Source organism: Pseudophaeobacter sp. TrK17 (assembly GCF_042192375.1).
Lineage (GTDB): Bacteria > Pseudomonadota > Alphaproteobacteria > Rhodobacterales > Rhodobacteraceae > Pseudophaeobacter.
The window spans coordinates 2,682,371-2,739,153 of the sequence record NZ_CP071700.1 but is presented as its reverse complement, the minus strand read 5'-3'; the positions used below and the strand labels follow the sequence as shown (position 1 = coordinate 2,739,153).

The 56,783-nt window shown below is 57.8% G+C and carries 49 protein-coding genes, 4 tRNA genes, 1 pseudogene and 1 riboswitch (2 of these 55 running past the window's edge); of the genes and pseudogenes, 37 read left to right on the top strand and 17 right to left on the bottom strand.

Features of this window, described 5'->3' with window-relative positions:
• Both JZI28_RS12915 and JZI28_RS12910 read left to right on the top strand, forming a co-directional pair.
• Positions 1–1,018: the 3' portion of an adenylosuccinate synthase gene (locus tag JZI28_RS12915; protein ID WP_353397323.1), read on the top strand. 296 nt of this gene lie to the left of the window's left edge; 1,018 of the gene's 1,314 nt are visible here — the last part of the coding sequence; its start codon lies beyond the left edge, outside the window; it ends in the stop codon at positions 1,016–1,018.
• Positions 1,018–1,254, top strand: coding sequence for a DUF2842 domain-containing protein (locus JZI28_RS12910; protein WP_295450234.1), 237 nt, complete (start codon positions 1,018–1,020; stop codon positions 1,252–1,254). Before JZI28_RS12915 ends, JZI28_RS12910 begins: the two co-directional genes overlap by 1 nt.
• A 111-nt stretch (positions 1,255–1,365) precedes the next feature.
• Here JZI28_RS12910 and JZI28_RS12905 read toward each other — a convergent pair whose 3' ends face one another.
• On the bottom strand, positions 1,366–3,741 hold the full coding sequence (locus tag JZI28_RS12905) for a chemotaxis protein CheA (protein WP_375697855.1): 2,376 nt from the start codon (positions 3,739–3,741) through the stop codon (positions 1,366–1,368).
• 139 nt (positions 3,742–3,880) lie between these two features.
• On the opposite strand from JZI28_RS12905, the gene JZI28_RS12900 reads away from it, so the two are divergent.
• Entirely contained in the window at positions 3,881–4,537 is a 657-nt protein-coding gene (locus JZI28_RS12900; protein ID WP_375697854.1) for a thiamine diphosphokinase, read from the top strand.
• 7 nt (positions 4,538–4,544) lie between these two features.
• On the opposite strand, the gene JZI28_RS12895 is transcribed toward JZI28_RS12900, so the two are convergent.
• The 3 genes from JZI28_RS12895 to JZI28_RS12885 form a co-directional block, all read right to left on the bottom strand.
• Positions 4,545–5,483 (bottom strand): DMT family transporter, encoded by a 939-nt coding sequence (locus tag JZI28_RS12895; protein WP_375697853.1) that lies wholly within the window; start codon positions 5,481–5,483, stop codon positions 4,545–4,547.
• Between the two features lie 71 nt (positions 5,484–5,554).
• Entirely contained in the window at positions 5,555–6,928 is a 1,374-nt protein-coding gene (locus tag JZI28_RS12890) for an L-serine ammonia-lyase (RefSeq protein ID WP_375697852.1), read from the bottom strand.
• Positions 6,928–7,635 carry a glutathione S-transferase family protein gene (locus JZI28_RS12885; protein ID WP_375697851.1) on the bottom strand — a complete coding sequence of 236 codons (708 nt, stop codon included), beginning with the start codon at positions 7,633–7,635 and terminating at the stop codon, positions 6,928–6,930. Before JZI28_RS12885 ends, JZI28_RS12890 begins: the two co-directional genes overlap by 1 nt.
• A gap of 191 nt (positions 7,636–7,826) precedes the next feature.
• Between JZI28_RS12885 and rpiA the strand changes: the two genes are divergently transcribed.
• The 6 genes from rpiA to JZI28_RS12855 all read left to right on the top strand — a co-directional run bounded on the left by rpiA (position 7,827) and on the right by JZI28_RS12855 (position 15,014).
• Positions 7,827–8,615 (top strand): ribose-5-phosphate isomerase RpiA, encoded by a 789-nt coding sequence (gene rpiA, locus JZI28_RS12880; protein WP_295450220.1) that lies wholly within the window; start codon positions 7,827–7,829, stop codon positions 8,613–8,615.
• Positions 8,616–8,629: 14 nt separating this feature from the next.
• The gene (gene gor, locus JZI28_RS12875; RefSeq protein ID WP_375697850.1) at positions 8,630–9,985 is read left to right on the top strand and encodes a glutathione-disulfide reductase; all 1,356 of its coding nucleotides are present in this window, start codon (positions 8,630–8,632) and stop codon (positions 9,983–9,985) included.
• Between the two features lie 69 nt (positions 9,986–10,054).
• Positions 10,055–11,218: an FtsH protease activity modulator HflK gene (gene hflK / locus JZI28_RS12870; RefSeq protein WP_375697849.1), complete on the top strand. Its 1,164-nt coding sequence runs from the start codon at positions 10,055–10,057 to the stop codon at positions 11,216–11,218.
• Positions 11,218–12,099: a protease modulator HflC gene (hflC, locus tag JZI28_RS12865; RefSeq protein WP_295450213.1), complete on the top strand. Its 882-nt coding sequence runs from the start codon at positions 11,218–11,220 to the stop codon at positions 12,097–12,099. The genes hflK and hflC overlap by 1 nt, the downstream gene beginning before the upstream one ends.
• A 483-nt stretch (positions 12,100–12,582) precedes the next feature.
• Complete coding sequence (locus tag JZI28_RS12860) at positions 12,583–14,037, top strand: Do family serine endopeptidase (RefSeq protein ID WP_375697848.1); 1,455 nt, start codon at positions 12,583–12,585, stop codon at positions 14,035–14,037.
• Positions 14,038–14,549: 512 nt separating this feature from the next.
• Complete coding sequence (locus JZI28_RS12855; protein ID WP_375697847.1) at positions 14,550–15,014, top strand: thermonuclease family protein; 465 nt, start codon at positions 14,550–14,552, stop codon at positions 15,012–15,014.
• Positions 15,015–15,125: 111 nt separating this feature from the next.
• On the opposite strand, the gene JZI28_RS12850 is transcribed toward JZI28_RS12855, so the two are convergent.
• Complete coding sequence (locus tag JZI28_RS12850; RefSeq protein ID WP_295450207.1) at positions 15,126–15,794, bottom strand: Crp/Fnr family transcriptional regulator; 669 nt, start codon at positions 15,792–15,794, stop codon at positions 15,126–15,128.
• 193 nt (positions 15,795–15,987) lie between these two features.
• On the bottom strand, positions 15,988–16,506 hold the full coding sequence (locus tag JZI28_RS12845; RefSeq protein WP_375697846.1) for a peptidoglycan-binding protein: 519 nt from the start codon (positions 16,504–16,506) through the stop codon (positions 15,988–15,990).
• Between the two features lie 443 nt (positions 16,507–16,949).
• Between JZI28_RS12845 and JZI28_RS12840 the strand changes: the two genes are divergently transcribed.
• Both JZI28_RS12840 and JZI28_RS12835 read left to right on the top strand, forming a co-directional pair.
• Positions 16,950–17,273, top strand: coding sequence for a 2Fe-2S iron-sulfur cluster-binding protein (locus JZI28_RS12840; protein WP_295450202.1), 324 nt, complete (start codon positions 16,950–16,952; stop codon positions 17,271–17,273).
• The gene (locus JZI28_RS12835) at positions 17,273–18,103 is read left to right on the top strand and encodes an FG-GAP repeat domain-containing protein (RefSeq protein ID WP_375697845.1); all 831 of its coding nucleotides are present in this window, start codon (positions 17,273–17,275) and stop codon (positions 18,101–18,103) included. The genes JZI28_RS12840 and JZI28_RS12835 overlap by 1 nt, the downstream gene beginning before the upstream one ends.
• Before the next feature lie 214 nt (positions 18,104–18,317).
• Here JZI28_RS12835 and JZI28_RS12830 read toward each other — a convergent pair whose 3' ends face one another.
• The 3 genes from JZI28_RS12830 to purD form a co-directional block, all read right to left on the bottom strand.
• The gene (locus JZI28_RS12830; RefSeq protein ID WP_295450198.1) at positions 18,318–18,935 is read right to left on the bottom strand and encodes a LuxR C-terminal-related transcriptional regulator; all 618 of its coding nucleotides are present in this window, start codon (positions 18,933–18,935) and stop codon (positions 18,318–18,320) included.
• A 100-nt stretch (positions 18,936–19,035) separates the two neighbouring features.
• A complete protein-coding gene (locus JZI28_RS12825; RefSeq protein WP_375697844.1) occupies positions 19,036–19,917 on the bottom strand; it encodes a bestrophin family protein in 882 nt (293 codons plus the stop codon).
• Between the two features lie 294 nt (positions 19,918–20,211).
• Positions 20,212–21,477, bottom strand: a complete 1,266-nt coding sequence (gene purD, locus JZI28_RS12820) for a phosphoribosylamine--glycine ligase (protein ID WP_375697843.1) — start codon at positions 21,475–21,477, stop codon at positions 20,212–20,214.
• A 189-nt stretch (positions 21,478–21,666) separates the two neighbouring features.
• On the opposite strand from purD, the gene xseA reads away from it, so the two are divergent.
• Entirely contained in the window at positions 21,667–23,133 is a 1,467-nt protein-coding gene (gene xseA / locus JZI28_RS12815; RefSeq protein ID WP_375697842.1) for an exodeoxyribonuclease VII large subunit, read from the top strand.
• 21 nt (positions 23,134–23,154) lie between these two features.
• Here the strand turns inward: xseA and JZI28_RS12810 are convergent, their stop codons facing one another.
• A complete protein-coding gene (locus tag JZI28_RS12810) occupies positions 23,155–23,556 on the bottom strand; it encodes a hypothetical protein (protein WP_375697841.1) in 402 nt (133 codons plus the stop codon).
• A 180-nt stretch (positions 23,557–23,736) separates the two neighbouring features.
• On the opposite strand from JZI28_RS12810, the gene JZI28_RS12805 reads away from it, so the two are divergent.
• The 4 genes from JZI28_RS12805 (at position 23,737) to JZI28_RS12790 (ending at position 27,216) form a co-directional block, all read left to right on the top strand.
• Positions 23,737–24,384, top strand: coding sequence for a lysoplasmalogenase family protein (locus tag JZI28_RS12805; RefSeq protein WP_375697840.1), 648 nt, complete (start codon positions 23,737–23,739; stop codon positions 24,382–24,384).
• A gap of 76 nt (positions 24,385–24,460) precedes the next feature.
• Complete coding sequence (gene ftsY / locus JZI28_RS12800) at positions 24,461–25,543, top strand: signal recognition particle-docking protein FtsY (protein WP_375697839.1); 1,083 nt, start codon at positions 24,461–24,463, stop codon at positions 25,541–25,543.
• A 100-nt stretch (positions 25,544–25,643) separates the two neighbouring features.
• Positions 25,644–26,546: an EamA family transporter gene (locus JZI28_RS12795; RefSeq protein WP_375697838.1), complete on the top strand. Its 903-nt coding sequence runs from the start codon at positions 25,644–25,646 to the stop codon at positions 26,544–26,546.
• 49 nt (positions 26,547–26,595) lie between these two features.
• Positions 26,596–27,216, top strand: coding sequence for an inner membrane-spanning protein YciB (locus JZI28_RS12790; protein WP_295450175.1), 621 nt, complete (start codon positions 26,596–26,598; stop codon positions 27,214–27,216).
• A 32-nt stretch (positions 27,217–27,248) separates the two neighbouring features.
• Here the strand turns inward: JZI28_RS12790 and JZI28_RS12785 are convergent, their stop codons facing one another.
• The gene (locus JZI28_RS12785; RefSeq protein ID WP_375697837.1) at positions 27,249–27,947 is read right to left on the bottom strand and encodes a glutathione S-transferase N-terminal domain-containing protein; all 699 of its coding nucleotides are present in this window, start codon (positions 27,945–27,947) and stop codon (positions 27,249–27,251) included.
• A 167-nt stretch (positions 27,948–28,114) separates the two neighbouring features.
• A riboswitch (SAM riboswitch) is annotated at positions 28,115–28,192 on the top strand.
• A 59-nt stretch (positions 28,193–28,251) separates the two neighbouring features.
• Here JZI28_RS12785 and metZ point away from each other — a divergent pair.
• The 11 genes from metZ (at position 28,252) to JZI28_RS12730 (ending at position 43,782) form a co-directional block, all read left to right on the top strand.
• Positions 28,252–29,442 (top strand): O-succinylhomoserine sulfhydrylase, encoded by a 1,191-nt coding sequence (gene metZ, locus JZI28_RS12780; RefSeq protein WP_349387455.1) that lies wholly within the window; start codon positions 28,252–28,254, stop codon positions 29,440–29,442.
• 158 nt (positions 29,443–29,600) lie between these two features.
• Positions 29,601–30,704 carry a GTP cyclohydrolase FolE2 gene (folE2, locus tag JZI28_RS12775; RefSeq protein WP_375697836.1) on the top strand — a complete coding sequence of 368 codons (1,104 nt, stop codon included), beginning with the start codon at positions 29,601–29,603 and terminating at the stop codon, positions 30,702–30,704.
• 133 nt (positions 30,705–30,837) lie between these two features.
• Positions 30,838–32,298, top strand: a complete 1,461-nt coding sequence (locus JZI28_RS12770) for a TrkH family potassium uptake protein (protein WP_375697835.1) — start codon at positions 30,838–30,840, stop codon at positions 32,296–32,298.
• A 158-nt stretch (positions 32,299–32,456) separates the two neighbouring features.
• Positions 32,457–33,695, top strand: coding sequence for an aspartate kinase (locus tag JZI28_RS12765; protein WP_295450053.1), 1,239 nt, complete (start codon positions 32,457–32,459; stop codon positions 33,693–33,695).
• 48 nt (positions 33,696–33,743) lie between these two features.
• Positions 33,744–35,984 carry a phosphoenolpyruvate--protein phosphotransferase gene (gene ptsP, locus JZI28_RS12760; RefSeq protein ID WP_375697834.1) on the top strand — a complete coding sequence of 747 codons (2,241 nt, stop codon included), beginning with the start codon at positions 33,744–33,746 and terminating at the stop codon, positions 35,982–35,984.
• Between the two features lie 629 nt (positions 35,985–36,613).
• Complete coding sequence (locus JZI28_RS12755; protein WP_375697833.1) at positions 36,614–38,908, top strand: bifunctional salicylyl-CoA 5-hydroxylase/oxidoreductase; 2,295 nt, start codon at positions 36,614–36,616, stop codon at positions 38,906–38,908.
• Complete coding sequence (locus JZI28_RS12750; protein ID WP_375697832.1) at positions 38,905–39,660, top strand: SDR family NAD(P)-dependent oxidoreductase; 756 nt, start codon at positions 38,905–38,907, stop codon at positions 39,658–39,660. The genes JZI28_RS12755 and JZI28_RS12750 overlap by 4 nt, the downstream gene beginning before the upstream one ends.
• The gene (locus JZI28_RS12745) at positions 39,657–40,118 is read left to right on the top strand and encodes a MarR family winged helix-turn-helix transcriptional regulator (protein WP_375697831.1); all 462 of its coding nucleotides are present in this window, start codon (positions 39,657–39,659) and stop codon (positions 40,116–40,118) included. Before JZI28_RS12750 ends, JZI28_RS12745 begins: the two co-directional genes overlap by 4 nt.
• Positions 40,115–40,918 carry an enoyl-CoA hydratase family protein gene (locus JZI28_RS12740; RefSeq protein ID WP_375697830.1) on the top strand — a complete coding sequence of 268 codons (804 nt, stop codon included), beginning with the start codon at positions 40,115–40,117 and terminating at the stop codon, positions 40,916–40,918. Before JZI28_RS12745 ends, JZI28_RS12740 begins: the two co-directional genes overlap by 4 nt.
• 82 nt (positions 40,919–41,000) lie before the next feature.
• Positions 41,001–42,161, top strand: coding sequence for an acyl-CoA dehydrogenase family protein (locus JZI28_RS12735; protein ID WP_375697829.1), 1,161 nt, complete (start codon positions 41,001–41,003; stop codon positions 42,159–42,161).
• A gap of 1 nt (position 42,162) precedes the next feature.
• Positions 42,163–43,782, top strand: coding sequence for an AMP-binding protein (locus tag JZI28_RS12730; RefSeq protein ID WP_375697828.1), 1,620 nt, complete (start codon positions 42,163–42,165; stop codon positions 43,780–43,782).
• 66 nt (positions 43,783–43,848) lie between these two features.
• On the opposite strand, the gene JZI28_RS12725 is transcribed toward JZI28_RS12730, so the two are convergent.
• On the bottom strand, positions 43,849–44,433 hold the full coding sequence (locus JZI28_RS12725) for an NAD(P)H-dependent oxidoreductase (protein WP_375697827.1): 585 nt from the start codon (positions 44,431–44,433) through the stop codon (positions 43,849–43,851).
• 161 nt (positions 44,434–44,594) lie between these two features.
• Here JZI28_RS12725 and JZI28_RS12720 point away from each other — a divergent pair, with 161 nt between their 5' ends.
• A complete protein-coding gene (locus tag JZI28_RS12720) occupies positions 44,595–45,176 on the top strand; it encodes a TetR/AcrR family transcriptional regulator (protein ID WP_297340702.1) in 582 nt (193 codons plus the stop codon).
• A 16-nt stretch (positions 45,177–45,192) separates the two neighbouring features.
• On the opposite strand, the gene JZI28_RS12715 is transcribed toward JZI28_RS12720, so the two are convergent.
• Positions 45,193–45,828 (bottom strand): glutathione S-transferase, encoded by a 636-nt coding sequence (locus JZI28_RS12715; RefSeq protein WP_375697826.1) that lies wholly within the window; start codon positions 45,826–45,828, stop codon positions 45,193–45,195.
• A 194-nt stretch (positions 45,829–46,022) separates the two neighbouring features.
• Here JZI28_RS12715 and JZI28_RS12710 point away from each other — a divergent pair, with 194 nt between their 5' ends.
• From JZI28_RS12710 to JZI28_RS12695, 4 genes and pseudogenes are all read left to right on the top strand, one after another.
• A complete protein-coding gene (locus JZI28_RS12710) occupies positions 46,023–46,595 on the top strand; it encodes a histidine phosphatase family protein (protein WP_348156168.1) in 573 nt (190 codons plus the stop codon).
• A 73-nt stretch (positions 46,596–46,668) separates the two neighbouring features.
• Positions 46,669–46,744: transfer RNA gene (locus JZI28_RS12705), tRNA-Val, on the top strand.
• Between the two features lie 303 nt (positions 46,745–47,047).
• Positions 47,048–47,409, top strand: a pseudogene (locus JZI28_RS12700) (transposase); the annotation flags it as partial.
• An 80-nt stretch (positions 47,410–47,489) separates the two neighbouring features.
• The gene (locus JZI28_RS12695; RefSeq protein ID WP_375697825.1) at positions 47,490–48,533 is read left to right on the top strand and encodes a glycosyltransferase; all 1,044 of its coding nucleotides are present in this window, start codon (positions 47,490–47,492) and stop codon (positions 48,531–48,533) included.
• Positions 48,534–48,574: 41 nt separating this feature from the next.
• On the opposite strand, the gene JZI28_RS12690 is transcribed toward JZI28_RS12695, so the two are convergent.
• The gene (locus tag JZI28_RS12690) at positions 48,575–49,933 is read right to left on the bottom strand and encodes an oligosaccharide flippase family protein (RefSeq protein WP_375697824.1); all 1,359 of its coding nucleotides are present in this window, start codon (positions 49,931–49,933) and stop codon (positions 48,575–48,577) included.
• A gap of 264 nt (positions 49,934–50,197) precedes the next feature.
• Positions 50,198–51,169, bottom strand: coding sequence for an IS481 family transposase (locus JZI28_RS12685; protein WP_375697815.1), 972 nt, complete (start codon positions 51,167–51,169; stop codon positions 50,198–50,200).
• A 787-nt stretch (positions 51,170–51,956) separates the two neighbouring features.
• On the opposite strand from JZI28_RS12685, the gene JZI28_RS12680 reads away from it, so the two are divergent.
• The 3 genes from JZI28_RS12680 to JZI28_RS12670 all read left to right on the top strand — a co-directional run bounded on the left by JZI28_RS12680 (position 51,957) and on the right by JZI28_RS12670 (position 52,326).
• Positions 51,957–52,033 (top strand) — tRNA-Asp (locus JZI28_RS12680).
• 93 nt (positions 52,034–52,126) lie between these two features.
• Positions 52,127–52,203: transfer RNA gene (locus JZI28_RS12675), tRNA-Asp, on the top strand.
• A gap of 46 nt (positions 52,204–52,249) precedes the next feature.
• Positions 52,250–52,326: transfer RNA gene (locus JZI28_RS12670), tRNA-Asp, on the top strand.
• A gap of 172 nt (positions 52,327–52,498) precedes the next feature.
• Here JZI28_RS12670 and JZI28_RS12665 read toward each other — a convergent pair.
• Positions 52,499–52,720 (bottom strand): hypothetical protein, encoded by a 222-nt coding sequence (locus JZI28_RS12665; protein WP_295450023.1) that lies wholly within the window; start codon positions 52,718–52,720, stop codon positions 52,499–52,501.
• 208 nt (positions 52,721–52,928) lie between these two features.
• Positions 52,929–54,317 carry a M20/M25/M40 family metallo-hydrolase gene (locus JZI28_RS12660; RefSeq protein ID WP_375697823.1) on the bottom strand — a complete coding sequence of 463 codons (1,389 nt, stop codon included), beginning with the start codon at positions 54,315–54,317 and terminating at the stop codon, positions 52,929–52,931.
• 526 nt (positions 54,318–54,843) lie between these two features.
• Between JZI28_RS12660 and hemA the strand changes: the two genes are divergently transcribed.
• Both hemA and JZI28_RS12650 read left to right on the top strand, forming a co-directional pair.
• The gene (gene hemA, locus JZI28_RS12655; RefSeq protein WP_375697822.1) at positions 54,844–56,067 is read left to right on the top strand and encodes a 5-aminolevulinate synthase; all 1,224 of its coding nucleotides are present in this window, start codon (positions 54,844–54,846) and stop codon (positions 56,065–56,067) included.
• A 130-nt stretch (positions 56,068–56,197) separates the two neighbouring features.
• Positions 56,198–56,783 carry the 5' portion of a RodZ domain-containing protein gene (locus JZI28_RS12650; protein WP_297339490.1) on the top strand. Its footprint extends 629 nt past the window's final position, so only the first 586 of its 1,215 coding nucleotides appear in the window; its start codon is at positions 56,198–56,200; the stop codon falls past the right edge of the window.

Sequence of the window (56,783 nt, the reverse complement as noted above, 5' to 3'; positions counted from 1 at the left end):
GATCGCCGAGAACACGCCGTTGATTCTGCCGATCCATGGTGAGCTGGACCGCGCCCGCGAAGAGGCCGCCTCCAAGGGTACCAAAATCGGCACCACCGGGCGTGGTATCGGCCCCGCCTATGAAGACAAGGTTGGCCGTCGTGCCATCCGGGTTGCCGATCTGGCCGATGACGCCACACTGGAAGCCCGCGTTGACCGCGCCCTGCAGCACCATGATCCGCTGCGCAAAGGTCTGGGTTTTGAGCCGGTTGACCGCGATGCGCTGATTGCCCAGCTGCGCGCGGTTGCGCCTGAGATTCTGAAATTTGCCGCCCCTGTGTGGAAAGTGCTGAATGAAAAGCGCAAAGCAGGCAAACGGATCCTGTTTGAAGGCGCCCAGGGCGCGTTGCTGGACATTGATTTTGGCACCTATCCCTTTGTCACCTCGTCAAATGTGATTGCGGGCCAGGCCGCCACCGGTGTCGGCATCGGTCCGGGCTCGATTGATTATGTGCTGGGGATCGTCAAAGCCTATACCACCCGCGTGGGCGAAGGCCCGTTCCCGACCGAGCTGCTGAATGCCGATGGCAAACCAGACGCCGATGGGGACCGTCTGGGAACACGTGGCCATGAATTTGGCACCACCACGGGCCGTCAGCGTCGCTGTGGCTGGTTTGATGCCTGTCTGGTGCGCCAGACCTGTGCTACCTCGGGCATCACTGGCATCTCGCTGACCAAACTGGACGTGCTGGATGGGTTTGAAACCCTGAAGATCTGTGTCGGCTATGATCTGGATGGCACCCGTCTGGACTATCTGCCCACCGCTGCTGATCAGCAGGCGCGCTGCACCCCGATCTACGAGGAAATGCCCGGCTGGTCTGAATCCACTGAGGGCGCGCGCAGCTGGAACGACCTGCCTGCCAATGCCATCAAATATGTAAAACGTGTGGAAGAGCTGATTGAATGCCCGGTGGCATTGCTCTCTACCAGCCCGGAGCGGGACGACACCATTCTGGTGACCGACCCCTTTGCGGACTGATGTCGGATAAGCCGGGGCTCAGCTACAAGGCGCGTCGTCGCTGGGCGCTGATCATCCTGCTGGTTGGCATGCCGCTTTATATCATCGCTGCGGTCAACGTGGTGAGCCTGTTTGAACGGCCACCAATCCTGTTGGAGCTGTTGATCTACGCGGTGTTAGGGGTGCTTTGGGTGCTGCCTTTCAAGTTTGTCTTTCGTGGGGTTGGCAAGGAAGACCCCGAGGCCGAAGACCAGTAGCGCAGGCGTTTAGCTAAAATAAGGCCCGACCGGAAATCACTCCGGTCGGGCCTTTTCTATGTCTGGCAGCAGTCTCTGCTTACGCCAAAGGTGGATCATACCTGCCTACGGTTAGCCTGCGGCGCGTTTGCGGGGGCGAAAGCCAATATCGTCAGTGGCGGTGAACTGACCATTGTCGGAGCGTTCGATCTTGCCCTCCCGCAGTAATTGGCCAATGGAACGCAGACCGTTCTCGCGGTTGAAATCGCCATGTCCGACGCTGCGCACCTTGTTCATCAGCTGGGGGCGCGAGAATTTATCGCGTCCTTCGACAAAGCTGAGGTAGGAGGCGGCCGCTTCCAGCATCTCGTGCAGCTCGGTGGCGCCGAGATCCTGAACATAGTCGGTAAAGCTGCCAAAGGCTTCGGCCTGCGCCGAGGGCGTATCGTCAGCAGCCATGGAAATGCGCCGTGGCCGCACCGGTTTGGCCGAGGTTTTTACCTCCGGTTCAATGCGCTGTTCGGCCACCAGTTTTAGCGGCGCGGGGCGGCTGCCCGTGCGGCTGCCCGTGCTGCGCGACCGTGTGGCCTCTCCCGCTTCCGGGCGACGTGGCCGAACCACACTGGCGAGATCCTCACGGTAGGGTTCGGCCTCATCCGTTTTGGCGCCGGTCGGGCTGGCCGAGCGATCTGCCTCGGCGGCGGCAACAGCGGCGCGCAGATGGCTGTAGGTTTCCCGCGAGGTTGCATTGTCGGGGTCGCCGAGCTTGCTTTCTGCGGCCTCCATCAGGCGGGTGACATCGCTATCTGGGGGCTGAGTGGTCTGCGGGTTGGCTCTGCTGGTTACTTCGCGGGCAGATGCAGAATCAGCGGCCTGTTCGGGCGCGCCTTTTGGCGATGGGGCATCTGTTTCTGCCTGTACCTCAGAGATCTGCGCGCTGTCCTGATTACTGGCAAGCAGCTCAGCTTCAACCTCTGCCAGTTCGCGCATCAGATCCGCCTCTTCATCGGCGTCCAGTGAGCTTTCTGCAGAGGGTGTGCTGTCTGGCGTTTCGTCTGTTGGTGTTTCGACGACCTCTTCCAGGTTGCCGGAGCTCATGGCTTGTTCCAGCTCGGCGCGCTTTACCTTGACGATGCGGGCGCGCAGCGGTTTTGCGGTCTGGGGTGCGGTCTCGGGGGCGGTTGGTGCAGGCTCCGCTGCAGCGTCTTCAGCAGGGATTGGCGCGGCAGTTGTGTCTATGGCCGAAGTGTCGCTCGCAGTGTTGAGCGCCACATCTTCGGAGGCTTTGGGACGGCCCAGGCGCATGCCGCGTTTGGGGCGGGCAGGGGGCTCTTGTGCCGCCCGAGAGTCTGCCTGAGTGTCTACCTGAGAGTCGGCCTGGGTGTCTGCCTGAGTGACGGGCTGGGCATCTGGCTGGGCAGCAGCGGTGGGGTCCGCCACTGGATCAGGGGCGGTCTCCTGCAAGACGGAATTGATCAGTGCCTCGCTGGAGGGGGCCGGTGTTTGGGGCTCCGATGTGGCCTCTGCTTCCTGTGCCGCAGACGCCGCGTCGGCGCGCTTGCCGGTCAGATCAATACGATCCAGAACCCGCGAAATTTCATCGCTTTCGGCGTCGATATCTTCCAGGTCTTCGTCTTCAACCTGCGCCATTTCCGCCCGGGCTGTTTCGATAAAGGTCTCGGCGTGCTCGTCCTCAGAGAATTCCTCTTCCGGGGCCTTGGCCACCACGGAGCGAATGCGCAGGAGCTTGGCCGCGATGCTGTCAGCGGCCGGAACGCTGTCACTGCGCGGCGCGGAGCTCACGGGCTCTGCGGGCAGATCTTCGTCAAAGAAATCGACCTTTTCCGCTACCTCTTCTGCGGTGTTGTCATCCATGGTCGCAGCTTCGGTCGGATCTTCGGAGGCTGGCGAATCGGAAACGGCGGCGGAAATGGCCGCAATGGTGGCCAGATCAACTGAGGTAGCCGGGCTTTCCACGGTGCTGCCTGTTTGGGACTGTTCTGCGGGGGCTGCTTGAGCAGGGGCATCTGGCAAGACAGTAGCATTGGCTTCGGCAGCGGTATTAGCTTCGCTGGGGGCCTCGGACTGGGTGTCGTCTTCTTCAAACAGGTCAACTTCGCTGGGGGCGACATCAATGGTGTCCTGCGCCAGACGTGCCGGACGATCTGGCACTGCTTCAGGTGCCTGCTCAGGCTCTGCTGCGGGCTCGGCGGTTTGGGGGGCAATCGTGGACTGCGATGGGGCCGCCTCTGGGGTTGTCGTGCGCAGGTGGATGCCATCGCTGCTGGTGCGGGCTTCAACCTGACGCGCCACTTCGCGCTGAGCGATGCGGGCCAGCATCTCTGCGTCTGGCTGCGGTGGCTCGGCACCAAAGTAGCGGTCATCGGATGCCAGATCACGGAAATACTCGGCAATGGCCTTCATCGTGCCAAAGGAATCCTCGAACCCTTCCAAGGTGCAGGAGAAGGTTCCATAGGAAACCGTCAGAACTTTGTTGTTGTGTACCATCGGTTTGCTCGTCCTCGCCAAAGTAATTGTCATTTACAATATGGGCTAGCTCGTCAAATTCTGCTCGAATCCGTGCAATTGATCGTATCATTTTGTGTTTAGATTGTGGCTGGTTTCTATATCTGCGATTAATCTCGGCATGAACGAGCTTATTGTAGACGAATTGGGACCAGTGACTCTGGTTGGTGGCGGTGATCTGGGGGAAGGCGACCTGAATTGGGCGCTTTCATTAACCAATTTTTTAGTCGCTGCAGACGGGGGCGCCGATCATGCGCTGGCTTTGAATCACCTGCCAAGTGCTGTGATCGGAGATTTTGATTCAATTTCACCGCAGGTTTTGGCACAGATTCCGCCAGATCGGCTGTGTCGGGTGACCGAGCAGGACAGCACGGACTTTGAAAAAGCCCTGCGGGCAATCCGCGCGCCTTTGGTTCTGGCAGTTGGGTTTCTGGGTGGCAGGGTCGATCATCAACTTGCGGTTCTCAATGCGCTGGTGCGGGACATTGGCCCGCCCTGCATCCTATTGGGGGCGCAGGAAGTGATTTTCCACCTGCCTGCCCGGATCGCGCTGCCGCTGCAGGCGGGGGAGACCGTATCCCTGTTTCCCTTACGCGATGTGCGCGCAGAGTCTGTCGGGTTGGAGTGGCCGCTTGAGGGGTTGGTGATGCGCCCGGGCGGGCAGATCGGCACTTCCAACCGGGCACTAGGGCCAGTGACGCTTTCAGTTGATGGGCCGGGGCTGTTGGGGTTGGTGCCACGTCATCATTTGCCCGCGCTTATACGGGCACTAATGTAACGGGCGCTTATGTAACAGGGGGCGGCGATTTGGCCAGGGCGGCGCCTTTTGCGACGCTGTGCTCTCGTAGGATCGCATACAGCCCTGCCGCCACAGTGAGGCCAATACCAAGACTGGCCAGGGTGTTGGGCAGCTCGTTAAAGACCAGCCAGCCCACAATGGTGGCAATGGGAATTTCCAGATACTGCATCGAGGCCAGCGTCGAAGCGGGCGCGTAGCGCAGGCTCCAGGTCATCAACAGATGGGCCAGGGTGCCTAGCCCACCGGCCATGGCCAGCAGGGTCCAACTGTCCTGTAAGGGCAGAGAGGGATTAAGAACGGCAATCTCCCAGCTATGGCCCAGCCAGAACAGCGGCAGCATTAGCACCGAAGCGATGATACCGGACATCGCCTGCAGTGGAATCGGAGAGGTCTCTTTGGCTATCTTGCGGGTGACCAGCATGAACAGGGCAAAGATCACCGCGACGGCCAGGGGCCAGAGCGCGTTGAGCCCCACCACGGCAAAGCTGGGCTGGATCACCAAAAGCGTGCCAATGAAGCCAACAACGCAGGCGGCAAGACGGCGAAAGCCCACCTCTTCGCCTAACACGTATTTGCCCAACAGCAACATGATAAAGGGCATCACAAAAGCAATTGCCACCGCATCCGCCAGCGGCAGATAGCGCAGGGCGTTGAACATGGCGGTAATCCCAGCCATCTGCAGCACGGTGCGCAGCAGCACAGGCGGCAGCAGGTGGCGCGAAATTCGCAGGCTTTGCCCCAGCAGCACCGAGACAGGCAGCAGAATCAGCGCCTGAGAAGCAAAGCGCACAAAAACGATCTGCCCAACGGGCACGCTTTCGGCCAGCAGTTTGGCAATGGCGTCCCCCAGCGGGATCAGAATGCAGAACCCCAGCATCAAGGAGATGCCGAGCAGAGGACGATCTAGGGCGTTGTTTTGTGTCATGGCGCCACGCTAGGGGCGGCGCCAGAAAGGTGCAAGTTCTGGTTGCCTGAGAACGGAAAATTAAACCGTGGTCAGCAGTTGGGCACGTTGACAGCCAGCCCGCCCAGCGAGGTTTCTTTGTATTTCTCGTGCATATCGGCCCCGGTCTGGCGCATGGTCTCGATACAGGCATCCAGTGGCACAAAATGCTGCCCGTCACCACGCAGCGCCAGCGAGGCGGCCGAGACCGCTTTGATTGCCGCCAGTCCGTTGCGCTCGATGCAGGGCACCTGCACCAGGCCTTTGACCGGATCGCAGGTCATGCCAAGGTGGTGCTCCAGCGCGATTTCGGCGGCATTCTCCACCTGTTCGGGGGTGCCGCCCATCACCGCACACAGCCCAGCAGCCGACATTGCCGCAGCCGAGCCAACCTCGGCCTGGCAGCCCGCTTCGGCACCAGAGATAGAGGCGTTGAATTTGACCAAGCCGGCAATGGCGGCGGCGGTCAGCAGGAAATCTTCGATGTGGGAGTCTGACGCTCCGGGCACATGGTCCAGGTAGTAGCGGATCACCGCAGGCAGGGTGCCGGCCGCGCCATTGGTGGGGGCCGTGACAACCTGGCCACCGGCGGCGTTTTCCTCATTCACCGCCATGGCATAGACGCTCATCCAGTCGTTGATGGTGTGGGGGGCGCTCTGGTTCATGCCACGTTCCGCCATCAGGCTGTCATGGATGCCCTTGGCGCGGCGGCGCACAAACAGGCCGCCGGGCAGGATGCCGTCGCGCTCTAGCCCGCGATTGATGCAGTCATTCATTACCTGCCAGATGCGTGCGGTTCCCTTGGACAGGCTTTCAGGGCACCCACGGGCCACTTCATTGGCCCGCTTCATCTGGGCAATGCTTTTGCCGCTGGATTTGGCCATGGCCAGCATTTCATTGGCGGATCTGAACGGGAAAGGAACCGGAGCGCCCTCATCAGTGTCCTTGCCCTGGGCCAGTTCCTCTTCGGTGACGACAAAGCCACCGCCGATAGAGTAAAACACCTGTCGCAAAATCACATCGCCCTGGGCGTCCGTGGCCATCAGGATCATGCCATTGGCGTGGCCTTCCAGCGCGTGGTCATAGTCAAAGACCATATCGGCTTTGGGGTTGAAATGCAGCGGCGGCAGGCCCTCGGGCTGCAGCGAATGGGTCTTGGCCAGCTCCACCAAAAAGGTCTCGGCCTTTTCGTCATCATAGGTGTCGGGCACAAAGCCCCCAAGGCCCAGAATCGTGGCGCGGTCGGTGGCATGGCCGACACCGGTAAAGGCCAGCGACCCATGCAGCGAGGCACGCAGCCCGTGGAATTCAAAGGGCGAGGCGCGCATCATGTCGAGAAACCGCGCTGCGGCGACCATTGGGCCCATGGTGTGCGAAGAAGAGGGGCCAATGCCCACTTTGAACATGTCAAAAACGGAGAGGAACATCAGGTAGCAGATCCTTCTGGGGGATTGGCGAGAATTGGCTGACTAAAGGGCGTGGCGCCAAGCCCTTCGGCCTGTTGCGCGGTCTGGGTGGCGGGGCGGCGTTCCAGCTGTTGCAACAGCTGGCGCAGATGCGGGTAGTCTGTCAACCGATACCAGCTGCGATCGCTTTGGGCTGGGTAAAGCGCCATCCAGCGCATCATGCAGCCGAGATAATAATCCAGCACCGAGGGCACCTTATTGCCAAACCAATTGGGTTTGGTGGCGGCCAAATCGTCGAGATGGCGAAGATGCACCGCAAGACGCTGCTGGATACTGCGGGTCAGAACCGTCTGATCCTGTGGCGCAGCGCCAATGTATTTTTCTGGATAGAACGAAATCCTGAGATCCGCATGCAGGGTGTTGGAGGCAAAAAACAGCCATTTGAGAAAATCGCCGCGCTCTGGGCTGCTGGGGGCGGGGGCAAGCTGGCTGTGGCGATCCGCCAGCCACAGCAGGATCGCGGCGGTTTCAAAAATCGCCCCATCGGAGGTTCCCAGAACAGGGATCAGCCCATGGGGATTGATCGCCCGGTATGCGGCGCTTTCCTGCGCCCCGGCCCGGCGATCCACCAGACAGGTCTCATAGGGCAGGCCAAGCTCCTCAAGCACCAGCCGGATCACCAGCGAGGCGTTGTCAGGGGCGTAATGGAGGCGGTACTGATCTGTCATGGGAGCTTTCTAAATCTCGCTGAAATGCAAATAGCGCCCGATTCCGGCGTTTCCAATAGGAAACACGCCTTTCAGCGACATGTTTACCGGCGCGGAGGGGCTGCGGGCGGTAAAGGCGCCCAATTGCTGCTCGCCTAAGGGCTGGGCTTTGCCTATAAGGCTGGCAAACAGCTAATCACGGAGCCCAGCCAATGACCGGAGAACTGTCCCCTATCGACAAGGCAAAATTCGTCGCGGCCAAACGCGCGGCGGGCTTGGTTGAGGATGGTATGCGGGTTGGTTTGGGCACGGGCTCTACCGCGGCCTGGCTGGTGCGCTGCCTTGGGGAAATGGTGCGCGAAGAGGGGCTGAAGTTCACCGCTGTGCCCACCTCGACCCGCACCGCAGAGCTGGCCCGCGAGGTGGGCATCCCTGTGACCTCGCTGGATGAGGCCAAATGGCTGGACCTGACCATTGACGGCGCTGATGAGTTCGACCGCGATCTCAACCTGATCAAGGGCGGCGGTGGCGCCTTGTTGCAGGAAAAGATCGTCGCCACCGCCTCTGATCAAATGGTGGTGATCGCTGATGCAGGCAAAGAGGTCGAAAACCTCGGGGCCTTTCCCCTGCCGGTAGAGGTCATTCCCTTTGGTTGGCAGACAAGCCAGGCTTTGATCGAGGAAACCCTTGTTTCCATGGATGTTTTGGGGCGGTCTGCCAGCCTGCGGATGAATGGGGATCGGGCCTTTATGACCGATGAGGGCAACCATATTCTGGACCTGCATCTGCACCGGATTGGCAACGCACGGCAGCTGGCGCTGGTGATCAACCAGATCCCCGGCGTGGTTGAAAACGGCTTGTTCATTGATATCTGTGACACCGTCATCATCGGCTATGGGGATGGCAATGTGGAAGTGCGAGATATCAACGAAGGCACGGTAGAGCGGGAAAAACTGGATTTTGTCGAAACCGACAATCTGTTTTCCGACCTCTCCGATTAAAAGGCAGAACTACGATGAGCTTTGACTACGATCTTTTTGTTATTGGCGGTGGCTCTGGCGGGGTACGCGCTGCGCGTGTGGCCGCACAGGAAGGCGCCAAGGTCGCCCTGGCCGAAGAAGACCGCTATGGCGGCACCTGTGTCATTCGCGGCTGTGTGCCCAAAAAGCTGATGGTTTTTGCCTCTGAGTATTCTGCCATGGTGGGGGATGCGCAGGCCTATGGCTGGGATATCAAGGGCGGCGCCTTTGATTGGGACAGCTTCAAGGCCAAGCTGCACGCCGAACTGGACCGGCTGGAAGGCATCTACCGTGGCCTCCTGAAAAACAACTCAGTCACCAATTACGACAGCCGCGCCACCCTGGTTGACGCCCATACGGTGGCGCTGGCGGATGGCACGCAAAAGACCGCAAAACATATCCTGATCGCCACAGGTGGCTGGCCTACGGTGCCGGAATTTCCCGGCTCGGATCTGGCGATCACCTCGAACGAGATGTTCCATCTGGAAAAACTGCCAGAAGCGATCCTGATTGTGGGCGGTGGCTATATCGCATCCGAGTTTGCCGGCATTATGAATGGGCTTGGGGTAAAGACCACGCAATTCTACCGCGGCACCCAGATCCTGCGCGGCTTTGACGAAGAGGCCCGCAACGTGGTCGCTGCAGGCATGATCGAAAGCGGCATTGATTTGCAGCTGGAAACCAATGTGGTGTCCATGGTCAAGGACGGCGACAAGATCCGGGTCACAGATACCAAGGGCAATGAGACCCTGTTTGATCAGGTGATGTATGCCACTGGCCGTCACCCCAATGCCGACAATCTGGGGCTTGAAGCGCTGGGCATTGCACGGGGCAAAAAGGGTGAAATCCTGGTCGATGAATACAGCCAGACGGGTGTGCCGTCGGTCTATGCCATTGGCGATGTCACCGACCGCGCCAATCTGACACCAGTTGCGATCCGCGAAGGCATGGCCTTTGTCGAGACCGTTTTCAAGGGCAACCCCACCAGCCCCGATCACGAGCTGATCCCGACGGCGATCTTTACCCAGCCGGAAATGGGCACTGTGGGTCTGTCTGAGGAAGAGGCGGCGGCGCAGGAACCAATCGAGGTCTATTCCGCCAGCTTTAAGCCGATGCAGCAAAGCTTTGCCGGGCGGGCGCAGAAAGTGCTGATGAAATTGATCGTCAGCAAGGCAAACCGCAAGGTTCTGGGCTGCCACATCGTGGCGCCGGGGGCTGGCGAGATGATCCAATTGGCCGGTATTGCGATAAAAATGGGGGCAACCAAGGAAGATTTCGATCGGACTGTTGCGGTTCACCCCACCATGTCGGAAGAATTGGTCACAATGAAACAACCAAGCCGGACAACTTGAATTCTCAAAGTTTGACCACAGGTTTGAAGAACATGCCGCGACATGCGGCAGAAAAGGGATAGGAGACATATGGCGGGCAATAGCGGTGGCCCCTGGGGGGGCGGAGGCTCTTCTGGCGGCGGTGGCAACCAGGGTGGCAATAATGGCGGTGGCAACAACGGCGGTGGCGGCGGTGGCCGACGTCCCGAAGACCCCCAAATCCCTGAAATCGATGAGCTGGTCAAAAAAGGCCAGGAGCAACTGCGCGTCCTGATGGGCGGTCGTGGCGGCAATGGACAGGGCGGCGGCACTGGTGGCGGCCAGGGCGGCGGCTCGCCGCTGTTCACCAAAGGCACCGTGGCAATTGCTGCGGTTGTTGGTGCTGTGCTTTGGGGCATGAACAGCTTTTATTCAGTCAAAACCGAAGAGCAATCTGTTGAGCTGTTCTTGGGTGAGTATTGGAAAACCGGCTTGCCGGGTCTGAACTTTGCCCCCTGGCCGTTTGTCACCTACGAGGTGATCCCGGTACGGGTTGAGCAAACCGAAAACATCGGGGCAGGTTCGACCGGCAGCGCAGCTGGGTTGATGCTGACCGGCGATGAAAACATCATCGACGTGGATTTCCAGGTGGTCTGGAATATCAACGACCCGGCGCTGTATCTGTTCAACCTGCGCGACCCGCAGGCGACCATTCAGGCGGTGTCTGAATCGGCAATGCGTGAAATCATTGCGCAATCCGAACTGGCCCCAATCCTGAACCGGGATCGTGGTGCTATTACCGCCCGCCTGGAACAGCTGGTCCAGTCGACACTCGACAGCTATGACAGCGGTGTGAATGTCGTCCGGGTGAACTTTGACGGTGCCGATCCGCCAGAGCCTGTAAAAGACGCTTTCCGCGACGTGCAGTCGGCCGGTCAGGAACGTGACCGGTTGGAAAAACAAGCGGATGCCTACGCCAACCGTAAACTGGCGGCAGCCCGTGGTCAGTCGGCCCAGACGCTGGAAGAAGCCGAAGGCTATCGCGCCCAGGTGGTCAACGAGGCCCAGGGTGAAGCCAGCCGTTTCACTGCGGTTCTGACCGAGTACCAAAAGGCGCCAGAAGTCACGCGTAAGCGGCTCTATCTGGAAACCATGGAAACGGTTCTCGGCAATGTGGACAAGGTCATTCTCGACCAATCCACTGGCGAAGGTGGCCAGGGTGTTGTGCCCTATCTGCCGCTCAATGAAGTGCGCCGTTCGGGAGGGAGCAACTGATGAATAAGACAACTTTCCTTCTGCCAGTTCTGGTGCTTGCCGTTGTTGGTATAATGTCTTCGATCTTTATCGTGACAGAAACTGAAAAGGCGCTTGTTCTGCGCTTTGGTCGTGTGGTTGCCGTCAAGGAAGACCCAGGTCTTGCCTTTAAGGTGCCAGTCATCGACGAGGTGGTGAGCTATGACGACCGTATTCTCAGCCTTGAGGTCGGTCCGCTGGAAATCACCCCGCTGGATGATCGTCGTCTGGTGGTGGATGCCTTTGCACGCTACCGGATTGTCGACGTCAAACAGTTCCGCCAAGCGGTAGGCGCCAGCGGTATTAACGGTGGTGAAACCCGTCTGGACAAGATCATGCGGGCCGCAACCCGTGAGGTTCTGGGGTCTGTCAGCTCCAATGATATCCTGTCGTCTGATCGGGCGGCTTTGATGCTGCGGATCCGCAACGGCGCCATCAACCAGGCTGAGGGCTTTGGCCTTGAGGTTGTTGACGTGCGTCTGAAGCGCACCGACTTGCCGCAGGCCAACCTGGAAGCCACCTTTGCCCGGATGCGTGCAGAACGTGAACGCGAAGCCGCGGATGAGATCGCCCGTGGTGACGAGGCGGCGCAGCGGGTGCGTGCATTGGCAGACCGGACTGAGGTAGAGCTGGTCTCTGACGCAGAACGTGAAGCCGAGGTGATCCGCGGTGAAGCCGATGCGGAACGTAACGCCATCTTTGCCGAGGCCTATGGTCGCGACCCGGAATTCTTTGAATTCTACCGCAGCCTGAACGCCTATGAGGGCGCTTTGAAGGGCAGCAACTCATCGCTGGTGCTGTCACCGGACTCTGAGTTTTTCAACTATCTGAAGTCTTCGCGCGGTGCGGCTGCAGCGCAGTAAATCACTGCCTTTGTAAGGTTTTGACAAGACATCATGAGGGGCTGACCTAGCGGTTGGCCCCTTTTCATTTGTCCGCAGGCCTGGCCTTGCGACCCATAGGGCGCTGATTGTGTGAGCCTTTGCTCTATGCGCGGCTCTCCGCCGGGGTCGTATTTCCGCGCTGTTATCGGCGGTAAAAATTCTAATATTGTAATCAGCAGCCTGACAATTTGGAGCGCGAAGACATGAGCGATTTTTTTCACGACAAATTGATTGGCGCTTGCAGGTGTTGTGAAACCAAATTCTCCCCCTACATTGAAATAACGCCACTGTAGGATTCAGCTTGTATTTGGATCGGGTCTGTATCCTACAGGTCTTGATGGTCAGATTTGGGGATGAGGGTAGTACAAGAAAATGGCGAAAACAGGAATGGCGATGACAAGGAGTAGTTCCGTGCAGCCTCAGGCAATAGCAGTTTCAAGAGAACAAAACCGACAGGCCACTATGTGGCGCGTGCTTTGGCTGGGTATGCTCAGCCTGGTGTTGGTCATGGCGCAGATGCTTTCTGCGCAGGCCCGCCCGGAAAGCCTGGCCCCCCTGGCGGATGAGGTCAGCCCGGCGGTGGTGAATATCACCACCACCACAGTAATCGAAGGTCGTACAGGTCCCCAGGGCATTGTGCCCGAAGGTTCACCCTTTGAGGATTTTTTCCGCGAATTTCAGGATCGCAACGGTGGCAACAATGGCGGTAACGGCAATCGCCCGCAGCGCTCCTCGGCGCTTGGGTCGGGCTTTGTCATCTCGGAAGATGGCTATATCGTTACCAACAACCACGTGATTGCGGATGCCGATGAGATCGAGATCGAATTCTTCCCCGGCGATGGCCAGCCCAAGGAGCTGTTGCCCGCCAAGGTGATTGGCACCGATCCCAATACCGATATCGCCCTGCTTAAGGTCGAAGCTCCAGCGCCGCTGAAGTTTGTGAGCTTTGGCGACAGCGATACCGCCCGCGTTGGCGATTGGGTTGTGGCCATGGGCAACCCGCTGGGCCAGGGCTTTTCGCTCTCTGCGGGGATCGTCTCTGCCCGTAACCGCGAGCTTTCGGGATCTTATGACGACTACATCCAGACCGATGCGGCGATCAACCGAGGCAACTCTGGTGGTCCCTTGTTCAACATGGCCGGCGAAGTGGTTGGGGTGAATACCGCAATCCTGTCTCCCAATGGCGGCTCCATTGGCATCGGCTTTTCCATGGCGTCCAATGTGGTGAGCAAGGTTGTGGTGCAGCTGAAAGAATTCGGGGAGACCCGTCGCGGCTGGCTGGGTGTGCGCATTCAGGATGTGACTGACGATGTGGCCGAAGCCATGGGCCTGGACAAAGCCAAGGGCGCACTAGTGACGGATGTGCCCGATGGCCCCTCCAAAGAGGCAGGCCTGCAGGCGGGGGATGTGATCCTCAGCTTTGACGGGGCAGTGGTCGAAAACACTCGCAGCCTGGTGCGTACCGTTGGCAATACCGAAGTTGGCAAGACGGTTCGGGTGGTTGTCTATCGTGAAGGCAAAACCGAGACCCTGAAAGTGACTCTTGGCCGTCGCGAAGATGCCGAACGCCAGGCGAACAGCACCACAGGTGACAACAGTGAGCCACCAAACGTCACCGAGAAAGAGCTGCTTGGTCTGTCTGTTGGGCTCTTGACCGACCAGATTCGCGGCGAATTGAACCTGCCTGCTGGCACCGATGGGCTTGTCATTCTGTCCGTCAACGAAGTGTCCGAGGCCTGGGAAAAGGGCCTGCGCGCGGGGGATGTCATCACCGAAGCAGGTCAGCAGAAGGTCGCGACCATCAGCGAATTGGAATCCCGCATCTCCGAGGCCAAAGAGGCCGGGCGCAAGTCGCTCCTGCTTTTGGTGCGCCGCAATGGCGACCCGCGGTTTGTCGCTTTGAACTTGCTGAAGTAGCACTCCCCATTAGTGCATGAGTAAACAAAAGGCCGGGGGATCCCCGGCCTTTTTTGCGTGCGGGCTGTGGCGGCGAACAGAGCGTGGCGGCAAAAAGGGAAAGAGCCATATGCTGGCGGGCATATGGCTCTTTTATGGAACAGGCAGCCATCGGGATGGAATGATAATGCTGCCATGTGGCGACCATCGCAGCACCTGTGTCGGGGGTCTGTGAACCAGTTCACAGGAGCGCAAAAGAACCGAATTTTTGGGAAGTTGGACCTGTTTTTCCCCTTGTCGGCCAGCCAGTTTGCGAATTCGGCCCCTGTGATGCAGGAAAAAATGACGAGAGTTAACATATTCTTGGCCTCTTTGCGTGCACACTCCGGGCAGATGTTACTCACTCTCACAACCAAAATGGCCACCTGATGATGATAAAACGAACCATTGTAAGTGCTGTCTTTGCGTTTGCGGCCGGCATAGTGTCCGCCGCAGATTTCCCCAAGGGCGATTCCGCATCGGCAAGGGTATTTATGGAACTGCACAGCATTCAGCGTCTTTCGGGGGTGTTGACTCCCCTGCTGACGGTGCCAGGTGGTGCTTTTCGCATTGTTGAGGGGGATTTGCTGGCACTCGGCAATCTGCGCATTCGTCTGGTCGGCATTGAAGCGCCAGAAGTTGCCCAACTGTGCAATTCTGCGCAGGGCGATTCCTGGGAATGCGCGGCAGAGGCTGAGGACCGTATCCGGGACGTGCTGCGCGCCGCCCAGCGTATTGAGTGCTTTAGCAATGATCGCGACAGCTACGGTCACTACCTGGCCTCCTGCAAGGCAGACGGGCTGGACGTAGGGGGGCTATTGGTGGCCGAAGGCCTGGTCTGGCCTGACCAAGAGCAGGGGTATTACCAACCTGAAGCTGCCCAGGCGCAGGCCGCCAGCCGCGGGATTTGGCAGGCAGAGACGCCTTCGCCTTCTGACTGGCGCAGGCAACATGACTAGGAAGGTAACAGGACCAGACTGTGCGCCTGGATAGGCTGTGCGACTGGACAGCTGCAGGGGGATAGCCCACTGGGGCTGTCCGCGGGGCTGTCTGCAAAACCTATTGCAGTGTTAGATTGATTCCGGTTCGGCCAGCAGCCCCAGGGCGCTGCGGTCCAGAATTTGCAAGCCGCCACGGCTGATTTCAATCAACTGGCTGCGTTTCCAATTCGACAGGGTCTTTGACACGGCTTCGCGGGTCGCACCAACATATTCTGCCAGTTCGGTCTGCGACAGGGCCAGTCGGCCATTGCCAGTGTCCGGTACCAGATAGAGCAGCTTCCGTGCCAGGCGGACCGGCATCGGCAGGAATACCTGCTCGTTCAGCTGCATATTCATCCATCTCATGCGTTGTCCAGCCAGCCGCAGCAGGTCCCCGGCCAGTTCCGGATGTTGCTGGATCTGGTTCAGAATATCCCGGTTGCGCAGGCGCAGTAAACGGCTTGGCTCTGCCGCGGTCACCGTGGCGGTGCGCGGACCGGGGTCGAACAAAACGATCTCGCCAAAGACGGCACCGGGGCGCATCAGATCAAGCGAGAGTTTCCGACCCGAGGCCGAGAGGATGGAGAATTCAAGAGAGCCCTGGGTGATGGCGTAAAAGGCGTCACCGGTATCGCCCTGTTCAAACAGAACCTCCCCGTTAGAGAGACGCAGTTCGCTGGCCTGGCTTTCCAGCATTTCCCGCAGCGGGGCCGATGCGGCAGACAAAAATCCAGTCTTTGGCAGGCGGTCGTTTCGCATGATCTCTCTGGTCTCCGTCGTTTTGTGCCAGGTGAGGGCGCAGGGCAGGGGGCGCCCAGCGGCTCGATGCAGCCCTTTTTTGGCGGTTCTAGCAGAGCAGAGCAGTTTGGGGAACTCCGGGCTGAACTTTGCTTCTGCTGCATTGCGCGTAGCGCTCACCGTTTCGCCGTTCTGAAAGGTCAGGGGGGCAGCGCTAGTGGGCGATGGCGATCAGTCCCAACTGTCGGGCGGTGTCCAGCGATAGGGTGCTGCTATCCAGTCCCGTTTCCTTTTGGTAGCGGCGGATGGCCAGTCTGGTTGCGCGATTGATCTGCCCGGTTGTTGCACCACGGTAATAGCCCCGCGCCGCAAGGGCGCGTTGCAGCGAGGCGGTGAATTCCGGTGTCAGTTGCTCCGGGCAGGGGGTTTCGAGCCAGGTGTCACGCCGGGGTTGGACGATATCCTGGCGGGTAACGGTGCGAAACACCGCCGGTTGGATAATTTGGCCCGTTGCATCTGCCACAGCGGCGGTGACAAGAACCTGATCGGTAACGGTTTGAATGACCGCAGGGCTGGTGTTGCGGTGCCAACAGGTGCCGGGCGGTGCACCAGGCGGAGCCTCTGGAGCATTGGTGCCAGTGCCGACTGCCGGTTCCAAGGGCATGCAGGCGCCCAGGCCAATGGTCAACACAAGCGACAGGCGCGCAACAATGGGTGCGGAGGGTTTGGTCATGCCTGGCTGGTGCTCGATTTCTTTTGGCGATCCTTTGGGCCGTCCTTTTGCACGGCCGTTTGGCGACAGACTAGACCAGATCCTGAGCGGGCGCAAAGGCAGGATCACCCTCGAGGCTTTTCTGATGTTTAATAAGATCTGGCGGGGCGCACCCCTTGAGGGAGCCCCTGGATGCGGTGCTCCTTGCCAGTGATGTGCAGCAAGGGGGTGCCCCCCTGGCTGAGGTTTGCGCTTGGGAGCGCGGGGGCAAGGTGTGGTGTTGGTCGCTGAAAAGCCTTGGATTTGATCAGCAGGCGCGGGACAAAAGCGGGATGTCTCGAACGAATCGCGAACATTTGCCGTGACGGGTCACCCCTGTTCGCGATCTGTGCAAATTGGGCTGGTGCAGGCGCAGGGGCTTGGCTACATATTCAGCTAAGTACTGAGAAGGGGAAGAGCAAACGATGGCAAAGATTACCTATGTCGAACACAACGGCACCGAGCATGTTGTGGAAGTAGCCAATGGCCTGACCGTGATGGAAGGCGCCCGTGACAACAATGTTCCGGGGATTGAAGCAGATTGTGGCGGCGCCTGCGCCTGCTCCACCTGCCATGTCTATATTCACCCGGATTGGGTGGAAAAGCTTCCGGCGAAGGATGACATGGAAGAAGATATGTTGGATTTTGCCTTTGAACCGGATTCGGCGCGCTCGCGTTTGACCTGTCAGGTCAAAGTGACAGATGCGCTGGACGGCCTGATTGTCCAGATGCCTGAAAAACAGATCTGATGATCCCGCGGACCATGGCGCGGCGTCTGATGTCGCGCCTTTGGTTCGGGACCATCTGCCGCGCGTGGCAAGGGGCGCTGTTGTGGCCAGTGATCGTTCTTGGCCCACCTTTCGCGGCCGAAGGAATGGTGCCGAATGACATTGGCCATAGGCCGCCGCCGCCGGTGTGGCCCGCTGAAGTGCTGCAAGCGACATTCATCACGCCAACCACCCGCTATGGCCACGGGGTTTTAGGGGATGCGGTGGAGTGGTCTGGTCTGAGTATTTCCTTTGCCGGGCCAGGGCAGCCCCCCTGGACAATCGAGATAGAGCTTCCTGCCGATCACGTCTTTGAGGACTTGCAGCCGCGGCTGGTTGACCTCAATCTGGATGGGCGTCCTGATGCGGCAATGGTGGTTGAGACCGACATAGCGTTGGGGGCAGCGCTGGCTCTGTATGGGGGCCAGGGCAAGATTGCCGAGACACCTCATATTGGCCGGGCCAATCGCTGGCTGGCGCCAGTCGCTGCGGGCGACCTTGACGGTGACGGACGGGTTGAACTGGCCTACGTGGACCGGCCGCATCTGGCAAAAACCCTGCGCATCTGGCGGTTTGAGGCGGGAACTCTCACCCCGGTTGCTGCGCAGGCGGGCTTGACCAACCATCGTATTGGTGACGATTTTATCACTTCAGGCCTGCGGACCTGCGCGAACGGTCCTGAGCTGATCCTCGTTGATGCCGGTTGGAACAGGTTGATCGCCGCGCGGCTGGAGGCGGGCAAGATCAGCCGCCGCGACATTGGCCCCTTTGTTGGACAGTCCAGCCTAGAGGCCGCGCTGGACTGCCATTAAGTTTCACCTCTTGCTAGCGATGCGATAGCTGCAACCGCGCCGCGCGTAAGCGCGGCGCTGGGCCCAAGGGTGTGGCATTCTTTGAATGCCTAAGCGCGCGGGAGCCCCCCTTTTTTGCTCAATAACGACCAGGCAGCTATCTATCAGAGAGGTCTGACCTATAGGCCTGCATTCAAGGCAGAAAGGCGCAGTGTGAGAGGAACAATGCAGCGCCTTACGACGGGGCGTTGCGCACAACATGGTCACCGCCAATGTCGCCCAGTGAAGAAAATAGGCTGGCGGTGTTGTTCACCCCCATCTTTTTGAGCAACCGGGCGCGATGCACTTCAACCGTGCGGTAGCTGAGGTTCAAGGTGCGGGCAATTTCCTTGCTGGTCTGTCCCTCGCCCAGCAGCGAATAAACTTCGCGTTCGCGCCGGGTCAGTGGCAGATACGGGCGCTGGGTTGAGAGATCGGCGAAGCTCCAGACCGCACGCCCAAGCGGGGTGTCGGGGGTAAAGGTATGGCCGCGCACCCTGACCCAGAACAGCTCTCCTGTTTTGCGCCGCATGACCCGTTCATCCCAATAGGGATTGCCCTGGCTCAGGATCTTGTCGCCGCGGGTTTCTAGGTTCTGAAATTCTTCTTCAGAAGGGTAGAGAAAGGCAAAAAGCTGATCCACGAGCTCTGCATGGGTGTAGCGAAACATCTGGCAAAAGCGCTGATTGCATTCGCGCAGAACCCGGTTTTCCGTGACCACAATGCCAACAGGTGCAAATTCAAAGGCCAGCTTGGCCAGATCTCCTGCGCCGAAAAGCTGGTCTAGCGTGTCCGAACAGGGCTGTTGTTCCATCGTGCCTCCAAGATCTTGCAAGGACTGTAGCTCTGGAGGCGCTGCATGAAAACAGCTTTGACGCTGATAGGTCTCTAGAAAGCACAGGTGTTACGGCGCGTTAGCTGAGATAGAAGCCCTGCGGTTGCAGCGCTGGTGGCGCTTTGATGTCCAGATGAGGCGCCAGAGAGATCTCCACAGTGCGGCAGATCGCATCCAGCGGCAGGCCATTGACCGTCTCGCCAAAGGGATGGGCCAGCTCTTCGGTGACCTCTGCCAGGCCAAAAAACACATAGGCAATGATGGCGACAAAGATCGGGGTGATCCAGGCGGCATCTTCCAACAGGGCAAAGGGGATGAGCAGGCAATAGAGATAGGTGGTGCGAAAAACCAAGAGCGAATAGACATAGGGCAGCGGGGTGGCGGCAATGCGTTCGCAGCCGGCCTGAGCAAGTGTAATTGAGGCCAGCCGCTCTGACAGGGCCTTGCGGGCAAAGCCATCAGGGGCGGCTTCGGCCACCGCGACATTCGCCGCGTTGAGCGCCGCACAGGGGGGATGATCTGCCTGGCTGAAATCCTCTCCGGACCAGGCCTGTGTGCTGTCGCGCGCTTTAAGCCTGCGCAGATTGATCCGGTGCAGATGCAAAAAGTCCAGCGCCAGTTTTAGAACCTGCTGGCGGGGGGCGTCCTCCGGCAAAAACACCCTGCAGTCACGGGCCAGGGCGCGCATATCCGCGACCAGCTGTCCCCAGAGCCTGCGCCCCTCCCACCAACGTTCATAGGCGGCATTGTTGCGAAAGCCGAGAAACAGCGAGAGCGCGATGCCAAAGACCGCAAAGGGTGCTGCATCAAGATGGGGCAGCGAGGTGACCCAGCCGTCAATCAACACGACGATCAGGGCCAGTAGGGAAACAGCAAGGATCCGTGGCAGAATACGGGGCAAAACCGAGCCCTTGGTGGCAAATAGCAGCTCAAAGAGGCCGGTTTTTTCGCGAATAATCATGGCAGGCCCATTCTGAAAAGAGGAGTTCAGCGCAGTTAAGCCCTAAGCAAAGCTGCCCGCACCTCGTAAAGGCGTCCAAAAATATCCCATTCCCGTCAGCCACTTGCCAAATGGAGGCCAAAGTTGCCGAAAGGGGGCGAAAGTTGCCGATTGCGGGCCAAAGTCCCCCGAACACACAGTTTCGGGAAACACAGAACCGGGTTTGACGCAGCAAGAAATAGCGCAGCTGGGGCGGAAAGGCGAAAGGCCCGGGAGACCCGGGCCTTTGGAGGGCAGTTTCTTGCGGTCGCCCCCTTAGTCGAGCGCGCGCCAGCCGATATCGCGGCGCAAAAAGCCCTCGGACCAGTCAATCTGATCTGCCATGGCATAGGCGCGGTCGCGGGCTTCTTTCAGGCTATTGCCCCGTGCGGTCACATTGAGAACGCGTCCCCCTGTGGCAACAATGGTGCCATCCTTTGCGGCAGTGCCCGCATGAAAAACCATATTGGAGCTGTCTTCAGGCAGAGCATCCAAGCCTTTGATCACGGTACCCTTTTCATAGGAACCTGGGTAGCCATTGGCCGCCATGACCACGGTGATGGCATGGTCATCGCCCCAGTTGACCCGAGCCTCGGCGAGGCGACCTTCGGCGGCGGCCTGCATCAGGTCCAGCGCCTGGGCCCCCAGGCGCATCATCAACACCTGACATTCAGGATCGCCAAAGCGCACGTTGTATTCCACCAGACGGGGCTGCCCGTCCTTGATCATCAAACCAGCATAGAGCACGCCCTGATAGGGCATGCCGCGTTCTGCCATTACCTTCATGGTGGGTTTGACAATCTCTTCCATCGCTTTGGCTTCGATTTCGGGGGTCAATACTGGCGCCGGGGAATAGGCCCCCATGCCACCGGTATTGGGGCCGGTATCGCCTTCGCCGACGCGTTTGTGATCCTGGGCGGAGCCAATCGACAGCACTTCTTCCCCGTCGACCAACACAAACAAGGAGGCCTCTTCGCCCTCCATGAACTCCTCGATCACCACTTCGGCGCCAGCGCCACCAAAGGCGCCGCCAAACATATCGTCAATCGCCGCCAGGGCTTCCTCTTCGGTCATGGCGATGATCACGCCCTTGCCCGCAGCCAAGCCATCCGCCTTGACCACGGTCGGCGCGCCGTGCTGGCGAATATGGGCCTTGGCCGCCTCGGCCTCGGTGAAGTGGCCATAGCCAGCAGTTGGGGCCTGTGCCGCATCGCAGACCTCTTTGGTAAAGCTTTTGGAGGCCTCAAGCCGCGCGGCTGCTTCGGAGGGACCAAAGACCAGGACGCCGGCGTCGCGCAGCCGATCCGCCACGCCTGAGGCCAGTGGTGCTTCGGGGCCGATGATGACAAAGCCAATGGCGTTTTGTTCGACAAAGATGGTGACCGCAGCCCCGTCCATGATGTCGAGACTGGCGCATTCGGCGATCTGGGCGATGCCGGCGTTGCCGGGCGCAACGATCAGCTTGTCACATTTTGGGTTCTGCATCACCGCCCAGGCCAGGGCATGTTCGCGCCCGCCACTGCCAAGGATAAGAATATTCATCGTGTCGTCTCCGATCTGATGATCCCGCCTACCGTAGAGGACAAGATCAGCTGTACCCGTGGACCCCAAAGCCATTTGTCGGGGCTTGCCTTGCTTGCGGCGGGTTCTATGCTGCGCGAGCCCGCAAAACAAGAACCTGCGCTCAATGCAGGCTCAGAACACCAACTTTGCCGCAGGAGCTCTGCTGACGTGTCCGACCTATTTGATGATCCTACACCCGGCCAAACACCCGGCCAAACACCAGGCCAGAACGCGCCGGAATTCAGCGTTTCCGAAATCTCGGGTGAGGTAAAGCGCACGCTGGAAGGCACCTTTGGCCGCATTCGTGTGCGTGGTGAGGTGGGGCGTGTGTTCAAGGCACGTTCGGGCCACCTGTATTATGACATCAAAGATGACCGGTCAGTTCTGGCCTGCACCACCTGGAAGGGGCAGATCTCCAACCTGTCGGTGGTGCCGGAAGAGGGGCTGGAGGTGGTGGTCACCGGACGCCTCACCGCCTTTGGCGCGCAGTCAAAATACAACATGAACGTCGACGAGGTGGCCGTTGCCGGGCAGGGTGCCCTGATGGCGCTGCTGGAAAAGCGCAAGAAGCAGCTCGAATCTGAGGGGCTGTTTGCGCCGGAGCGCAAGAAACCACTGCCCTATCTGCCACATATCATCGGCGTGGTGACCTCGCCCTCGGGGGCGGTGATCCGCGATATTCTGCATCGTCTGCGCGAGCGTTTCCCGCGCAAGGTGCTGGTCTGGCCGGTGGCGGTGCAGGGGGCCAATTGCGCGCCAGAGGTGGCGCGTGCCATCGAAGGGTTTAACAAGATGACACCGGGGGGTGCCTTGCCGCGCCCGGATCTGATCATTGTCGCCCGTGGCGGCGGCGCGATTGAGGATCTCTGGGGGTTCAACGAAGAAGTGGTGGCCCGCGCCGCTGCGGCTTCGGATATTCCGCTGATTTCGGCGGTGGGCCATGAAACAGATACCACCTTGATCGACTTTGTGTCGGATCGTCGTGCCCCCACCCCGACAGCGGCGGCAGAGCTGGCGGTGCCGGTGCGGCTGGAGCTGATGGCTTGGGTTGAGGACCAAGGCGCGCGATTGTTGCGGGGTACCGGCCAGGCAGTGCAGCAGCGTCGCCAGCGGCTGAATGATCTGTCCCGCGCCATGCCGCGCCCCGACAGCCTGCTGGAAACCCCACGTCAGCGCCTGGACCAGGCCAGCTATAATCTGCCGCGCGCCCTGATGTCGGCGGTGCACCAGCGGCAGTTGGGGCTGGGGAGAGCCTCTGCCGGGCTGCGGCCTGCCACCCTGCGCAGCCTGGTGCAAAGACGGCGCGGCCAGTTTGAAACGGCGATTGCCAAATTGTCTCCTTATCCAATTGCGCGAGAAATAGCGCGGCAAAAGACCGATCTGGAAAAGCTCAACGCCCGCATGGAAGCAGCGCAAAGCGTGCGCATTGCCCGGCACCGCCAACAGCTGGAGGCTGCGGGGCGTCAGCTGGATATTCTCAGCTACAAGGCAACATTGTCGCGTGGCTATGCGGTTGTGCGCAGCGGCGCAGAGGTTGTCACCACCCGGGCGCAGGCTGCTGCGGCACCCGCGCTCAGCATTGAGTTCTCAGACGGGGTGCTGGATCTGGAGGCAACAGAGACGGTCGCAAAATAACAACAAGAGAGCTTTGCGGCGTTAAACCCCGACCTCGGGTCCAAGGCAAAGCATTTCCTCATTGATGTCACCGGATTCATAGAGTTCGGTGGCTTGCGGGTCGTTTTGGAACTGGGCGTTCAACCCATCGGGGGTCAGTGAAAAGCTCCAGCACTGTGGCGTGTTGTTGTCCTCATAGACAAAACAGATCTGCCCAGCGTCTTCGTACCAGATCCCGGTTTGACAATAGCCATCCAGGAACGACCAAAGCACACGCCGACCAGGCAGATACCGTTCCGCCCCGTAGGCTGTGCCGGCAAAGCCGTAAAACAGGGTTTTTCCTTTGGTATAGCGGTCAAATTCCTCAGCACCCATGGGATCCGAGGCGCGGCTGGAGAGCGGCAATAGGGCAAGTGCGGTAAAAAGAATCAAAAACTGTCGCATGTCTGGGACTGTGACAGAGCGCTACCAATAGGCAAAGACCTTCGGACCCGGTTTCACCTGCTGCTGCCTTTTGCCTCTCCTCGGGTCACCTTTGACTGGGCCGGACAATAGGGGCAAGCATGGGTCGGCAGCCGTCCTAGAGTGGCAGCTCAGACAGGGGTTTGGACAGGGGAGCGGCAGATGATAGGTACAGGCATTTTGGAGGTCGCAGCGCTGGGCGCGGCCCTGGGCTATCTTGGGTTTACCGTCCGCGCGCCAAGTGTTTTGCGCAGTGTGCTCAAAACCTTTTCAGTGGCAGCCCTGGCGATTGCTGCCCTGGGTCAAGGCGCGCCACTCTGGTTGATTTTGGGATTGGCGCTCTGTGCCTTGGGCGATTACTTCCTGTCTCGAGAGGGTGAAAAAGCCTTTATGGGCGGGGTCGGCGCCTTTGCCCTTGGACACCTGGCCTATGTAGTTTTGTTCCTGGGGCACCCCAGCAGTGACCTGGGCCAGATCTGGGTGATGCCCGGCCTGGGGCTCACGGGGGCCATTTTTGCGCTGGGCCTGGTGATGATGCCTATCCTAGCTCCCAGGGCGGGGGATCTGAAGCTCCCGGTTCTGCTGTATGTACCGATCATTCTGTCCATGGGGCTTGCCGCACTCACCCTGACTGGTCCTGCGCTGGTCTGGGTGGTGCCTGCCGCCCTGGCCTTTATGGCCTCTGATGTGATCCTGGCCTTTGAAACCTTTGTCCTGCCGACAAACCACCCCCTGCGCCGATACGCTCCCTATCTGGTCTGGCCGCTCTATTGGGGTGCTCAGGCGGGGTTTTATCTGTCTTTTTCCTGACTGTGGTGCTGCATCCGCTTTGCAACCGGGTGCAATCCGCATTAGGTGAGGGGGAAACCCTTTTGCGGAGGCCCTGATGGCGTTTTTCTCAAAGCTCAAGGAGCGCTTGTTCAAATCCTCGTCAAAACTGGACGAGGGGCTGGAAGCCATTGTCGAGGAGGGCAGCCCGACCGAGGCCTCTTCGCTGCCCACCGCCGAAGCACCCCCTGTGACGGATGCAGCGCCCGCTATGCCTGCTGCGCCTGCGCAAGACATCGAAACAGCAGAAAAGCCCGCTGGCCTTCTGGGGCGCCTTGTTGGACGGGGCAGCGGCAGTGAGCAGCGCCGAACCCTGGACGACGACATGCTGGAACAGCTCGAAGAGTTGTTGATCGCTGCCGACATGGGGGTGGACACGGCGCTGCGGGTGACTGCCAATATGGCCGAAGGTCGTTTGGGCAAGAAGCTCTCGGCGCGCGAAATCAAGGAGCTGCTGGCTGCCGAAGTTGCTAGGGTGATGGAACAGGTGGCCAAACCGATGCCGATCTATGCCCATCGCCCCCAGGTGGTGCTGGTGGTCGGGGTCAATGGCTCTGGTAAAACCACCACGATTGGCAAACTGGCCAGCCAGTTCAAAGCTGCGGGAAAAAACGTGGTAATCGCCGCTGGGGATACCTTCCGTGCTGCGGCTGTTGAACAGCTGCAGGTCTGGGGCGAGCGTGCCGGGGTGCCGGTTTTGACCGCCCCCGAAGGCTCCGATCCCGCCAGCCTTGCCTATGACGCCATGACCCAGGCCCAGGCAGACGGCGCAGATCTGCTGCTGATCGACACCGCCGGGCGGCTGCAGAACCGGGCCGACCTGATGGAGGAACTCTCCAAGATCATTCGGGTCATCCGCAAAAAGGACGAGACCGCGCCGCATAATACTCTGCTGGTGCTGGACGCCACGACCGGTCAGAACGCGCTCAATCAGGTTGAGATCTTTCAGAAACTGGCGGATGTCTCGGGGCTGGTGATGACCAAACTGGATGGCACCGCCAAAGGCGGCGTGCTGGTGGCGCTGGCTGATAAATTTGCCCTGCCCATTCACGCCATCGGCGTGGGCGAACAGATCGACGACCTTGCGCCCTTTGATCCGGAAGAGTTCGCCGCTGCCCTGACTGGTCTGGACCAATCCTGACAGAATTCCCCGCCGCCGTTCATTTGGCAGCAAATTTTCTCTGGGGGTTTGGGGGCGTCCCTCCCAACTCTGCCCCTGCAAAACAGATTGAGCTGCCCAAATGAGCGAATGGTTAATTTCCCTGGAAGGCACAGAAGCCGGGCACCAAGCTGCGCTGGGCCTGGCTTTGATGGCGGCCTTCCTGCATGCGGTTTTTGGCGCGTTGCAAAAGGGGCGGCACGACCCCTGGCTGTCACGCGGCGCCATTGATGCCTCCTATGGGTTGATGGCCGCGCCTTTTGCGCTTTTTGTGGTGCCCTGGCCCGAACCCCATATGTGGCCGATCTTCGCCGTGGTCTGGGTGATTCACGTGGCTTACAAGGTCTTGCAGGCGCTGGCCTATACCAAAGGCAGCTATACGGTGGTCTACCCCGTGGTGCGCGGCACCGGGCCACTGTTCACGGTGATCGGCTCTTACTATCTGTTTGGAGAGGTCTTCACGCTGGTGCAATGGGCCGGGGTCGGGGTCTTGCTGTTGGGCATCTTTGGTCTTGCCGCCTATAATTACCGCTACCTGGAAACCCACCGCGAGACCCTGGGACTGGCGATGTTTCTGGCGCTGATCACCGGGCTGTTTGTGGCGCTTTATACCACCTATGACGCCTATGGTATCCGTGCCACCGCTGATCCTTTTACCTTTCTCGCCTGGTTTTTCATGATCGACGGTCTGGCCATGCCGCCCTATGCCTATATGCGCTGGCGCCGCATGGCCGAAAAACCTGAGCTGACGCCTTTGGTCATCAAAGGCATCTTTGGCGGATTTGTGGCCTTTGCCTCCTTTGGCGCGGTGATGCTGGCCACCCGGCTGGACAAGGTCGGTGAGGCCGCAGTTCTGCGCGAGACCTCCACCGTTTTTGCCGCCCTCATCGGCTGGCTGGTGCTGAAAGAAACCGTTGGTCCCCGCCGCATTGCCTTGATGGCTTTGATCGCGCTGGGCGCCGTGATAGTGGAGATGGGCGGCTGACAGCAGCCTGCCAAAAGGCCCTTAGCGGCAAAGAGCTACAGGAGATTCCATGACGCGCGACACAAGTGCAGCCAAGAAGATCAATCCAACCCTCAAAATGGTGTTGGAGCTTGGCCCTGTTGTTTTGTTTTTCATCGGCTACATCAAACTGCGCGAAGAGGTGTTTTTGATCGCAGGCCAAGAATATAAAGGCTTTATCATCATTACTGCGGCCTTCATCCCGTTGATGGTGCTGTCGACGCTGGCGTTGTGGAAACTCACCGGCCACCTGTCAAAGATGCAGCTGGCCACACTGGTGCTGGTGGTTTTTATGGGGGGGCTGTCGGTCTGGCTCAATGATGAGCGGTTTTTCAAGATGAAGCCGACGCTGATTTACCTGCTGTTTGGCGGGGCTCTGGGGATAGGGCTGCTGCGCGGCCAAAGTTATCTCAAGTTGGTGATGGAAGAGCTGATGCCGCTGGAGCATGAGGGCTGGATGATCCTTACCCGACGTATCTGTCTGTTTTTCCTCGCACTGGCAGTGGCGAACGAAGTGATCTGGCGCAGCTTCAGCACTGACACCTGGGTCTATTTCAAAACCTTTGGCCTGCCGGTGGCGATGTTTGCATTTTTTATGTTCCAGGGGCAGGTGTTCCAGAAACACGGGATACCGGACGAAGACGAGGTCTGATCAGCAGGGCCTGAGCACTGGTACAGGCGGGGCTATTGTCCCGCCCTGTCTTTGCCAAAAATCACCTGTTGTGCACGGCTGTCAGAGCGATCGCCGCGCCGCGCGGCCTCCAGACTTCGTCCGGCAACAACACCGGGGCGCGCCCAAAGCTGGTCCAGCCAGCGCGCCATATGCGGTTTGTCCTCCAGCGATTGTTCCTGACCTTCCCACAAGGAGGCCCAAGGCCAGATCGCCATATCGGCAATGGTAAAGCTGTCGCCAGCCACATATTGGTTTTGCGCCAACTGCCGGTCCAGTACCCCGTAAAGCCGGGCAACCTCGGCGCGGTAGCGGTCTTTGGCGTAGGGAATAGGATCGGGTGCATATTTCAGGAAATGATGCGCCTGACCGGCCATCGGCCCCAGCCCACCCATCTGCCACATCAGCCACTGTTCCACCACCAGACGCTGGCGTTCGCCTTCGCCGTAGAACTGCCCGGTTTTGCGCGCCAGATATTGCAGGATTGCGCCGCTTTCAAACAGGGAAACGGGTTCGCCATCGGGGCCAGCCGGATCGGTAATGGCGGGCATGCGATTGTTGGGTGCGATCGCTAGAAAATCCGCTGCAAACTGATCCCCAGCGGAAATATCAACCAGATTGACCTCATAAGGCAGGGCCATTTCTTCCAGCGCGATGGCGATTTTCCAGCCGTTTGGCGTCGGCCAGTAATGTAACGCGATTGGGTCCTGCATGCTTTGCCCTTTGTTTGATCTGAGTATGAAGCCTCTGGCCGATAACAGCATGGCGACCCTATGCAAGCAAGCCTGGCTGCAAAGGCGACAGGTCACAGCCGTGTGATTGCGTGCTCAGGGCGCGCAAAATTCTTGACCGAGCGTCGCAACAGGCGTATCGGGTTTTGCATTACCACCGTGGCGATTTGTAACCGGATTGCGGGCCACGCTAAATATTCCGCTAAAGAGGTCAGGATGTGAAGGACCCCCTTTCGCTTGGCCGGACGGGGGTTTTTTGTTGCGCGATCAGCGCGGAGGACTTGAGATGAGTGAGACTTGGAACAACCGCACCAAACTGGTGCATGGCGGTACCCGCCGCAGCCAATACAATGAAGTCAGCGAAGCGATCTTTCTGACCCAGGGTTTTGTCTATGACAGCGCTGAGCAGGCAGAGGCGCGGTTTTTGGAAACCGGCCCGGATGAGTTCATCTATGCGCGCTATGGCAATCCAACCGTTGCGATGTTCGAAGAGCGTATTGCGCTGTTGGAGGGGGCCGAGGATGCCTTTGCCACCGCTTCTGGCATGGCGGCTGTCAGCGGTGCGCTGACCTCGCTGCTCAAGGCGGGCGATCACGTGGTGTCTGCCAAGGCGCTGTTTGGGTCCTGTTTGTACATTCTGGAAAATGTCTTGTCCCGCTATGGGGTTGAGGTGACATTTGTGGACGGCACCGATTTGGATCAGTGGCGCGCGGCGCTGCGCCCGGACACCAAGGCGGTGTTCTTTGAAAGCATGTCGAACCCCACCTTGGAGGTCATCGACATTGCGGCGGTTTCGGCGCTCGCGCATGAGGTCGGCGCCACGGTGGTGGTGGACAATGTATTCTCGACCCCGGTGTTTTCCAAGGCCATCGCCCAGGGCGCCGATGTGGTTGTTTATTCAGCCACCAAACATATCGACGGCCAGGGCCGGGTGCTGGGCGGTGTGGTTCTGGGCAGCAAGGACTATATCCGCGGCACCTTGGAACCCTATATGAAACATACTGGCGGCTCGCTCAGTCCGTTTAATGCCTGGACCCTGCTCAAAGGTCTGGAAACCATTGACCTGCGGGTCCGGGCGCAGGCGCAAAGCGCGCTGTTGATTGCCCAGGCTTTTGCCGATCACGCGGCGCTGGAACGCACCATATACCCGGGGCTGGCGACTCATGCACAGCATGGGCTGGTGCAAAGCCAACTGGGCGGCAATGGCGGAACCGTGCTGTCGCTGGATATAAAAGGCGGCAAGGCGGCGGCGTTTCGTTTCCTCAATGCGCTGACAATCCCGGTGATTTCCAACAACCTTGGGGATGCCAAATCCATCGCCACCCACCCCGCGACCACCACCCACCAGCGGCTGCCAGATGATCAAAAGGCCGCCCTGGGAATTACCCCCGGTTTGGTGCGCTTTTCCGTGGGTCTGGAAGACAGCGCTGATTTGATCGCGGACCTGACCCAGGCGCTTGCGGCGGCACAGGGGTAGGGCTGGCCTGACCTTTTGGGCTCCCGGATTGGATGCTTTCGTCCGATCCGGGGACAAACCTGACGTATTTGAGTGATCCGTTTTGAGTTTTGAGCCGTAAAGGTCTAAACAGTTTAACGCGGCCCCTGCAGGGCGGCGCTACCGGAGTGCATTTTGCCATGAATATTCCTACGCGTGATCTGTCCGAGGCTCCTGATCGTCAAGCTGCCGAGGCGGCTTTGGCGCTGCTGCGGCAGTGGGCCGAAACCGCAGACCCCACCGAGGTGGCCCTGCTGGATCCGGCTGTTGCACGCCTGTTGCCGGGGCGCGACCTGGGCAATTATCCCGAACTGTCCCGCAGTTATCCGGCAGATTTTGTCTCCGATGAGGCCTACCGCGCCACCCTGCCTGATCTGCAAAACGGGCCTGCCAGCCTCATCCGTGGCGCCAAGGAGCAGATTCAGCACGTCGGGATTTCGAATTTTCGCCTGCCGATCCGGTTCCATAGTCGTGATGGTGGCGATCAAACACTGGAAACCAGCATCACCGGTTCTGTCAGCCTGGAGGCCGATAAAAAGGGCATCAACATGTCCCGGATTATGCGGTCTTTTTACAAGCACGCAGAAAAAACCTTTAGTTTTGAGGTGATGGAGGCAGCGCTGAACGACTACCTCAAGGATCTGGACAGCATGGATGCGCGGCTGCAGATGCGGTTTTCCTTTCCGCTGCGGATCGAAAGCCTGCGCTCTGGCCTGTCTGGCTATCAGTATTACGACATCGCGCTGGAACTGGTGCAGTCTGAGGGCGTGCGCCACAAGGTGATGCATCTGGACTATGTCTACTCGTCGACCTGCCCGTGTTCGCTGGAGCTAAGTGAACATGCGCGCCAGGCGCGGGGGCAATTGGCTACGCCGCATTCGCAGCGCTCGGTGGCGCGGATTTCGGTCGCAACCGACCCTGACGGCGCCTGTCTGTGGTTTGAGGATTTGATTGAGCATTGCCGCGGTGCGGTGCCGACCGAAACCCAGGTAATGGTCAAGCGCGAGGATGAACAGGCCTTTGCCGAGCTGAACGCAGCCAATCCCATCTTTGTCGAGGATGCGGCGCGGCTGTTCTGCGAGGCCCTGCAGAAGGACGCCCGAATCAAGGATTTCCGCATCGTTGCCAGCCATCAGGAAAGCCTGCACAGCCATGATGCCATCAGCGTCCTGACCCAAGGCCCGCTTTTTGCCAACAAAAGCCTGGATCCCAAGCTTTTCTCCACCCTGATTCACCAGGGCTGACAAGCCCTGACAGGCCAAGCAGCAGAGCAACCTGGCGCAGCTGACACAAACCGTTGTTTGTCGAGCACGTCACGGGCGCTCTGCATAGGCTTTGGCTTGACAGTTTCCGTCAGGCGGGCCAACGCTCGCGCCTATGTTGGATTTTCGACCCATTGGATATGTGATCGGCCTGCTGGTTCTGATCCTGGGCGCCATGATGGTGTTCCCGTTCCTCGCTGACCTCATCGAGGGGCGTGGGGAATGGCCGGTGTTTCTTGAAAGCGGTGTTATCACCATGTTGTTCGGGGCGCTTTTGGCGCTCAGCTGCGGCAGTGGCAGCGGTGGTGGGACGGGTCGGGGGCTGAGCATCCAGCAGACGTTTTTGCTGACCACCTCTGTCTGGGGGGCGCTGCCACTTTTTGGCGCCTTGCCCTTGATGCTGGGGGCGACGGATCTCAGCTTTACGGATGCGTTTTTTGAGGCCATGTCAGGCCTGACCACCACCGGTTCGACCGTGATTTCGGGATTGGACGACCTGCCAAAGGGGCTGCTGCTGTGGCGCGGGATCCTGCAATGGTTGGGCGGGATCGGTATTATTGTTGTTGCGATGGTTTTTCTGCCTGAACTGCGCGTTGGTGGTATGCAGATCTTTAAATCCGAAGCCTTTGATACCTTTGGTAAAATCCTCCCGCGCGCGCAGGCTATCGCCAAACAGATCTCGCTTATCTACCTCGGGCTCACGATCGCTTGCATGGTGGTCTATCTGGCCTTGGGCATGGGTTTTTTTGATGCGCTTGTGCATGCGATGACCACCATGTCGACGGGGGGATTTTCCAATTATGATGCCTCTTTTGGCACCTTCTCGGGGTCCGCCGAATACGCGGCATCCATTTTTATGATCTTCGCGGCCATGCCATTTGTGCGCTACGTACAGCTGATCAATGGCAAGGCAACACCTTTGTTTCGCGATAGCCAGATACGTTCGTTTCTCGGAACGATTGTTGTTCTTGTTGTTGTCACGGCCAGTGTTCTGGTGACGATTTTCCCCCATCATCCCGAACAGGCTGTCCGCGAGGCTTTGTTTAACATCACCTCCATTATTTCCGGCACAGGCTATGCCAGTGTTGACTATATGGAATGGGGAAGCTTCCTCATTATGGTGTTCTTCTTTATCGGGTTGATTGGCGGCTGTGCGGGCTCTACCGCGTGTTCGATCAAGATCTTTCGCTACCAGCTGCTTTTTGCCTCGATCCGGGTGCAGATCCAGCGCATCCGCTCTCCGCATGGGGTCTTTGTGCCTCGGTTTGACGGCCGCCCAGTTGGGCAGGATGTTCTGAGCTCGGTAATTTCCTTTTTCATGTTCTTTATTGTGACCTTGGGCATCGTGGCCTGGGCACTGGCGCTCACGGGTTTGGATTTTGTTACCGCCATTTCAGGCGCTGCCACGGCGGTGGCCAATGTGGGGCCGGGCCTGGGGGAGACCATCGGACCTGCGGGGAATTTCTCCTCGCTCAATGATACAGCCAAGTGGATCCTGAGCTGCGCCATGTTGATTGGGCGGCTGGAGCTGATGGCGGTCTATGCCATTTTGACGCTGCGGTTCTGGCGCGCTTGACTCTGTTTTCATTGCTTTTTTGGCGGTGTAAGCCCCAAAAAATAAGGCGCGAACAGGGCTGGGCGCTTGTATCGCTACAATACGCAGCCTTGCCCTTGAAACCCTGACCCCCTATGAGGCTGTGATCGGAAACTGCGAGCGCACGGAGACTTTTACCCATGCCCGTTCTAGTAATGAAATTTGGCGGCACTTCGGTCGCCAACCTCGACCGGATCCGGCGCGCAGCCAAGCGCGTTGGTGTCGAAGTAGCCAAGGGCTATGATGTTATCGTCATTGTCTCTGCCATGTCCGGTAAAACCAATGAAATGGTCGGCTGGGTCAAGGAGACCTCGCCGATGTTTGATGCCCGTGAATATGATGCGGTGGTGTCTTCTGGTGAAAATGTCACCGCCGGGCTGATGGCGCTGACGCTGCAGGAAATGGATGTGCCGGCGCGCAGTTGGCAGGGCTGGCAGGTGCCGTTGAAAACCAACAGCGCCCATAGCCAGGCCCGGATCGAAGAGATCCCGCCGGAAAACATCAATGCCAAGTTTGGCGAAGGCATGCGGGTGGCTGTGGTTGCCGGCTTCCAGGGCATTAGCCCCGAAGGTCGCATCACCACCCTGGGTCGCGGCGGATCTGATACCACCGCTGTTGCTTTTGCTGCCGCTTTTGACGCCGAACGCTGTGATATCTACACAGATGTGGACGGGGTCTACACCACCGATCCGCGCATCTGTGGCAAGGCGCGTAAGCTCGACAGGATCGCCTTTGAAGAAATGCTGGAACTGGCCTCACTGGGGGCCAAGGTGCTGCAGACCCGCTCGGTTGAGCTGGCCATGCGGTATAAGGTGAAACTGCGCGTTCTCTCTAGTTTTGAAGAACAATCCGACGAGGCCGGCACACTGGTCTGCGACGAGGAGGAAATCATGGAATCCAATATTGTGGCCGGTGTGGCCTATTCCCGCGACGAAGCCAAGATGACCCTGATGTCGGTTGCTGACCGCCCAGGCATTGCTGCGATCATTTTTAACGCCCTGTCTGAAGCCGGGGTGAATGTCGACATGATCGTGCAGAATATTTCAGAAGACGGTCGCACGGATATGACCTTCTCCTGTCCTACCGATCAGGTGGCCCGTGCCGAAAAGGCACTGTTGGGTATCAAGGGAGAAGGCGGGTTGAACTACGCCGACCTGGTTGCCGATACCGAGGTCGCCAAGGTGTCGGTTGTGGGCATTGGCATGCGCTCGCAATCAGGTGTGGCCGCGAAAATGTTCAAGGTGCTCTCGGATGAGGGTATCAATATCAGGGTCATTACAACCTCAGAGATTAAGATTTCCGTGCTCGTTGATCGAAAATACATGGAACTTGCCGTGCAAGCACTGCATGATGCTTTTGAACTGGACAAGGCAGCCTGATACCTTTGGATTGCCTGCCACAAAAAAAAGAATATGTGAACAGGACCCATGGTCGAATCTACTGAATCTGAAAGCCGCAAGCTGCTTGGCCGCTTGCGTGAGGCCATGGCTGGGGAAGACCCTGGCCAGGCCCGTTTGGACAAGATTACCCATCTGATCGGGGACAGCATCGGGACCGAGGTTTGTTCGGTCTATCTGTTTCGCGATGATGAGACGCTGGAGCTTTGCGCAAGTGAAGGTTTGAACATCGAATCTGTTCACCAAACCCGGATGCGCATTGGCGAAGGTCTGGTGGGGCGGGTTGCCAAGTTTGGCAAGGTGATCAACACGCCTGATGCCCCCAACTCCAAGGGGTTTCGCTATATGCCGGAAACCGGCGAAGAGCGGTTTTCCTCCTTCTTAGGCGTACCAATTCAACGGCTTGGTGAAATGCTGGGCGTTTTGGTTGTGCAGTCCAAAGAGGCGCGCGAGTTCTCCGCCGATGCGGTCTATGCCTTAGAAGTGGTCGCTATGGTCATCGCTGAGATGACCGAACTTGGCGCCTTTGTTGGCGAAGAGTCCGGCCTGTCACCGCTGCACCAGCAGCCGGTTTTGTTGCCTGGAACGGCGGCGCAGGAAGGCGCGGCAGAGGGCCATGTCTGGCTGCATGAGCCGCGTGTGCTGGTGACCAACCCAATTGCCGATGACCCGGAAACAGAGCTGGAGCGTCTCAATGAGGCGGTTGAGCAGCTGCGCGTTGGTGTCGACAAGATGCTTGAGATCTCGCAAAACGGCGATAAAGAGCAGCTGCAAGTGCTTGAGGCCTACCGCATGTTTGCCAATTCAAAGGGCTGGATGCGGCGCATGGAAGAGGACATCTCCCGCGGGTTGAGTGCTGAGGCTGCGGTGGAGAAGGAGCAGTCGCAGGCGCGTGCACGGTTGTCGCAGGTGCAGGATGCGTACCTGCGCGAGCGGCTCAGTGATCTGGACGACCTGTCCAATCGTCTGCTGCGTATTCTGACTGGGCAGGGGGCCGAAACCGGCGCCGAGCTGCCGGATGATCCCATCTTGGTTGCGCGCAACATTGGCCCGGCGGAACTGCTGGAATATGGCCGGAATCTCAAAGGTATCGTGCTCGAAGAGGGCTCGGTGGGCTCGCATGCGGCCATCGTCGCGCGGGCTTTGGCGATTCCGCTGGTGGTGAATGCCAAACGCATCACCAATGAGGCCCTGAACGGCGACCACATCATGGTCGATGGCGAACAGGGCGTGGTGCATTTACGCCCTGATGACAGCGTCGTGAGCGCCTTTCGTGACAAGATTGCCATGCTGGCCCAGGCGCAGGAGCGCTATGTGTCGATCCGTGACAAGGCGGCCGTGACGCTGGATGGGCATAAAATTGACCTGGTGATGAATGCGGGTCTTATGGCCGATCTCCCCTCGCTGGAAAGCTCCGGTGCTGAGGGCGTTGGCCTGTTCCGTACCGAGCTGCAGTTCCTGGTGCGCAACCAGATGCCGCGCCGATCAGAATTGGTCGCGCTCTATAAACGGGTGCTGGATGCGGCGCAGGGCAAGCGCGTTGTCTTTCGAACTTTGGATATCGGCTCGGATAAAGTCCTGCCCTATATGAAGCCAAATGACGAACCTAACCCGGCTTTGGGCTGGCGTGCCATTCGGGTTGGTTTGGACAAGCCCGGCATTATGCGGATGCAATTGCAGGCGCTGATGCGAGCGGCCGAAGGTCGTCCGCTGACAGTGATGTTTCCCTTTGTGGCGCAGGCAGAAGAGTTTCGTGCAGCCCGAAATGAGGTGACCAAAACCCTTGAGCGGGAACGTATTCTGGGACATGTGCTGCCTGAAAGTTTGGAGATTGGGGCCATGCTCGAAACTCCCTCGCTGGCTTTTGCACCGCAAAAGTTCTTTGATGAGGTTGGATTTATCTCTATCGGCGGCAACGATCTGAAGCAGTTTTTCTTTGCCGCAGACCGTGAAAATGAGCGCGTTCGCAAGCGGTATGACAGTCTGAATGTGAGCTTTCTCACCTTTATTGAACAGATTGTGGAGCGTTGCTCTGTCTCAAAGACCCCGCTGAGTTTTTGTGGCGAGGACGCCGGGCGCCCCATTGAAGCCGTCTGTCTTGCAGCGATGGGGATGCGCACGCTTTCGATGCGGCCTGCTTCAATTGGACCTGTTAAGTCTTTGTTAATGCGTGTGAACCTTCAGGACTTGCGGCAGGTTATTTTGGAGTCTCGCCACCGTGGAGATCAGTCCGTACGCGGGGCTGTGATGCGTTACCTGCGTGAGACATGACGCCCTGATCTCTTCACATTAAGAGCGCCATCCGTTTTTTAGTATCGCTTGTCTGGGTCGATCATATCGCTGCTTTTCCACAGCATTTAAGGGAAGCACAGAGGGTGGCGCTAGGTCTGATGAGTTTCCGTCGACCTCTGGTTTGTTGGATTTTCTAAAATTCGCCGTTTCACATAGTCGTCAAAAATGAGCAAAAATTCGGCATATCATCCATAGAATTTACATTTATCAACTTTTGGTCTCTATCGGCGAGGTTTTAGTGCCCTGTGGCAATGACTGCAGGCCTGATGTTGGGAATTTGGCGTCCCGGAGGCGTGGCTGTTACGGGTTTTAGGGCGGACAGACTGTTAAGAATAACCTGCGTCGGTCGCTTTATTCCCTGGATGTTCACAGGGTTATCCACATCATAAATAGATCTTAAATATTTGTTAATATGCTGAAGTTTGGTTTCCCCCACACACATTCAAATTACCGGGATGTTGTTTGGTTTGATCGCTGGGTGTCTGCATATTTTGGCAGCAGATCGTAAAAAGCACCTGAATAAAACTTCAAGTATAAAACTTTAAGCTTGAAAGTTTTTCGAGCTGGCCTATCCTGATCTCATATTCTGGTTTCAGGGAAGAACGGTCATGAAAATTGCTTGTTTGGGAGGGGGGCCTGCGGGGCTCTATTTTGCAATCTCGCTAAAGCTGCGGCAACCTGAGGCCCAGGTTACTGTTTTTGAGCAAAACAAGGCGGACGATACCTTTGGTTGGGGGGTGGTTCTGTCTGATGACGCTCTGGATAACCTAAGCCGCAATGACCCCCAAACCGCGCAGGCGATCAAAGATAGTTTTGCCTATTGGGATGATATCGCAGTGGTGCAGGAGGGCGTGAGGACTGTCTCCCAAGGGCATGGTTTTGCGGGAATTGGCCGCAAAAAGATGCTTTTGATCCTGCAGGAGCGCGCACGGGAGCTTGGCGTTGACCTGCGCTTTGAAGCCCGGGCCGAACCTGCATCTGCCTATCAGCAAGACTATGATGTGGTGGTTGGCTGCGATGGTCTGAACTCGGCAGTGCGCAGCGAATTTGCCGATCACTTCAAACCCAATATCGATGTGCGACCCTGCAAGTTTATCTGGCTGGGCACCCATCAGAAGTTTGATGATGCTTTTACCTTTGTATTTGAAAAAACCAAACATGGCTGGGTTTGGATCCACGCCTATCAGTTCGACGATGAGACCGCGACGGTGATTGTCGAGTGCTCTGGCGAGACCTGGGAGCGCTGGGGATTTGAAGACATGTCCAAGGAGGAGATCATTCGTACCTGCGAAGAGATCTTTGCAGATCACCTTGACGGTCACGCCATGATGTCCAACGCGGATCACCTGCGGGGCTCGGCCGTGTGGATCAACTTCCCCAGGGTGCTCTGTGATAAATGGCACCATGAAAACGTGGTGCTTTTGGGGGATGCCTCGGCGACTGCGCATTTTTCAATCGGCTCTGGCTCACGACTGGCCTTTGACAGCGCCATTGCCCTGGCGGAGCTGATCACCAGCGAAGACAGTCTGGAGCGCGCTTTTGAGCGCTATCAGGAAGAGCGGCGTCTGGATGTGTTGCGGCTGCAATCAGCAGCGCGCAACTCATTAGAATGGTTTGAGGATGTCGAACGCTATCTGGGCATGGACCCGGTACAGTTCAATTATTCTTTGCTCACCCGTAGTCAGCGAATTTCCCATGAAAATCTGCGCCTGCGGGATCCTAAGTGGCTCAGATCGGCGGAGAAATGGTTCCAGGAAAATGCGGGCGCGCCAAGCGATGCGCCTGTTCGGGCACCGATGTTTGCGCCCTATCAGTTGCGGGATATGCGGTTGCAAAACCGTATCGTGGTGTCGCCGATGGCACAGTATAAGGCAGTGGACGGCTGCCCAACCGACTGGCATCTGATCCACTATGGGGAACGGGCCAAAGGTGGTGCAGGGCTGGTTTATACCGAAATGACCTGCGTCAGTCCCGAGGGACGGATCACGCCGGGCTGTCCGGGGCTTTATGCACCAGAGCATGAGGCGGCCTGGACGCGGCTGGTGGATTTTGTCCACCAGGAAACCGATGCAAAGATCTGTTGCCAAATCGGCCATTCGGGGCGCAAGGGTTCAACCCAGGTTGGTTGGGAAACCATGGATGCACCGCTGACGGATGGGAACTGGGATTTGGTCTCGGCCTCGGCATTACCCTGGTCGCCGGATAACGCCACCCCGCGTGAGATCAGTCTGGCGGAAATGGACCAGGTCAAGGCGGAGTTTGTGGCCGCAGCGCAAATGGCGGCGCGCTGTGGGTTTGATATGATCGAACTGCATGCGGCTCATGGCTATCTGATTTCTTCGTTCATTTCGCCAAAATCGAACATTCGGACGGATTCTTACGGTGGGTCTCTGGACAACCGGATGCGCTATCCGCTTGAGGTCTTTACGGCCATGCGGGCGGTCTGGCCAGCGGACAAGCCAATGTCGGTGCGGATCTCTGCAACCGATTGGTTGGGGCAGGACGGGGTGACGCCCGACGAGGCAGTGGAGATTGCCCGTGCTTTTGCAGAGGCGGGGGTTGATATCATTGATGTGTCGGCGGGACAGACGTCGATTGATGCCCAGCCGGTTTATGGCCGCATGTTCCAGACGCCCTTTTCTGACCGCATTCGCAACGAGGCAGGCCTCGCGACCATGGCGGTGGGCAACATCTACGAGGCGGATCACGCCAATTCGATCCTGATGGCCGGACGCGCCGATCTGGTTTGCGTTGGCCGCCCGCATCTGGCGGACCCGTACTGGACACTCCATGAGGCCAGCAAGATCGGTGACCGTTCTGGCCGTTGGCCCTTGCCCTATGAGGCGGGGCGCGATCAGGCCTGGCGGCTTGCGGATCGCGAAGCTGAGGTGATCCGGGCATGAGCGTTCACGGCAAACATGTTGTCATCACTGGCGGAGGGTCCGGTGTCGGTGCCGAGCTTGCCCGGCAGTTTGCGGCGCAGGGGGCCAAGGTGACAATCCTTGGCCGTCGTTTGGAGGCACTGCAGCAGGTTGCAACAGAAACAGGTGCTTTGCCGCTGGCTTGTGATGTGACCCTGCGGGAGAGCCTTGATCAGGCGATAGCGCAGGCCAGCGTTGAAAACGGTGCGGTGGCCATTGCTCTGGCCAATGCAGGGGCAGCGCCCTCCAAGGCATTTGAGCAAATGGCGGTGGAGGACTTCACCGATGCTTTGGGGGTCAATCTGCTGGGGGTCTTCAATCTTTGGCAGGCTTGCCTGCCGGGGATGAAGGCGGCAGGCTGGGGGCGTTTGATTGCCGTTGCCTCCACTGCCGGGCTCAAGGGATATCCATATGTGTCGGGCTATTGCGCGGCAAAACACGGTGTGCTGGGCCTGACCCGGTCGCTGGCCCTTGAGCTGGCAAAAACCGGGGTGACGGTGAATGCCCTGTGCCCGGGGTTTATCGAGACGCCGTTGTTGGAAACTTCGCTGGACCTTATTGTGGCAAAGACCGGCATGTCGCGAGAGCAGGCGGCTAAATCGCTGCGTCGCGGCAACCCACAGGATCGCTTTATCCAACCAGAAGAGGTGGCAGCGGCCGCGCTTTGGCTGGCAGGCGACGGGGCAGGGTCGGTGAATGGCACAGCATTGCCCATTTCTGGAGGTGAAATTTGAGCGAGACGGATATTTCAAAGGATCGGTTGCGGCTGTGGCTGCGGCTGCTCAAGGCAACACGCAGCGTGGAGAGCGCTTTGCGGGAGAACCTGCGGCAGGAATTTACCACAACGCTGCCGCGCTTTGACGTGATGGCGGCGCTGTCCCAGCACCAGCAGGGGCTCAAGATGAGCGAGCTGTCCATCGTGCTGAAGGTCTCCAATGGCAATGTCACGGGCATCGTGGAACGTCTGGTCGAGGATGGCCATGTGCTGCGCGAAAAAGTTCCCGGAGATCGCCGGGCCAGCCGGGTGCGGCTGACTTCAGCCGGTGACGCGGAGTTTGCCCGTCAGGCCAGTGCCCATGAGAGCTGGATTGATCAGATTTTTACCGGTGTCGCTCCTGAGGCGGCCCAGACTATGGCCGAGGCGCTGGATGCAGTGGCCCGGCGGTTGGACAACAAGGATAGCGCACCATGACCCAGGTCGATACCAAACATTTTCTCTGCAAGATCGAAGACGGTATTGCCACCGTTTCTTTGGACCGGCCTGAGCGCAAAAACCCGCTGACCTTTGACAGCTATGCAGAGCTGCGCGACTGGTTTCGCGATCTGCACTATAATGATGAGGTCAAGGCGGTGGTTTTTGCCTCTAATGGCGGCAATTTCAGCTCCGGTGGCGATGTACATGATATCATTGGCCCGTTGACCAAGATGAGCATGAAAGAGCTGCTCGCCTTTACCCGGATGACCGGAGATCTGGTCAAGGCGATCGTCAATTGCGGCAAGCCAGTTATTGCAGCGATTGACGGCATCTGTGTGGGCGCAGGGGCGATTATTGCCATGGCCTCGGATCTGCGGATTGCCACGCCAGAGGCCAAGACGGCCTTTTTGTTTACCCGCGTTGGACTGGCGGGCTGTGACATGGGCGCCTGTGCAATTCTGCCCCGGATCATCGGCCAGGGGCGCGCCGCAGAGCTGCTATATACGGGCCGCTCGATGAGCGCAGAAGAGGGAGCAGCCTGGGGGTTTCATAACAAGCTTGTTGCAGCCGCTGATCTGGACGCAGAGGCGCATTCACTGGCGGCGCGCATCGCGGCAGGGCCGAATTTTGGCAACATGATGACCAAGACAATGCTGGCGCAGGAATGGTCCATGTCGATTGAGCAGGCCATTGAGGCCGAGGCACAGGCCCAGGCGATCTGCATGCAGACCGCAGATTTTGAGCGCGCCTATCATGCCTTTGTAAACAAGGAAAAACCGGTTTTTGAGGGCGATTAATCCGCAAGCCGCAGCGCGTGGTGCGGCGGTTGGATGCCTCCGGCGGAGGTATTTTAGGTAAGATGAAGAGAAGGGGTGACAGATGGCAGACCGGACGTTTTTGAGCTGGCCGTTCTTTGAGGACCGGCACCGGGAGCTGGCGCATGAGTTGGACCTTTGGGCTGGACAGAATCTGGGTGACATTGATCACGCGGATGTGGACACGGCCTGTCGCAACCTGGTTGCTGGGTTAGGGGAGGCCGGATGGGCGCAGCACAGTGGTGCGATGGCGGGGGAGAGCTTGGATGTGCGCAGCCTCTGCCTGATCCGGGAAACCCTGGCGCGCCATGACGGGTTGGCTGATTTTGCCTTTGCGATGCAGGGGCTTGGCACCGGTGCGATTTCGCTGTTTGGCTCTGAGGCCCAGCAGGCGGAATGGTTGCCATTGACCCGCAGCGGTCAGGCGATTTCCGCCTTTGCCTTGACCGAGCCGCAGTCGGGATCGGATGTGGCCAATTCCACCATGACCGCGACACTGGATGGTGATGACTATCTGCTGAACGGGGAAAAGACCTGGATTTCCAATGGCGGCATTGCCGATGTTTACACGGTGTTTGCCCGCAGTGGTGAGGCGCCGGGGGCCAAGGGGCTTTCTGCCTTTATCGTGCCTGCAGGTCTGCCGGGGTTTGAGGTGGTGGAGCGACAGCAGGTGATTGCGCCGCACCCCCTGGCCACCCTGCGGTTTACCAACTGTCGCATCCCCAAGTCGGCCCTGTTGGGCCAGGCGGGGGGTGGTTTCAAAATTGCCATGTCGGTGTTGGATGTGTTCCGTTCGACGGTGGCGGCGGCGGCGCTTGGCTTTGCTCGGCGGGCGTTGGATGAGGCGCTGGAGCGGGTCTCAACCCGGCAGGTGCAAGGGGCGCCGCTGTTTGATTTGCAGATGGTGCAGGGACATATCGCCGATATGGCGCTGGACGTGGATGCAGCGGCGTTGCTGGTGTACCGTGCCGCCTGGGCCAAGGACAGCGGCGCGGCGCGTGTCACCCGCGAGGCCGCCATGGCCAAGCTGTTTTCCACGGATCAGGCGCAACAGGTCATCGACAAGGCGGTGCAGTTGCATGGCGGCGATGGTGTGCGCCATGGTCAGAAAGTCGAGGAGCTGTACCGCGATATCAGAGCTTTGCGCATCTATGAGGGCGCTTCGGATGTGCAACGTGTGGTGATTGCCCGGCAGACCCTTGGTGCCTATCTAGGAGGGGCGTAAAATGTTGGGAATTTCGGCACATAGCGATACATTCACACGCGATAACCTACCGCCAGAGGAACAATGGCCGGAGTTCATGCTGGCGGGATTTGACTATCCTGAGCGGCTGAATGTCGGGGTTGAGCTGACAGATGCCATGGTGGCCAAAGGATTTGGCGATCACATTGCGCTGATCGGCAATGGCAGGCGGCGCACCTATAAGGAACTGGCGGATTGGACCAATCGGCTGGCCCATGTGCTGAGCGAGGATCTGGGGGTAAAACCGGGAAATCGTGTGTTGATCCGCTCTGCCAACAACCCTGCCATGGTCGCCTGTTGGCTGGCTGCCACCAAGGTTGGTGCTGTGGTGGTCAATACCATGCCGATGCTGCGCGCCGGAGAGCTGGGGCAGATCGTCGACAAGGCCGAAATCACTCATGCGCTTTGTGATACCCGGCTAATGGATGAGCTGGTGACCTGTGCCAAAACCTCGGAGCATCTGAAATCGGTTGTTGGCTTTGATGGCACCTCTAACCATGACGCCGAGCTGGACCGTTTGGCGCTGGAAAAGCCGGTGAGCTATGAGGCGGTGCAGACCGGGCGCGATGATGTGGCGCTTTTGGGCTTTACCTCGGGAACCACCGGCTCTCCCAAGGCGACGATGCATTTTCACCGGGATCTGTTGATCATTGCCGATGGCTATGCCCGCGAAGTGTTGGATGTGCAGCCCGATGATGTCTTTGTGGGCTCTCCCCCTTTGGCCTTTACCTTTGGGCTGGGGGGCTTGGCGATTTTTCCGCTGCGGTTTGGCGCCGCTGCAACCTTGTTGGAGAATGCGTCCCCCCCCAATCTGATCGAGATCATCGAAAAATACCGCGCGACGGTTTGTTTTACCGCGCCGACGGCCTACCGGGTGATGTTGCAGGCGATGGAGGAGGGGGCGGATCTGTCTTCGCTGCGGGCGGCGGTTTCGGCGGGCGAGACCCTGCCTTCGCCAGTCTATGAGGCCTGGATCGCCCAGACCGGCAAACCGATGCTGGACGGGATTGGTGCCACCGAGATGCTGCATATCTTTATCACCAACCGTTTTTCCGACCACCGCCCCGCCTGTACGGGCAAGCCTGTGAACGGCTATCAGGTGCGCATCCTCAACAGTGACGGCACGGAGGCCCCGCGCGGAGAGATTGGCCGGCTGGCTGTCAAAGGCCCGACCGGCTGTCGCTATCTGTCGGATGATCGCCAGGCCGCCTATGTGCAGGATGGCTGGAATGTGACGGGGGACAGTTTCAGGATGGATGAGGCGGGCTATCTGCATTTTGCCGCCCGCAATGATGATATGATCGTCTCGGCTGGCTACAATATTGCGGGCCCGGAGGTGGAGGCCGCGCTGCTGTCCCATGAGGCGGTGGCGGAATGCGCGGTGATTGCGGCGCCAAACGAGGCGCGCGGCTCTATCGTCGAGGCCCATGTGGTCCTCTCCGCAGGGCATATGCCATCAGAAGCCCTGGTGAAGCTGTTGCAGGATCACGTGAAGGGCAGTATCGCGCCGTTCAAATATCCCCGCTCGGTGGTTTTTGCCAAGGAGTTGCCAAAGACCGAAACCGGCAAGATCCAGCGTTTTCGCTTGAAGGCCGCGCAGTAGGCAGAGGGGGCCGGAGGATCGCTACGCCGTGATGTGGCAAGATCCGGCCCCAATCCGTTGTCCACCTTATGTGGCCTTTGCGGCCAGTTTTTCGATCTGCGTAAGCCAGCGTTTTACAGTTGTGGGCTTTGGGTGGGATGCAGCTGCAAAAAAACTGCTTTTGACCGGTTTTAGACCGATAAACCCAAGAATCTGGCGCTCGGTTTGGCGCAGCATGGCGTTGCTGTAAAGCAGCCACATGAGAAACTTGGGGGTGTCTGCCGTGACAATGACGCGACCACTGCGCCCCTTTAGCATCGGGGCCGGCATGCCCATCTTGGTGTTGCGGGTGTCAAAGGCCTTGCCCGGCAATAAGGCGCGATCAAACAAGCCTTTCAGTTTTCCCGGCAATCCTCCCCACCACATAGGGGTGGTCATCACAAAGTGCTCGCACCATTCCAGGTTGTTGAAAAAGCTGTTTAAATCCGGCTCAAGTGGTTTGACCTCAGTATAGCCCGCATAGCCATGGTCGATATCAAAATCCAGATCATGCAGGTGCAGGATGCGTACTTCATGGCCATGTGCCTCTGCGGTGCGTGCATAGGAAAGGCTCATCGCTTTGTTGAGAGACGTCTCGGCGGGGTGGCCGTTCAAGATAAAGATTCGGGTCATTCGGGGCTCCAAACTGGCTAATAATTGACTGCGGTCATTTACTGGTGTAAAAATTGACTGCGGTCAATTAAAAAATGACTGCGGTCAATTTTGCGTAAGGTTTGGGTTTGAAATTTGACCATTCCAACCGAACGTGGCAGCAGGAGAGCATGGTGAGACAGATGCAAAAGAGAACTCTGGAGACGCGGGCCCGGCTTGTCGCTGTTGCAACGGCTTTGGTGGCGGAAAACGGCTATGGTGCCCTGCGCACAGAAGAGGTTGTTCAAGGCGCAGGTGTTGCCAAGGGCACGTTCTTTGCGCATTTCAAAGATAAGGACGCGTTGATGGACCTGTTGATCGGGACTGGCATCGATCAGCATCTGGATCAGCTGGCCAAGGCGCCTGCGCCCAGAACCGTTGAGGAGCTGGTTGCGTTGCAGCAACCGTTGCTGCGCTACATGACGCAGGAGCGCTATGTTTTTGATGTGATTTTGCGATTGTCCGGCGCCGCCGCCGTGGCAGAGATTGGCACAATCGCCACCACCTTTGGCCGATACCTGGAGCTCACAACCCGTTGGTTCGAAGAAGGGCAGTTCCGCCAGGATATTTCCGCCGAGTTACAGGCTGAGGGCATGCAGGGCTTTGTTACGCAGGCGATGGCGTTGTATTTCTGTGCTCTGCATGAGGATCAAAGCATGGAGGCCAGGCTGGTGGTCTATCTGCGGGCTTGGCTGTGCCCGCGCGGGGGCCAGACCGCGGTCTGACCCTTCCCAGCCCCCGTTACCGCTTGGTCGGTGCCTCGGGAAACAGCGTCGCCGCGTCGCCGTCTTGCCATTTGGGGTACTTATGCATGATCGCTTCAAACCTGCTGCTGCTGATAAAGCGGTCCAGCCAGGCCTGAAGGTGGGGCCAGGGCTGTTGATCGAACCAGGGCTTGTCGATGAATGCGAACTGTCGCACGAAGGGCAAAATGGCGTAATCCGCGAGGGAGGCCTCGGTAAAGATCCAACGGTCAATCGTCTGGTCAAGATCTGAGAGGAACCCGGCGGCTTTTTGGCGCTGTTCGGTTGCGTCCTCATCCGGGTAGCGGCTGGCATATTTGGTTCGGTCCAGGGCCTGTTTGAAGGGGCCATCGGCTTTGGCAATCCAGCCCCAGCCAGTCTCGGGCATTGCCAGCCACTGTTCTGGATCGTTGCGGCGCAGTGCCCAGATCATAATGTCGAGACTTTCATCAATCACCTGCTCAGCGGTCTGCAAACAGGGCACAGTGGCGCTGGGCGAGGTCGCCAGAAAAGCGGCAGGCTTGTCGCGCAGCACAATTTCGCGCAGTTCAACAGGCTGTGCAGCCGAGGCCAGGGCGAGGCGCGCCCGCATGGCGTAGGGGCATCTGCGAAAGGAATAGAGCGTGTGGGTCATGGGGTAGCTGCGTTTTCTGTTTCTGGTAAAGAGCAGGTCTTTGATCCTGTCTAAAAGGCCGCAGTTTTCTCGCCTTGTCGAGAGGCAGTTTTCTTGGGGCGGGGGAGAGTCCTCCGGGGCTTTCCTTCCAGGCGGTGCAGCGCTAAATATGACGGGATTTTCACCAAGGTATTAATAACAGGATCTGAGGTCACATGACGTCCTTTCCCAAAATCTGGTTTTTGCGTCACGGGCAAACCGAGTGGAACGCCGAGAAACGTATTCAGGGGCAGCTGGAATCGCAGCTGAGCCCCCTGGGGCGATCCCATGCGCGCCAGCAGGCGGAGCTGATGCGGCCCATACTGGCACAGGAGCCGACCTGCTACGTATCGCCATTGGGGCGGGCGCGGGAAACGGCGGAGATTGCCCTGGACGGGGCTGAGTGCATCATCGACCCGCGCCTGGCTGAGGCCCATGCCGGCGATTTGCAGGGCATGACCTTGCCAGAGGTGGAGGCGCAGCTCCCTGAAATCTGGGCGGCAAACCCCTCTCATCTGGATCTGTTCTGCGCCGCCCCCAATGGCGAAGGCTATGGCAACTTCCATGCCCGCATCCTGTCTTTCATGCAGGTATTGACCGAGCCGTCGGTTGTGGTTGCCCATGGATTGCTGGGCCAGGTGATGCGCGGAATTGTTCTGGGGCTGTCGCGCCAGGAGATGGCAAAACTGTCAAACCAGCAGGGCTGTATCTATGTTCTGGAGGAGGGGCGTGAACAGCTTTTGCAGTAATCTGACTTTTTTGCAAAAAATGCCTTTTCCCCTCTTGCGCCTGCCTCGGTCTTTGTCTAAATCCCCGCTTATCGGGTGATTAGCTCAGTTGGTAGAGCGCTTCGTTTACACCGAAGATGTCGGGAGTTCGAGCCTCTCATCACCCACCATCCAACCACATTCACATTCTGATTTCCTGCAGGGTTGCAGGTCATTTGTACCAGGTGTTCCGTGGTTCAATGAACCTAACTTGATGCCACCTGACCGGCGTACTTGCGTGAAATCTAGGAACTCTGCGGCATCTTGCAGGTGGTCCGGTGCAAATCTAGCGTAGGTTTGGTCGCTGATCGCCACGTTGGAATGTCCGAGGTAATGGGCGACCTATTCCAGCGGAACTCCATGTGAATCCATGGCCACAGAACTGGAAAGGCGGATCGTGTGGAGTGTTACGTTTTCCAGTCTGGCCCTTGCTGGTTACCGATGCGCGTGCGCGGTCCATAGGGGGCTGCATGACGGCTGGCTAGGTCAGAGACTACACTGGATCGAGGGCATTATTGAACAGTCTTGCGACCTAGGACTGGCCCCTGGGGCGGGGATATGACGCGGATGGGTTCCACGAAGGCCTATAGACAAGAAGATAACGCCCTGCAGTCCCGGTCGAAAGTCACGCGAAAATCCCGTCAAATACGACAAGCGCCGCTACAGAAAGCGCAACCGGATCGAAATCATGTTCGGACGTTCAAAGGACTGGCGACGCGTCGCCACACGCTATGACCGAAGCCCCATGGTCTTCCTGTCTGCCATCGCGCACGCCGTAACTGTGACCTTTTTCTAATGATTCCAGAGCCTCAGCTTGAAAAACGGCGCAAACACGGTCAGAACTATTTCTGTATTACACTAGTTGGGAAGTTCCAAATGAGGTTTTTGTTTTTCGTTCCAGATGTCGCCGTTGTACGCGGAGGAATATCCGTAATACTAGATACGATCAATGTCCTAAACGAAAACAACATTGAAGCAGTTGCGTTATATAGCCGACCCGATTTCGAATATCAGAGCTATATAAAGACAGCTCCCCGCATATGGTCGCCGGTTGTACGTGAACCCGACCTTAGAACTAATAAGAAAACTTTGCTCGACTACGCGTTGGGACGTAAAGTTAGGCCAGAAGGAAATGCCAAGCCATGCCCAAAATGGGATGCCAGACCGGATGACGTACTGATCGTTCCTGAATACGTTTCAGCTTGGATGCCTGACCGTGTTCCCCAGTACGTTAGAAAAGTACTATTCAATCAAAACCCATTCGCTCTCCTTAATTCCTCAACCAAAGACGGTTTCGACAAACGGAATTTTCACACATCTCTCTCCATTTCAGAGGCATGCTCAGCTGCAAATAGAATGGTCATGGGGGATGAAGGGTATTTCTTCCCTCTTTGTATTTCAAAAGAACTTTTTGGATATGTAGAGGATAAGTCCTTTCAGGTGGCTTACATGCCCAGAAAACGAGAAGACGATTCCTTGGCTCTGATAAAATGTTTGACGGTTAGCCCGGAAATGAAGGATATCTCATTTGTTCCCATCGATGGGTTGTCCAATACAGATGCAGCCAAAAAATTAGGGGAATCCCTGTTTTTCTTGTCCTTTTCAGAGCGCGAAGGGTTTGGACTTCCTGCCGCTGAAGCAATGGCCACTGGCTCTATCGTTATCGGGTACTCGGGTGTAGGTGGAGACGAGTATTTTAACGAAGACAATGGCTACAAGGTGCCCGAGGACAACCTAATGCGCTTCTACGAAGACGCAATTCGAATTATCGGGGGATATCAAGAAAATCGCAAAAATTTTGACACCATGAGGAGAAAGGTCTCCCGAAATATATTAGAAAAATACTCGGAAGATGAATTTAAAAGAGGCGTGCTGCAATCATTTTCGGCAATTTGCGACAACAAAGTCGCCACATCGTGACGACTCCTGCTGCGCTCCAGTTTACCAGCCCCAGGACCAAATTAGTTAAAATCCAAGAGCAAAAGCAACTCATCCCTTTGCACATAAATCGCCATAGCGCACAGGCATGTGGCGACAAGGCCGAAAACAAGATCATGGCCCCAATCCCAGACCCCATGCTTGCGTGCCAGCCGGACAACAAAAATATGTGACAAGAGCTGCGATAGCCACACGCCAGCTAGCGCGCCAACAAGGCCAAATGAGAAAAATCCTATTGAAAAAAGAGTTAGCTGAAGGATTGTTTTCATTAACTGAAGAAAGAACATTCCCTTAGAGTCGCCCGCTGCGAGTGCGGCGTAATCGTACGTCATACCTGTAAGGTAAGGGGTATTCATGCATGCGATTGCAACCAGAACACCTCCGGCAGCAGAGTATTGATCTGAATACAATATATCCACGACCCAGATGCCAGACCAGGCCAACACGCATTGGAGAGACAAAGTTACGAAAGTGAGGACAAAACGGGTCTTTCTAAGCCGCGTGTAATTTTCATGAGAAAAAAGTGGATTCCACTCGCGATGAATAGGAATCAAGATGCGCGACATCAAACTTGCAGCCATGGCCTGTGGCACGGAAGCTAGAAAAAATCCAATATTATAAATTCCGAGCTGAGACAAATCGATGTACTTTCCAAGTATGGCTTTATCTGACTGCACTAGTAAAAAACCACATACCGTACTGAGAAAAATCCACCGACCAAAAGTAACAATCTCAGTGGCAGTGCTTGATTCCCATCTAATTCTGTTCTTGTGGCCCGGCAGGAAAGCCACCATGAAGAAGAGTCTCACACCTGCACCAATAACCGTACCAATGACCAGCGCCCAAACAGATTGCAGTATTAATGCCAACGCCACATTGGCAACGAACGCAAGGAATTGCGCCGTTATATCTAAAGAAGTCACCACGCCAATTTTCAGATGCCTGTTTGCAGTCTCAACTCGAGTTGGAGTGAAACCAGCGACAAGTAAGGATATTCCAGCGACAGGTAACATCAAAGAAAGATGTTCTGAATCGTAAAACCTTGCTCCCAATGGGGCAATTACAAAGCATGCTCCCCAAAGCAACAGGCCGCGCAAAATTTGAATTGTCCAAGCGGTATCCAGAAATACCGGGTCATCGCCGCGAGGACTCTGCTGAATAGAGGGAGACAATCCCACATCTGAGATCATCATGAGGCCGACCAGGAACACGGTCACCAGCGCCATAAGACCAAAATCTTCTGGGAACAGGATCCTCGTCAATACGAGATTGGATGCGAAGCGGATAACTTGACCACCGCCATACCCTATTATCGACCAAGCCGAGCTGCGCAAAAAACGTGCCGACAGTGTTTGAGACTTTATTATTTCTTTAAACGGCATTGAATTAGGTTTCGAGTTACTTCCATTACCCTAGGGGTCCTTTTGACGTGATTTGACGGTGTGACATCGCAAGTTTGGCTACAATCGTGCTCTAGAGAGTACCCTTATCAGTGATTTCACTGCGCGGATCTGAGCTGACAAGGCTGGAGGTCAAAATTAGAAGATTCTCCTGCATGAATGCGCCGAGCATACGGCCTTGTTGCACAAATCAGTACCTGAGACATCTCCCGTTTCTCTGAAGGGACTTGTTCTGCGGCCTCAGTACTAAGTGTCACATCCCGGACGGTAGTATGGCAGTTTGTTGAACAGTTCTGGTTTGAGTTTGTGCCAGTGCTTCATCGCTTGCAAGGGCGTCTTGCTGCCCAAGGCTGATTGCGGAAGCTGTTGGTTGTAGAGCCAAACATAGCGGTGCAGCGTGGTCTCCAGTTCTTCGCCTGATCGGAAGTGGTGGCTTTGCAGCACGTCTTCGATGCGACCGTTGAAGCGCTCGACCATGCCGTTTGTTTGGGGCGATCTTTGCGGCGTCAGACGGTGTTCGATGTCCAGTTCGGCGCAGAGCTTGTCGAAATCATGTTTTCCGCTTTGTTCGCGCTTGCGCAGGCCAAAGAGACGGTCGGAGAACTCCTTTCCATTGTCTGTGAGTATGGTTCGGATGCGAAGTGGGCAAGCCCGCTCTAGATCACGCAAAAAGCGGCGCGCGTTGGCCGCTGTCTTGCTGCTGTAGATACGGATAAAAACCCAGCGTGTAGCCCGATCAATGGCAACAAACAGATACCGGCGGGAAGTTTGATCAGCCATCTGTGGCAGGTACTTCACGTCGATATGCAGATATCCCGGCTCGTATGCCTTGAAGGCGCTCTGCTTTGGGCGGGCGGCCTTTGGCTTAAGATCGCGCAGGTTGCCGACCCCATGCCGCCGCAGACACCGAGCCAGTCCAGAGCGCGAGACGTCCGGGTTCAGAAACTCCCGCACCACGGCCAGCAGGTCATCCAGCGACACTAGCAGCATCTTGCGCAGCGCAACCACAACGGCCTCCTGAGCAGGCGTCAACGTCGTTTGCAGCCGATGAGCGGTATGGCTACGGTCATGGACACTGTCGCGCTTGCGCCATTTCCAAACTGTCTGTTCGGTTGTGCCAAAACGCTCAGCCAGAACCCATGCAGGCTCGTCGCTCGCCTGGATGGCAGCCCGTATCTTAGGCGTTGTTGTCGCTTGGTTATGAAGATGGATCAGCATTAAGCGCCCTCCCGAATGTCACCGAAAACCGATCTTGCCATGAAAAATGCGGACCGGCGAGGATCTATGTGATCGTCCGGGATGGAACAGCTATTCAACGCGGCTACTGGGGCGAGTTTTTCAACGGAATAGGCTAGGAGCAGCCATCTGAATTCTATACCGAAGTGCCCATAAGTTCCGTGAACCGCGCTGAACCGATATATCTTGCGTGGGTGGTGGAAAACTCATTGATGAAAAGCGCTTCTATTGCCTGAAATCAATGGCTTGAGCGAGAGGCGTGTTGATTACACCGAAGATGTCGGGAGTGGGAGCCTCTCATCACCCACCATACCTCTCCCCCAAAAAAAGGTAGGTATAATGTCTCCCCCTTCGGGTCAGTGTCTTGCGGTACTTGGCGGGGCCGTATGATACAGCTATCCAAGCGAGCAGTGAGTCGCTGTTGCGGCACACGGTCAACGTTAAGCATTGCATCGTGGGGGGCTTTGGCCCTTCCTTTTTTGTTTCTCCGTGGGCGCCCCTGCACATCCTTAGCCGCTTTGCTGCTGCAGGCAGGCCGTGAAGTGCGCGCGATGCTGGCAGGACAGGGCTGCCACAGGTGGGCGCCGGATTTGGTGGATGCCTTTTCGGCCGGGGCGCACTATTTGAAATGATGAAAATCAAATAGTTACATTGTTTTTGCCATTTTTTTCGACCAAAGCAGCGAAAATACCAAAACACCGCTTGACGATCCCCGAGCGCTGGGAATATTACAGCCCAACATTCAGCAGCGATGCTGGATGGGCAGCACGCGGTTGTAGCTCAGCTGGTTAGAGTACCGGCCTGTCACGCCGGGGGTCGCGGGTTCGAGCCCCGTCAACCGCGCCACTGCTGCCTGTCTGATTTGGACCTACCAAATCCCGCTCCGGATGGGGCCGCCTCGGATGAGGGTGGTGGTCAAGACCACTATGAAGAAAATGCGCGGTTGTAGCTCAGCTGGTTAGAGTACCGGCCTGTCACGCCGGGGGTCGCGGGTTCGAGCCCCGTCAACCGCGCCACTTCTTCACTTTGCCCCTCTTGGGGTGCCTGAAAAGGTATAGATGCGCGGTTGTAGCTCAGCTGGTTAGAGTACCGGCCTGTCACGCCGGGGGTCGCGGGTTCGAGCCCCGTCAACCGCGCCACTTTTCTCATTCATCACGTGTTGAACTTATGAATGTCTAGATCGGCCACTCCTGTTGCGTGAGCGTGATCTGGTCTGACCAAGGATGCGCGCCTGCGAAACGGCAAACAGCCCCCGAAGGGGCTGCAGTATGGCGATCTATTGATGTAGGGGGCGGCAAATTCCCGCGCCTCTTAGGGGGTGGGAGGAGTTGGCTCTGCCTCAGTGTCATGGCGCCAGGCGGTTAGATCGGAATTGACCCATTTGGTCAGTCGCTCCATATCCAGTTTCTGTTCGCTTTCCAGGTGGCGCAGCAATACGCGCACTCCATGTTGATAGCCCGCACGGTAGCTTTCTTCTGGATCGCTCTGGATGCCTTCAAAGCCGGCGGGACGTTTGTATTTGCTATGTGGCATTACCTGTTTCTCCATTCGCATCGATCTGTGCTGTTCAGCGCAGTCTCGCAAGAACTGGCTAAACTTGTCTTAAGCAGGTTGATCTGGCGGGAGAGGGAGAGCGTATATCGCGCGTGAATTTGGTTTCTGCGAGGGCAAGCTGACAAATTCGTGTCGGATCACCTGTTTGCAGGGGCCGGTTTAGACACCAGCCCCTGCGCGTCTTTGATTACTTGGTCAAGGCGTCCAGGATGCGGGCCCAGGAACGGGTGCCTTTGTGGAAGCTCTTGAGGTCGTATTTTTCATTTGGGGAATGGATGGCGTCATCTTCATTGGCGTATCCCACCAGCATTGATTCCATACCCAGAATGGATTTGAAAAATCCGGCAATCGGGATGGATCCACCCATGCCGCAGAACACGGCTTCGCGGTTCCATTCGTCGCTGAGCGCACCACGCGCGGCTTCAAATTCAGGACGGGTGATATCCATCACCGAGGCACGCGAGCCTTCCATGTCATTGTCCCAGATGACCTTGCAATCGGGTTTCAGTTGGGCCTCGACGTGTTTGCGCAGCTTGGTGCGCAGGGCATCCGGGTCCATGTCCCCCACCAGACGGCAGGTGATCTTGCAATGGGCCTCGGAGGGGATCACGGTTTTGGAGCCGGCGCCATTGTAGCCGCCCCAGATGCCGTTGATTTCCAGTGTGGGGCGCGCCCATTGCTGCTCAAGGATGGAATAGTCCTTTTCGCCATGGGCCTGGGTGTAGCCCGCATTGTCGAGGTAGTCTTTGGCCTCAAACCCCGATGCTTCCCATTGGCGCAGCAGTTCGGCGGGAACCTTTTCGACACCTTCATAAAAGCCATCAACCGCAACGGCGCCGGTTTCCTCGTTGTAGAACGACGCAATGATACGCGACATTTCCCGCAGCGGGTTGAGGCCGGGACCGCCGTAATGGCCGGAATGCAGATCAATCCGTGGGCCGACCAGAGTGAATTCATCCTTCAGCATACCGCGCAGCTGCGACGAAATTGATGGCACCCCGCGTGACACCATCGAGGTGTCGCAGATCAGCGCCAGGTCCGCTTTCAGCTCTGCCGCGTGCTCTTGCATGAAGGGGATCAGCGAAGGAGAGCCGCTCTCTTCCTCGCCTTCAAAGAAGAAGGTGATGCGGCAGGGCAGGGTGCCATGAATGGCTTTCCAGGCACGGCAAGCTTCGACAAAGGTCATCAGCTGGCCTTTGTCATCCGAAGCGCCGCGGCCCCGGATCACCGTGCCGTTTTCGGTCTCTTCCAGCTGGGGCTCAAAGGGTGCTGTTTTCCACAGGTTCAGCGGGTCAACGGGCTGCACATCATAGTGGCCGTAAAACAGCACATGTGGGGCATCTGTATTGTCCTCACCGATGTGGCCCACCACCATGGGGTGACCGGGGGTGGGGCGTTTTTCGGCTTTGATGCCAATGCTGTTCAGGTCCGAAACCAGCCAGTCGGCTGCCTTGTCACATTCTGCCTTATAGGCGGGGTCAGTGGAAATGGACTGGATTCGCAAAAGCTCCAGCAGCCGCTGGGTCGCGGCGTCCAGGTCTGTATCAATTCGGTCAAGCACGTCGTTGAGCGACATTCGGGTCTCCGGCAAATAGGGTGTCAAAGTTTCGATTGATCGGACCCTAGCAGCCTCCCAGGCGGGGGGCCAGATCTGCGCGGGGGATAAACGGGAGCGGATTCTGTCAGAAAGGGGGCGGCGCTATTTTCAGCCATCGCCGACCTGATAAGGGGGCGCGAATCCCCTAGTTTTGCCCTGGATTGCGCCAAATTCTAGGGCTGCTATCCCGCGGAAATGCCCCGGATCATTGGGCGCAGCAGCGGGGATTGGGTTTCCAATAGGCAGCAAGCCTACCATTTGTCGCAGCCCATGTGGCGCAAATGGCGGTAAAGGGGGCGCGGGGCTTCTTGTCGATCTTTGGTTATAGGTCTATTTGACCTGTATCAAAGTAGTGCAGGGCTGCGGTGCGTATCCGGTTGATATAAGAGTGCGCATTTGTTACTCATTCACGAATGCGAATGGGTCAGCGACCTGCAAACTGCGTGACATATACACAGCCCGCGCTGCTTAACGATCGGCGCCTTAGATAGCTATGGAGAAGCCGGTGGACTATTCCGCGAAACTTGATGCCGCCATTGATCGTCTGCACGAAGAGGGACGCTACCGCACCTTTATCGACATTGAACGTAAGAATGGCCAGTTTCCCCATGCGGTCTGGACGCGCCCTGACGGCGGCAGCCAGGATATCACGGTTTGGTGCGGCAACGACTATCTCGGAATGGGGCAGAACCCGGTTGTGTTGCAGGCCATGCATGAGGCCATCGATGCCACCGGCGCGGGTTCTGGCGGCACCCGCAATATTTCCGGCACCACGGTTTATCATAAACGTCTGGAGGCCGAACTGGCGGATCTGCACGACAAAGAGGCGGCGCTGCTGTTCACCTCTGCCTATATCGCCAATGATGCGACGCTTTCGACGCTGCCAAAATTGTTTCCGGGCCTGATCATTTATTCTGACGCGTTGAACCATGCCTCGATGATCGAAGGGGTGCGCCGGAATGGCGGCGACAAGCGGGTGTTCCGCCACAATGACGTTGCGCATCTGCGGGAACTGCTGGAAGCGGACGATCCTGCTGCGCCCAAACTGATCGCCTTTGAATCTGTGTATTCGATGGATGGTGATTTTGGCCCAATTGAAGAAATCTGCGATCTGGCGGATGAATTTGGCGCCCTGACCTATATCGACGAGGTCCATGCCGTGGGTTTGTACGGCCCTCGTGGTGGTGGCGTTGCCGAACGGGACAATCTGGCCCATCGCATCGACATTATTAACGGAACTCTGGCCAAGGCCTTTGGCGTCATGGGCGGATATATTGCGGCCTCAGCAAAAATGTGCGACGCGATTCGCTCCTATGCGCCGGGCTTTATCTTCACCACATCCTTGTCCCCTGCGGTTGCAGCTGGGGCGGCGGCCTCTGTGGCCTATCTGAAAGAGCACCCAGAACTGCGTGAGAAACACCAGGAACTGGCCAAGGCTCTGAAACTGCGCCTGAAAGGTCTGGGACTGCCAATTATTGATCACGGCAGCCATATCGTTCCGGTAATTGTCGGCGATCCTGTTCACACCAAAAAGCTCAGCGATATGCTGCTCTCCGAGTTCGGCCTTTACGTGCAGCCGATCAATTTCCCCACCGTGCCACGCGGTACCGAACGGCTGCGGTTTACGCCGTCACCCGTCCATGGCCCCTCCGAAGTCGACCACCTGGTACAGGCGATGGACAGTCTTTGGTCGCATTGTGCGCTAAATCGTGCCGAATTGGCGGGCTAGAGCACAGATTTGTGTTCAAAACACTTGAGTGTGTTATATTTCCATTAATGAAAAGGTGCGAACGAATCGCGGGGTGATTCGTTTAGCGCCGAAGATGTCGAATGCGGCAGGCTATGATGGGACAGCGGGCATGATTAGGCGCCTCACTTTGCGCAAGTCGAAGGAGCATGAGCAAATCTCAGCTCCGAAGAGTTTTGATGACTATGAGTTGCGCCTCGGTGATATGATGCGTGGCGAACGGGCGACCATGGGGAAATCCCTTCTGGACGTTCAGCGCGAGCTCCGCATCAAGGCGTCCTATATAGCCGCAATTGAAAATTCAGATCCTTCCGTTTTTGATACACCCGGTTTCATCGCGGGCTATGTGCGGTCTTATGCGCGGTATCTCAATATGGATCCCGAAGTCGCCTTTGATACCTTCTGCCGCGAAAGCGGCTTTGCCGTTGCCCATGGCATGTCTTCCGAGGCCTCTTCGCGCAAGGTGGTTGCCGCTCCGATTACCACTCGTGGTGGGTTGGGAAACGGTGCCTTCACGTCGCCAACGACGCCTTTTGCCCCCGCAGCGAGTGGTGTTTTTGCCCAGATTGAACCACGTGCCATTGGTTCGCTGATGGTGCTGGTGGGATTGATCGCCGGGATTGGATACGGCGGTTTGAGCATCCTGAAAGAAGTGCAGCAGGTGCAATTTGCGCCAGTTGAGCAAACGCCACTGGTTT

Bases quoted from the DNA above. Each gene is read 5' to 3' on its own strand.
- JZI28_RS12855 (WP_375697847.1), top strand. From the start codon at position 14,550: ATGGAACTGCACAGCATTCAGCGTCTTTCGGGGGTGTTGACTCCCCTG.
- JZI28_RS12750 (WP_375697832.1), top strand. From the start codon at position 38,905: ATGAGCGTTCACGGCAAACATGTTGTCATCACTGGCGGAGGGTCCGGT.
- JZI28_RS12835 (WP_375697845.1), top strand. From the start codon at position 17,273: ATGATCCCGCGGACCATGGCGCGGCGTCTGATGTCGCGCCTTTGGTTC.
- JZI28_RS12850 (WP_295450207.1), bottom strand. From the start codon at position 15,794: ATGCGAAACGACCGCCTGCCAAAGACTGGATTTTTGTCTGCCGCATCG.
- JZI28_RS12785 (WP_375697837.1), bottom strand. From the start codon at position 27,947: ATGCAGGACCCAATCGCGTTACATTACTGGCCGACGCCAAACGGCTGG.
- JZI28_RS12685 (WP_375697815.1), bottom strand. From the start codon at position 51,169: ATGCTGATCCATCTTCATAACCAAGCGACAACAACGCCTAAGATACGG.
- JZI28_RS12695 (WP_375697825.1), top strand. From the start codon at position 47,490: ATGAGGTTTTTGTTTTTCGTTCCAGATGTCGCCGTTGTACGCGGAGGA.
- metZ (WP_349387455.1), top strand. From the start codon at position 28,252: ATGAGTGAGACTTGGAACAACCGCACCAAACTGGTGCATGGCGGTACC.
- JZI28_RS12795 (WP_375697838.1), top strand. From the start codon at position 25,644: ATGAGCGAATGGTTAATTTCCCTGGAAGGCACAGAAGCCGGGCACCAA.
- JZI28_RS12885 (WP_375697851.1), bottom strand. From the start codon at position 7,635: ATGACAGATCAGTACCGCCTCCATTACGCCCCTGACAACGCCTCGCTG.
- hflC (WP_295450213.1), top strand. From the start codon at position 11,218: ATGAATAAGACAACTTTCCTTCTGCCAGTTCTGGTGCTTGCCGTTGTT.
- JZI28_RS12910 (WP_295450234.1), top strand. From the start codon at position 1,018: ATGTCGGATAAGCCGGGGCTCAGCTACAAGGCGCGTCGTCGCTGGGCG.
- gor (WP_375697850.1), top strand. From the start codon at position 8,630: ATGAGCTTTGACTACGATCTTTTTGTTATTGGCGGTGGCTCTGGCGGG.
- JZI28_RS12770 (WP_375697835.1), top strand. From the start codon at position 30,838: ATGTTGGATTTTCGACCCATTGGATATGTGATCGGCCTGCTGGTTCTG.
- ptsP (WP_375697834.1), top strand. From the start codon at position 33,744: ATGGTCGAATCTACTGAATCTGAAAGCCGCAAGCTGCTTGGCCGCTTG.
- JZI28_RS12790 (WP_295450175.1), top strand. From the start codon at position 26,596: ATGACGCGCGACACAAGTGCAGCCAAGAAGATCAATCCAACCCTCAAA.
- JZI28_RS12905 (WP_375697855.1), bottom strand. From the start codon at position 3,741: ATGGTACACAACAACAAAGTTCTGACGGTTTCCTATGGAACCTTCTCC.
- JZI28_RS12720 (WP_297340702.1), top strand. From the start codon at position 44,595: ATGCAAAAGAGAACTCTGGAGACGCGGGCCCGGCTTGTCGCTGTTGCA.
- JZI28_RS12830 (WP_295450198.1), bottom strand. From the start codon at position 18,935: ATGGAACAACAGCCCTGTTCGGACACGCTAGACCAGCTTTTCGGCGCA.
- JZI28_RS12765 (WP_295450053.1), top strand. From the start codon at position 32,457: ATGCCCGTTCTAGTAATGAAATTTGGCGGCACTTCGGTCGCCAACCTC.
- JZI28_RS12660 (WP_375697823.1), bottom strand. From the start codon at position 54,317: ATGTCGCTCAACGACGTGCTTGACCGAATTGATACAGACCTGGACGCC.
- ftsY (WP_375697839.1), top strand. From the start codon at position 24,461: ATGGCGTTTTTCTCAAAGCTCAAGGAGCGCTTGTTCAAATCCTCGTCA.
- JZI28_RS12690 (WP_375697824.1), bottom strand. From the start codon at position 49,933: ATGCCGTTTAAAGAAATAATAAAGTCTCAAACACTGTCGGCACGTTTT.
- JZI28_RS12740 (WP_375697830.1), top strand. From the start codon at position 40,115: ATGACCCAGGTCGATACCAAACATTTTCTCTGCAAGATCGAAGACGGT.
- JZI28_RS12810 (WP_375697841.1), bottom strand. From the start codon at position 23,556: ATGCGACAGTTTTTGATTCTTTTTACCGCACTTGCCCTATTGCCGCTC.
- JZI28_RS12895 (WP_375697853.1), bottom strand. From the start codon at position 5,483: ATGACACAAAACAACGCCCTAGATCGTCCTCTGCTCGGCATCTCCTTG.
- JZI28_RS12805 (WP_375697840.1), top strand. From the start codon at position 23,737: ATGATAGGTACAGGCATTTTGGAGGTCGCAGCGCTGGGCGCGGCCCTG.
- JZI28_RS12735 (WP_375697829.1), top strand. From the start codon at position 41,001: ATGGCAGACCGGACGTTTTTGAGCTGGCCGTTCTTTGAGGACCGGCAC.
- JZI28_RS12860 (WP_375697848.1), top strand. From the start codon at position 12,583: ATGTGGCGCGTGCTTTGGCTGGGTATGCTCAGCCTGGTGTTGGTCATG.
- JZI28_RS12730 (WP_375697828.1), top strand. From the start codon at position 42,163: ATGTTGGGAATTTCGGCACATAGCGATACATTCACACGCGATAACCTA.
- JZI28_RS12890 (WP_375697852.1), bottom strand. From the start codon at position 6,928: ATGTTCCTCTCCGTTTTTGACATGTTCAAAGTGGGCATTGGCCCCTCT.
- JZI28_RS12825 (WP_375697844.1), bottom strand. From the start codon at position 19,917: ATGATTATTCGCGAAAAAACCGGCCTCTTTGAGCTGCTATTTGCCACC.
- JZI28_RS12845 (WP_375697846.1), bottom strand. From the start codon at position 16,506: ATGACCAAACCCTCCGCACCCATTGTTGCGCGCCTGTCGCTTGTGTTG.
- JZI28_RS12665 (WP_295450023.1), bottom strand. From the start codon at position 52,720: ATGCCACATAGCAAATACAAACGTCCCGCCGGCTTTGAAGGCATCCAG.
- purD (WP_375697843.1), bottom strand. From the start codon at position 21,477: ATGAATATTCTTATCCTTGGCAGTGGCGGGCGCGAACATGCCCTGGCC.
- hflK (WP_375697849.1), top strand. From the start codon at position 10,055: ATGGCGGGCAATAGCGGTGGCCCCTGGGGGGGCGGAGGCTCTTCTGGC.
- JZI28_RS12725 (WP_375697827.1), bottom strand. From the start codon at position 44,433: ATGACCCGAATCTTTATCTTGAACGGCCACCCCGCCGAGACGTCTCTC.
- JZI28_RS12900 (WP_375697854.1), top strand. From the start codon at position 3,881: ATGAACGAGCTTATTGTAGACGAATTGGGACCAGTGACTCTGGTTGGT.
- folE2 (WP_375697836.1), top strand. From the start codon at position 29,601: ATGAATATTCCTACGCGTGATCTGTCCGAGGCTCCTGATCGTCAAGCT.
- JZI28_RS12710 (WP_348156168.1), top strand. From the start codon at position 46,023: ATGACGTCCTTTCCCAAAATCTGGTTTTTGCGTCACGGGCAAACCGAG.
- rpiA (WP_295450220.1), top strand. From the start codon at position 7,827: ATGACCGGAGAACTGTCCCCTATCGACAAGGCAAAATTCGTCGCGGCC.
- JZI28_RS12755 (WP_375697833.1), top strand. From the start codon at position 36,614: ATGAAAATTGCTTGTTTGGGAGGGGGGCCTGCGGGGCTCTATTTTGCA.
- JZI28_RS12840 (WP_295450202.1), top strand. From the start codon at position 16,950: ATGGCAAAGATTACCTATGTCGAACACAACGGCACCGAGCATGTTGTG.
- JZI28_RS12715 (WP_375697826.1), bottom strand. From the start codon at position 45,828: ATGACCCACACGCTCTATTCCTTTCGCAGATGCCCCTACGCCATGCGG.